This window comes from Winogradskya consettensis, assembly GCF_018332715.1.
Lineage (GTDB): Bacteria > Actinomycetota > Actinomycetes > Mycobacteriales > Micromonosporaceae > Actinoplanes > Actinoplanes consettensis.
In genome coordinates, this window is sequence record NZ_BOQP01000016.1 from 1 (window position 1) to 56502 (window position 56502).

The 56502-nt window shown below is 70.7% G+C and carries 53 protein-coding genes, 1 pseudogene and 1 riboswitch; of the genes and pseudogenes, 30 read left to right on the forward strand and 24 right to left on the reverse strand.

The annotated features are described in order from the left end of the window. Positions 1-131: 131 nt before the first annotated feature. The 6 genes and pseudogenes from Aco04nite_RS15775 to kdpF all read right to left on the reverse strand — a co-directional run bounded on the left by Aco04nite_RS15775 (position 132) and on the right by kdpF (position 8307). Positions 132-782: an HD domain-containing protein gene (locus tag Aco04nite_RS15775; protein ID WP_212997973.1), complete on the reverse strand. Its 651-nt coding sequence runs from the start codon at positions 780-782 to the stop codon at positions 132-134. Between the two features lie 12 nt (positions 783-794). Beyond that, positions 795-3431 (reverse strand): DUF4118 domain-containing protein, encoded by a 2637-nt coding sequence (locus Aco04nite_RS15780; protein ID WP_212997974.1) that lies wholly within the window; start codon positions 3429-3431, stop codon positions 795-797. A 167-nt stretch (positions 3432-3598) separates the two neighbouring features. After that, positions 3599-4438 (reverse strand): annotated as a pseudogene (locus tag Aco04nite_RS15785) (potassium-transporting ATPase subunit C); the annotation flags it as partial. A gap of 1 nt (position 4439) precedes the next feature. Continuing rightward, on the reverse strand, positions 4440-6575 hold the full coding sequence (gene kdpB, locus Aco04nite_RS15790; protein ID WP_212997976.1) for a potassium-transporting ATPase subunit KdpB: 2136 nt from the start codon (positions 6573-6575) through the stop codon (positions 4440-4442). Beyond that, complete coding sequence (kdpA, locus tag Aco04nite_RS15795; RefSeq protein ID WP_212997977.1) at positions 6572-8218, reverse strand: potassium-transporting ATPase subunit KdpA; 1647 nt, start codon at positions 8216-8218, stop codon at positions 6572-6574. The genes kdpB and kdpA overlap by 4 nt, the downstream gene beginning before the upstream one ends. Next, complete coding sequence (kdpF, locus tag Aco04nite_RS15800) at positions 8218-8307, reverse strand: K(+)-transporting ATPase subunit F (protein WP_244876026.1); 90 nt, start codon at positions 8305-8307, stop codon at positions 8218-8220. Before kdpF ends, kdpA begins: the two co-directional genes overlap by 1 nt. A gap of 265 nt (positions 8308-8572) precedes the next feature. On the opposite strand from kdpF, the gene Aco04nite_RS15805 reads away from it, so the two are divergent. Both Aco04nite_RS15805 and Aco04nite_RS15810 read left to right on the forward strand, forming a co-directional pair. Beyond that, entirely contained in the window at positions 8573-9181 is a 609-nt protein-coding gene (locus Aco04nite_RS15805; protein ID WP_244876057.1) for an ABC transporter ATP-binding protein, read from the forward strand. Then, positions 9178-10605, forward strand: coding sequence for a DUF6297 family protein (locus Aco04nite_RS15810; RefSeq protein ID WP_244876027.1), 1428 nt, complete (start codon positions 9178-9180; stop codon positions 10603-10605). The genes Aco04nite_RS15805 and Aco04nite_RS15810 overlap by 4 nt, the downstream gene beginning before the upstream one ends. Here the strand turns inward: Aco04nite_RS15810 and Aco04nite_RS15815 are convergent, their stop codons facing one another. Beyond that, positions 10606-11526, reverse strand: a complete 921-nt coding sequence (locus Aco04nite_RS15815; RefSeq protein WP_212997979.1) for an NADP-dependent oxidoreductase — start codon at positions 11524-11526, stop codon at positions 10606-10608. Between the two features lie 179 nt (positions 11527-11705). Between Aco04nite_RS15815 and Aco04nite_RS15820 the strand changes: the two genes are divergently transcribed. Both Aco04nite_RS15820 and Aco04nite_RS15825 read left to right on the forward strand, forming a co-directional pair. Continuing rightward, positions 11706-11864, forward strand: a complete 159-nt coding sequence (locus Aco04nite_RS15820) for a winged helix DNA-binding protein (RefSeq protein WP_212997980.1) — start codon at positions 11706-11708, stop codon at positions 11862-11864. A gap of 35 nt (positions 11865-11899) precedes the next feature. Beyond that, entirely contained in the window at positions 11900-12373 is a 474-nt protein-coding gene (locus Aco04nite_RS15825; protein ID WP_244876028.1) for a nuclear transport factor 2 family protein, read from the forward strand. 6 nt (positions 12374-12379) lie between these two features. Here the strand turns inward: Aco04nite_RS15825 and Aco04nite_RS15830 are convergent, their stop codons facing one another. Next, on the reverse strand, positions 12380-13246 hold the full coding sequence (locus Aco04nite_RS15830; protein ID WP_212997981.1) for a nuclear transport factor 2-like protein: 867 nt from the start codon (positions 13244-13246) through the stop codon (positions 12380-12382). Positions 13247-13323: 77 nt separating this feature from the next. Between Aco04nite_RS15830 and Aco04nite_RS15835 the strand changes: the two genes are divergently transcribed. Then, on the forward strand, positions 13324-14340 hold the full coding sequence (locus tag Aco04nite_RS15835; protein ID WP_244876029.1) for a zinc-dependent alcohol dehydrogenase: 1017 nt from the start codon (positions 13324-13326) through the stop codon (positions 14338-14340). A gap of 178 nt (positions 14341-14518) precedes the next feature. Then, complete coding sequence (locus Aco04nite_RS15840; RefSeq protein WP_212997982.1) at positions 14519-15556, forward strand: hypothetical protein; 1038 nt, start codon at positions 14519-14521, stop codon at positions 15554-15556. 58 nt (positions 15557-15614) lie between these two features. Here the strand turns inward: Aco04nite_RS15840 and Aco04nite_RS15845 are convergent, their stop codons facing one another. Together Aco04nite_RS15845 and Aco04nite_RS15850 are read right to left on the reverse strand one after the other, a co-directional pair. Next, on the reverse strand, positions 15615-17099 hold the full coding sequence (locus Aco04nite_RS15845; RefSeq protein ID WP_212997983.1) for an arabinofuranosidase catalytic domain-containing protein: 1485 nt from the start codon (positions 17097-17099) through the stop codon (positions 15615-15617). Positions 17100-17433: 334 nt separating this feature from the next. Continuing rightward, positions 17434-18390 (reverse strand): DUF4034 domain-containing protein, encoded by a 957-nt coding sequence (locus tag Aco04nite_RS15850; RefSeq protein ID WP_212997984.1) that lies wholly within the window; start codon positions 18388-18390, stop codon positions 17434-17436. A 62-nt stretch (positions 18391-18452) separates the two neighbouring features. Between Aco04nite_RS15850 and Aco04nite_RS15855 the strand changes: the two genes are divergently transcribed. Beyond that, on the forward strand, positions 18453-18947 hold the full coding sequence (locus tag Aco04nite_RS15855) for a GNAT family N-acetyltransferase (RefSeq protein WP_212997985.1): 495 nt from the start codon (positions 18453-18455) through the stop codon (positions 18945-18947). A gap of 87 nt (positions 18948-19034) precedes the next feature. Continuing rightward, entirely contained in the window at positions 19035-19859 is an 825-nt protein-coding gene (locus Aco04nite_RS15860; protein ID WP_212997986.1) for an alpha/beta fold hydrolase, read from the forward strand. A 132-nt stretch (positions 19860-19991) separates the two neighbouring features. Here Aco04nite_RS15860 and Aco04nite_RS15865 read toward each other — a convergent pair whose 3' ends face one another. Further along, a complete protein-coding gene (locus Aco04nite_RS15865) occupies positions 19992-20936 on the reverse strand; it encodes a DMT family transporter (protein WP_212997987.1) in 945 nt (314 codons plus the stop codon). A gap of 70 nt (positions 20937-21006) precedes the next feature. Between Aco04nite_RS15865 and Aco04nite_RS15870 the strand changes: the two genes are divergently transcribed. The 6 genes from Aco04nite_RS15870 to Aco04nite_RS15895 are packed head-to-tail and all read left to right on the forward strand — an operon-like array spanning position 21007 to position 25822. Beyond that, the gene (locus tag Aco04nite_RS15870; RefSeq protein WP_212997988.1) at positions 21007-21924 is read left to right on the forward strand and encodes a LysR family transcriptional regulator; all 918 of its coding nucleotides are present in this window, start codon (positions 21007-21009) and stop codon (positions 21922-21924) included. A gap of 21 nt (positions 21925-21945) precedes the next feature. Beyond that, complete coding sequence (locus tag Aco04nite_RS15875; RefSeq protein ID WP_212997989.1) at positions 21946-22716, forward strand: GNAT family N-acetyltransferase; 771 nt, start codon at positions 21946-21948, stop codon at positions 22714-22716. A 28-nt stretch (positions 22717-22744) separates the two neighbouring features. Continuing rightward, complete coding sequence (locus Aco04nite_RS15880) at positions 22745-23647, forward strand: acyl-CoA dehydrogenase family protein (protein ID WP_244876030.1); 903 nt, start codon at positions 22745-22747, stop codon at positions 23645-23647. Beyond that, complete coding sequence (locus tag Aco04nite_RS15885; protein ID WP_244876031.1) at positions 23641-24519, forward strand: PIG-L deacetylase family protein; 879 nt, start codon at positions 23641-23643, stop codon at positions 24517-24519. The genes Aco04nite_RS15880 and Aco04nite_RS15885 overlap by 7 nt, the downstream gene beginning before the upstream one ends. Then, entirely contained in the window at positions 24516-25118 is a 603-nt protein-coding gene (locus tag Aco04nite_RS15890; RefSeq protein WP_212997990.1) for an SAM-dependent methyltransferase, read from the forward strand. Before Aco04nite_RS15885 ends, Aco04nite_RS15890 begins: the two co-directional genes overlap by 4 nt. A 38-nt stretch (positions 25119-25156) precedes the next feature. After that, the gene (locus Aco04nite_RS15895; protein WP_212997991.1) at positions 25157-25822 is read left to right on the forward strand and encodes a glycosyltransferase; all 666 of its coding nucleotides are present in this window, start codon (positions 25157-25159) and stop codon (positions 25820-25822) included. Here Aco04nite_RS15895 and Aco04nite_RS15900 read toward each other — a convergent pair whose 3' ends face one another. After that, a complete protein-coding gene (locus tag Aco04nite_RS15900) occupies positions 25823-26290 on the reverse strand; it encodes a hypothetical protein (protein ID WP_212997992.1) in 468 nt (155 codons plus the stop codon). A 256-nt stretch (positions 26291-26546) separates the two neighbouring features. On the opposite strand from Aco04nite_RS15900, the gene Aco04nite_RS15905 reads away from it, so the two are divergent. Continuing rightward, a complete protein-coding gene (locus Aco04nite_RS15905) occupies positions 26547-28427 on the forward strand; it encodes a carbohydrate-binding module family 20 domain-containing protein (RefSeq protein ID WP_212997993.1) in 1881 nt (626 codons plus the stop codon). A 104-nt stretch (positions 28428-28531) separates the two neighbouring features. Continuing rightward, entirely contained in the window at positions 28532-28774 is a 243-nt protein-coding gene (locus Aco04nite_RS15910) for a hypothetical protein (protein ID WP_212997994.1), read from the forward strand. Between the two features lie 31 nt (positions 28775-28805). On the opposite strand, the gene Aco04nite_RS15915 is transcribed toward Aco04nite_RS15910, so the two are convergent. Continuing rightward, entirely contained in the window at positions 28806-29519 is a 714-nt protein-coding gene (locus tag Aco04nite_RS15915) for a winged helix-turn-helix transcriptional regulator (protein ID WP_212997995.1), read from the reverse strand. A gap of 258 nt (positions 29520-29777) precedes the next feature. Next, entirely contained in the window at positions 29778-31238 is a 1461-nt protein-coding gene (locus Aco04nite_RS15920) for an FAD-dependent oxidoreductase (RefSeq protein ID WP_212997996.1), read from the reverse strand. 93 nt (positions 31239-31331) lie between these two features. On the opposite strand from Aco04nite_RS15920, the gene Aco04nite_RS15925 reads away from it, so the two are divergent. From Aco04nite_RS15925 to Aco04nite_RS15950, 6 genes are all read left to right on the forward strand, one after another. Continuing rightward, positions 31332-32018: a TetR/AcrR family transcriptional regulator gene (locus Aco04nite_RS15925; RefSeq protein ID WP_212997997.1), complete on the forward strand. Its 687-nt coding sequence runs from the start codon at positions 31332-31334 to the stop codon at positions 32016-32018. 99 nt (positions 32019-32117) lie between these two features. Then, the gene (locus Aco04nite_RS15930) at positions 32118-32891 is read left to right on the forward strand and encodes a GAF and ANTAR domain-containing protein (RefSeq protein ID WP_212997998.1); all 774 of its coding nucleotides are present in this window, start codon (positions 32118-32120) and stop codon (positions 32889-32891) included. Positions 32892-32904: 13 nt separating this feature from the next. Next, entirely contained in the window at positions 32905-33606 is a 702-nt protein-coding gene (locus Aco04nite_RS15935) for a GAF and ANTAR domain-containing protein (RefSeq protein WP_212997999.1), read from the forward strand. Positions 33607-33622: 16 nt separating this feature from the next. Further along, a complete protein-coding gene (locus tag Aco04nite_RS15940) occupies positions 33623-34339 on the forward strand; it encodes a GAF and ANTAR domain-containing protein (protein WP_244876032.1) in 717 nt (238 codons plus the stop codon). Continuing rightward, positions 34336-35067, forward strand: coding sequence for a GAF and ANTAR domain-containing protein (locus tag Aco04nite_RS15945; RefSeq protein ID WP_212998000.1), 732 nt, complete (start codon positions 34336-34338; stop codon positions 35065-35067). Before Aco04nite_RS15940 ends, Aco04nite_RS15945 begins: the two co-directional genes overlap by 4 nt. 80 nt (positions 35068-35147) lie before the next feature. After that, positions 35148-36227: a M15 family metallopeptidase gene (locus tag Aco04nite_RS15950; RefSeq protein WP_244876033.1), complete on the forward strand. Its 1080-nt coding sequence runs from the start codon at positions 35148-35150 to the stop codon at positions 36225-36227. A gap of 9 nt (positions 36228-36236) precedes the next feature. Here Aco04nite_RS15950 and Aco04nite_RS15955 read toward each other — a convergent pair whose 3' ends face one another. The 3 genes from Aco04nite_RS15955 to Aco04nite_RS15965 are packed head-to-tail and all read right to left on the reverse strand — an operon-like array spanning position 36237 to position 38409. After that, positions 36237-37511, reverse strand: coding sequence for a ferredoxin reductase family protein (locus tag Aco04nite_RS15955; protein ID WP_244876034.1), 1275 nt, complete (start codon positions 37509-37511; stop codon positions 36237-36239). Positions 37512-37558: 47 nt separating this feature from the next. Next, a complete protein-coding gene (locus Aco04nite_RS15960; protein WP_212998001.1) occupies positions 37559-37870 on the reverse strand; it encodes a hypothetical protein in 312 nt (103 codons plus the stop codon). Positions 37871-37887: 17 nt separating this feature from the next. Further along, positions 37888-38409, reverse strand: a complete 522-nt coding sequence (locus Aco04nite_RS15965; protein ID WP_212998002.1) for an MFS transporter — start codon at positions 38407-38409, stop codon at positions 37888-37890. 72 nt (positions 38410-38481) lie between these two features. On the opposite strand from Aco04nite_RS15965, the gene Aco04nite_RS15970 reads away from it, so the two are divergent. Next, entirely contained in the window at positions 38482-39273 is a 792-nt protein-coding gene (locus Aco04nite_RS15970) for a LysR substrate-binding domain-containing protein (protein ID WP_212998003.1), read from the forward strand. On the opposite strand, the gene Aco04nite_RS15975 is transcribed toward Aco04nite_RS15970, so the two are convergent. Then, entirely contained in the window at positions 39270-39662 is a 393-nt protein-coding gene (locus Aco04nite_RS15975; RefSeq protein WP_212998004.1) for a nuclear transport factor 2 family protein, read from the reverse strand. The genes Aco04nite_RS15970 and Aco04nite_RS15975 overlap by 4 nt on opposite strands. A gap of 121 nt (positions 39663-39783) precedes the next feature. Between Aco04nite_RS15975 and Aco04nite_RS15980 the strand changes: the two genes are divergently transcribed. From Aco04nite_RS15980 to Aco04nite_RS15995, 4 genes are read left to right on the forward strand one after another with little or no spacing between them, the layout of a single operon-like run. Then, positions 39784-41775 (forward strand): bifunctional copper resistance protein CopD/cytochrome c oxidase assembly protein, encoded by a 1992-nt coding sequence (locus Aco04nite_RS15980; protein WP_212998005.1) that lies wholly within the window; start codon positions 39784-39786, stop codon positions 41773-41775. Between the two features lie 31 nt (positions 41776-41806). After that, complete coding sequence (locus Aco04nite_RS15985) at positions 41807-42391, forward strand: copper chaperone PCu(A)C (RefSeq protein WP_212998006.1); 585 nt, start codon at positions 41807-41809, stop codon at positions 42389-42391. Between the two features lie 17 nt (positions 42392-42408). After that, positions 42409-43572: a Dyp-type peroxidase gene (locus tag Aco04nite_RS15990; RefSeq protein ID WP_212998209.1), complete on the forward strand. Its 1164-nt coding sequence runs from the start codon at positions 42409-42411 to the stop codon at positions 43570-43572. Beyond that, on the forward strand, positions 43569-44126 hold the full coding sequence (locus tag Aco04nite_RS15995; RefSeq protein WP_212998007.1) for a copper resistance CopC family protein: 558 nt from the start codon (positions 43569-43571) through the stop codon (positions 44124-44126). Before Aco04nite_RS15990 ends, Aco04nite_RS15995 begins: the two co-directional genes overlap by 4 nt. Positions 44127-44169: 43 nt before the next feature. Here Aco04nite_RS15995 and Aco04nite_RS16000 read toward each other — a convergent pair whose 3' ends face one another. The 3 genes from Aco04nite_RS16000 to nicT form a co-directional block, all read right to left on the reverse strand. Then, entirely contained in the window at positions 44170-44541 is a 372-nt protein-coding gene (locus Aco04nite_RS16000) for a hypothetical protein (protein WP_212998008.1), read from the reverse strand. Between the two features lie 284 nt (positions 44542-44825). Further along, positions 44826-46274, reverse strand: coding sequence for a PepSY-associated TM helix domain-containing protein (locus Aco04nite_RS16005; RefSeq protein ID WP_212998210.1), 1449 nt, complete (start codon positions 46272-46274; stop codon positions 44826-44828). 72 nt (positions 46275-46346) lie between these two features. Then, complete coding sequence (nicT, locus tag Aco04nite_RS16010; protein ID WP_212998009.1) at positions 46347-47522, reverse strand: Nickel transporter NicT; 1176 nt, start codon at positions 47520-47522, stop codon at positions 46347-46349. A 312-nt stretch (positions 47523-47834) separates the two neighbouring features. Here nicT and Aco04nite_RS16015 point away from each other — a divergent pair, with 312 nt between their 5' ends. From Aco04nite_RS16015 to meaB, 3 genes are read left to right on the forward strand one after another with little or no spacing between them, the layout of a single operon-like run. Continuing rightward, the gene (locus tag Aco04nite_RS16015) at positions 47835-49670 is read left to right on the forward strand and encodes a methylmalonyl-CoA mutase subunit beta (protein ID WP_212998010.1); all 1836 of its coding nucleotides are present in this window, start codon (positions 47835-47837) and stop codon (positions 49668-49670) included. Next, positions 49667-51874: a methylmalonyl-CoA mutase gene (gene scpA, locus Aco04nite_RS16020; protein WP_244876035.1), complete on the forward strand. Its 2208-nt coding sequence runs from the start codon at positions 49667-49669 to the stop codon at positions 51872-51874. Before Aco04nite_RS16015 ends, scpA begins: the two co-directional genes overlap by 4 nt. After that, complete coding sequence (gene meaB, locus Aco04nite_RS16025; protein WP_212998011.1) at positions 51874-52953, forward strand: methylmalonyl Co-A mutase-associated GTPase MeaB; 1080 nt, start codon at positions 51874-51876, stop codon at positions 52951-52953. Before scpA ends, meaB begins: the two co-directional genes overlap by 1 nt. Here the strand turns inward: meaB and Aco04nite_RS16030 are convergent. From Aco04nite_RS16030 to Aco04nite_RS16040, 3 genes are all read right to left on the reverse strand, one after another. Further along, positions 52943-53506: a hypothetical protein gene (locus Aco04nite_RS16030; protein WP_212998012.1), complete on the reverse strand. Its 564-nt coding sequence runs from the start codon at positions 53504-53506 to the stop codon at positions 52943-52945. The two genes, meaB and Aco04nite_RS16030, sit on opposite strands and share 11 nt — an antisense overlap. 88 nt (positions 53507-53594) lie before the next feature. Continuing rightward, positions 53595-55847 carry a 5-methyltetrahydropteroyltriglutamate--homocysteine S-methyltransferase gene (gene metE / locus Aco04nite_RS16035; protein WP_212998013.1) on the reverse strand — a complete coding sequence of 751 codons (2253 nt, stop codon included), beginning with the start codon at positions 55845-55847 and terminating at the stop codon, positions 53595-53597. 118 nt (positions 55848-55965) lie between these two features. Next, positions 55966-56172, reverse strand: a riboswitch (cobalamin riboswitch). 47 nt (positions 56173-56219) lie between these two features. Beyond that, positions 56220-56426: a helix-turn-helix transcriptional regulator gene (locus Aco04nite_RS16040; protein WP_244876036.1), complete on the reverse strand. Its 207-nt coding sequence runs from the start codon at positions 56424-56426 to the stop codon at positions 56220-56222. Between the last annotated feature and the right edge of the window lie 76 nt (positions 56427-56502).

The following is a 56502-nucleotide window of genomic DNA, read 5'->3' on the forward strand; positions in this document are numbered from 1 at the left end:
GGACCGCCGCGTCGTCACCGAGTTGCTGCACCTGGACCAACATGAGCACGATTTTCGACCGGGGGTACGACACTTTTCGCCGTCCCAGAGCGACGATGGAGATCGACATCCACCATCTGAAACTGCGTCGCTCAGGGGGTCGTGGTTTGGATGGCGTGGCCGTATTCGTGGGACAGTGCGGTCAGGTCGGGTTCGCCGTAGTGGGTGACCAGGGCGGTGAAGGTGGCTTCCTTGCCGGGGCCGAAGCGGCGGGCGGTGGTGGCGTACGTGGCGGCGGTGAGGAAGGTGGGGGGCGTTTTCTTGCTGTGGAACTTGTCGGCGTACATGACGAGTTGTTCTTCGGGGGTTTGGGGTTGGTAGTCGCCTGGGGGGAGGGGCAGGTGCTGGCGGGTGATGTCGTCCTGGGTGAGGCCGACGCCGGTGTGGCAGGAGCAGAAGCGACAGAGGGCTTCGGGTAGGCCTGCGTCGCGGAGCATTTCGTGGCCCAGGATGCCGTGGCGGATGTAGTTGGCGTGGTCGAGGGTGCCTTCGTGGTCGTAGAGGGCGTAGACGCCGATGTCGTGCAGGAGGCAGCCAGCTCGGACCAGGGCGGGGTCGAGGGCGGGGGCGGGGTCGAGGTCTGGGCCGAGGTTAGCGCCGACGTTGGGGGAAGGTGTGGCGAGGAGCTGTTCGGCTATCCGGCAGACGATTTCGCAGTGGGTGAGTACTGAGGCCAGGGTCTGCGGGGTGGGGGCGAAGCGTTCGTGGAGGGCGCGGATCTCGCTGTCCGAAGGTATGCGCATCAGAGGATTTGATCAGGTGGGGGTGCCGGGGCTCGAGGTGGGCAGGGCGATGATCATGGTGAGGCCGCCGCCGGGGGTTTCTTCCGGGGTCAGGGTGCCGTGCATGGCTTCGGTCAGGCCGCGGGACAGGGCGAGGCCCAGGCCGACGCCGCTGTGGTTGTCGTGGTCGCCGAGGCGCTGAAAGGGCAGGAAGACCTCGGGCCAGCGGTTTTCGGGAATGCCGGGGCCGTGGTCGATGATGCGGATCTCGACGGTGTGGCCGTGGGAGCTGGCGGTGATGACCGGGGGGCGGGCGGCGGGGCTGTGGCGCAGGGCGTTGGCGGTGAGGTTGACGAGCACGCGTTCGAGCAGGCCCGGGTCGGCGTGCAGGGCGGGCAGGTCATCGGGGATGTGCAGGGTCACGGTACGGCCGTCGGGGCCCAGGTCGTCGAGGGCGCGAGGGACGATCTCCTCGGCGCCGATCGCGGTCGCGGTCACGCCGAACGCGCCGGCCTGCAGGCGGCTCATGTCGAGCAGGTTGGTCACGAGCCTGGTGAGCCGGTCGAGGGATTCGTCCGCGGTTTCGAGCAGTTCGGCGCGGTCGTGTTCGTCGAAGTGCACGTCGTCGCTGCGGAGGCTGGCTACTGCGGCTTTTGCGGATGCGAGGGGCGTACGCAGATCGTGGCTCACTGCGGCGAGTAGCGCGGTGCGCATGCGGTCGGCCTCGGCCAGGGGTTTGGCGGTCGCCGCCTCGGCGGTCAGTCGTTCCTGGCGAAGCGCGACGCTGGCCTGGGCGGCGAACGCCTCGATGATGCGCCGGTCGGAGGCCGCGAGGGGGTGGCCACGCAACAACATCACCAACTCCCCGTCCACCTTGACCTCCGCGGCCGGCAGCGAGGCAGCTGGCAGCGAGGCAGTCGGCGGGGAGGCAGCCGGCAGCGAGACAGTCGGCGGGGAGGGGGCCAGCGGGGTGGCAGGCGAGAGGGGAGCGGTCGGCAGAGCGGTGGGTGGTAGGGGAGTAGCGGGCGGCAGAGGGTCGGTGGGTCTGGTGACCTCCGCGACGACCGTGCCCTTGTCGACCAGGGTGACCGAGTCGAGGGTGAAGGTCTCGCGGAGGCGTTCGAGGAGGGCGGTCAGGGGGCGGTCGCCGCGCAGGACGCTGCCGGCGACGGTGGCGAGGATCTGGGCGTCGGCGCCGGCTCGGGCGGCCTGGCGGGTGCGGCGGGCGGCGGTGTCGACGACCCAGCTCACTGCGAGGGCTACGGCGACGAAGATGGCCAGGGCGAGGAGGTTGTCGCCCTCGGCGATGGTGAAGCGGCCGAGGGGTGGGGTGAAGCAGTAGTTGAGCAGCAGGGATCCGGCGACGGCGGCGAGCAGTGCGGGCCAGAGACCGCCGATGAGGGCGACGCCGACGACCGCGGCGAGGAACAGCAGGATGTCGTTGGTGAGCGACAACGACGGTCCCAGGCTCAGCAGGGCGGTCAGGGCCGGCAGCCCGGCCAGCGTCGTGCAGTATCCGGCGAGGCGGCGGCCGCGGGACAGGGCCGGGGGGATGCGGCGGGCGCTGCGGCCCTGGCTGGCGCGTTCGTGGGGTACGAGGTGGACGTCGATCGTGCCGGACAGTGCCGTGGTGGTCACGCCGACGCCGGCGGAGAGCAGTTGGGCGAGTCTGCCGCGGCTGCTCACGCCGAGGACGATCTGGGTCGCGTTGACGGCGCGGGCGAAGTCGAGCAGTGCCTGGGGAACGTCGGTGCCGGCGACCTCGTGGTACGAGCCACCGAGGCTCTCGACGAGGACGCGGTGCCGGGCCAGGGTTGCGGGGTCGGCTCCGGCCAGGCCGTCGTTGCGAGTGACGTGTACGGCCATCAGGTCCGCCCCGCCGGATCGCGGTGCCGCCGTCCGGGTGGCGATCCGCGCGGCCCGGCGGATCAGCGTTCCGCCCTCGGGGCCACCGGTCAGCGCGACGACGACCCGTTCCCGCGTCTCCCAGGTGGCGTCGATCTTGTTGTCGGTGCGGTACTTGCCGAGCTGGTCCTCGACCTTGTCGGCGAGCCACAGCAGGGCGAGCTCCCGCAGCGCGGTGAGGTTGCCGGTGCGGAAGTAGTTACCGAGCGCGGCGTCGATCTTCTCGGGCCGGTAGATGTTGCCGTGCGCCATCCGACGGCGCAGGGCTTCGGGGGTCATGTCGACGAGCTCGACCTGCTCGGCGGCGCGGACCACGGCGTCGGGTACGGTCTCGCGCTGCTCGACGCCGGTGATCTGGGCGACGACGTCGTTGAGCGATTCGAGGTGCTGCACGTTGACCGTGCTCAGCACGTCGATGCCCGCGTCGAGCAGCTCGGTGATGTCCTCCCACCGCTTGCCGTGGCGGGAGCCGGGCACGTTGGAGTGTGCCAGCTCGTCCACGATGACCAGTTCGGGGTTCCGGGCCAGGACCGCGTCGACGTCCAGTTCGGTGAAGTCGACGCCGCGGTACCGGATCGTGCGGCGGGGCAGCACCTCGAGGTCGGCGAGCATGGCCTGGGTGTGCCGGCGCCCGTGAGTCTCCACGAGGGCGACCACGACGTCGGTACCCCGTTCGGCGCGCCGGTGTGCCTCCTCCAGCATGGTGTAGGTCTTGCCGACGCCGGGTGCGGCGCCGAGGTAGATGCGTAGTTCCCCGCGTGTCATCTCCGCGCCGCCTCCCGTCGCTACTTCTGGCCGCCAGCGGTGAGGCCGTCGGCGGTGAGGCCGTTGGCGGCAGGGCCGTCGGCGGTGAGGCCGTTGGGGGCGAGGCCGTTGGGGGCGAGGCCGTTGGCGGCAGGGCCGTTGGCGGCAGGGCCGTTGGGGGCGAGGCCGTCGAGGGCCAGATTCAGTTTCAGTACGTTGACCGCCGGCTCGCCGAGGAAACCGAGCGCCCGATCGGTGGTGTTGTCGTGCACCAGTTTCCGGACCGCGTCCTGTGACAGTCCCCGTTCCCGGGCGATCCGCGGGACCTGCAGGGCGGCGTACGCGGGGCTGATGTGCGGGTCGAGACCGCTCGCGCTGGCGGTGACGGCGTCCGCGGGCACGGCGGGGTGCGAGGGGGCGTCACCGCGGATCGGGGTGATGATCCCGCCGAGGGCCTGGTAGTCGTCGCCGATCGTCGCGGGTTCGACGGTCACGCCGTCGTAGGTCGCCACGAACGGCGTGCCGGTCTGGTTGACGGAGACCACGCGGGTGATCGGGCCGGTGAAGCCGTCGCGGTGGAACACGGCGAGGACCGCGCCGACGCCGTCAGCGGTGCAGAACGGCCGAGCCCCGCTGACACCTTCGAGAGTGCCGACGGCGAGGCTGCGGGCGCAGACCTGGGTCAACAGGCTCTGCGATGCGTCATCCGGGTTGTCGGCGAGGGTGTCGACCACGCTGTTCGGGCCGAGGTTGCTGGCCGAGGTGGCGGTGGGGTCGTAGCCGTCGCCGGCCGCGGAGGGGCGGCTCTGGAAGTAGCGCGGGACGGGGTTTCCGTCGGCGTCGGTGAAGGCCTGGCCGATGAGCACACTGCCATGGGCCACGAGCGAACCATTGGCCTTGTCGCTGAGGCCGGGGATCCGGCCCACGGCGACCAGGAGCAGCGGGTACGCGAGCCCGAGCAGGATGGTGAGGACGAGCAGGGCACGCAGGGCGGCGAGGTGCTGGGAGAGCCAGCTGGGAAGTCGCATGTCAGATCCCGGGGATGAACTGGATGAGGAGGTCGATGATCTTGATGCCGAGGAACGGGGCGACGACGCCGCCCAGCCCGTACACAAGGAGGTTTCGTCGTAGCAGTGAGCTGGCACTGGAGGGTGTGTATCGCACGCCTTTGAGGGCGAGCGGGATCAGCGCGACGATGACGAGGGCGTTGAAGATGACCGCGGACAGGATCGCGGAGCCCGGTGAGTGCAGCCGCATGACGTTGAGCGTGTCGAGGCCGGGGTAGACGGCGGCGAACATGGCCGGGATGATCGCGAAGTACTTGGCGATGTCGTTGGTGATGGAGAACGTCGTCAGCGCGCCACGGGTGATGAGCAGCTGCTTGCCGATCTCGACGATCTCGATGAGTTTTGTCGGGTCGGAGTCGAGGTCGACCATGTTGCCGGCCTCCTTCGCGGCCGACGTGCCGGTGTTCATGGCGACGCCGACGTCGGCCTGCGCGAGGGCGGGTGCGTCGTTCGTACCGTCACCGGTCATCGCGACCAGCCGGCCGCCCTCCTGCTCCTTGCGGATGTAGGCGAGCTTGTCCTCGGGGGTGGCCTCGGCGAGGAAGTCGTCGACACCGGCCTCGTCGGCGATCGCCTTCGCCGTGCGCGGGTTGTCACCGGTGATCATCACGGTGCGGATGCCCATCTTGCGCATCTCGTCGAACCGCTCCTTCATCCCCGGCTTCACCACGTCCTTGAGGTGGATGACGCCCAGGATGCGACCCTGCTCCGCGACGACCAGCGGAGTGCCGCCGGACGAGCTGATCTCGTCCACAACTGAGGCGACCTCGGCCGTGGCTCCACCGGCCCAGGAGATCACCGCGGCGGCGGCGCCCTTGCGGATCTGCCGGTCGCCGAGGTCGACGCCGCTCATCCGGGTCTGCGCGGTGAACGGCACGAACACGGCATCGGCGATCAGGCCGGGCTCGCGCTCCCGCAGGCCGAACTCCGTCTTGGCGAGGACCACGATCGAGCGCCCTTCGGGCGTTTCGTCGGCCAGGCTGGCGAGCTGCGCGGCGTCCGCGAGGGTCAGTGCCGTGACACCTTCGACGGGTACGAACTCAGCTGCCTGACGGTTTCCGAGAGTGATTGTGCCCGTCTTGTCGAGCAGCAGCGTGTTCACGTCACCGGCCGCCTCGACAGCGCGGCCGGACATCGCGAGCACGTTGCGCTGCACGAGCCGGTCCATGCCGGCGATCCCGATCGCGGACAGCAGTGCGCCGATCGTGGTGGGGATCAGGCAGACGATCAGCGAGACCAGCACGATCCCGGTGACTCCGTGAGCGTCGATCGCCGCGGTGTCCGGGGCGGCGGCCTGCCACGCCTTCGAGAAGATGGCCAGGGGCTGCAGCGTGACGACCGAGAGCAGGAAGATGAGCGTGAGCGCGGCGAGCAGGATGTTCAGCGCGATCTCGTTCGGCGTCTTCTGCCGGTTGGCACCCTCGACCAGGGCGATCATCCGGTCGACGAAGCTCTCGCCGGGCTTCTGGGTGATCCGCACGACGATCCGGTCGGAGAGCACCTTCGTGCCGCCGGTGACGGCCGAGCGGTCGCCGCCGGATTCGCGGATGACCGGGGCGGACTCGCCGGTGATGGCGGACTCGTCGACGCTGGCGATGCCCTCGATGACGTCGCCGTCACCCGGGATCGTCTCGCCGGCCTCGACCACGACCGTGTCGCCCTGCTTGAGCTCGGCGGCCGGGGTGAGCCGCTCGACGCCGTCGACGAGACGCCGGGCGACCGTATCCTTCTTGGACTGACGCAGCGTGGCGGCCTGTGCCTTGCCGCGACCCTCGGCGACCGCCTCCGCCAGGTTCGCGAAGACGACGGTCAGCCACAGCCACACGGTGATCGACCAGGCGAGCACGCTGGGGCCGGTGACCGCGAGGACGGTGGTGAACAGCGCCCCGGCCTCGACGATGAGCATGACCGGGTTGTGCCACAGGGTGCGCGGGTCGAGCTTGGCCAGCGCACCGGGCACGGCCTGCCGGAGCTGCTTCGGATCGAGCAGTCCGCCCTGGACGGTCCTGCGAGGCTGCGGCGGGGTATCCGCTTGCCGTTCCACAGCTCGGCCTTCGGGCGGCTCGAGGGTGGTGGTGGGGTGGTCGGTGGGGGTCATGACAGTCCCTCTGCGATGGGTCCGAGTGCGAGAGCGGGGAGGAAGGTGAGGGCGACGAGTACGACGGTCACGCCGACGACCATCCCGACGAACAGGGGCTGGTGGGTGGGCAGCGTGCCCTCGGACTCGGGGGTGGCCCGTTGCCGTGCCAGGGATCCGGCCAGCGCCAGGACCAGCACGATCGGCAGGAACCGGCCTAGGAGCATCGCCAGCCCCAGCGCCGTGTCCCACCACGGCGTGTTCACGGTGATGCCGCCGAACGCCGAGCCGTTGTTGTTGGCGGCGCTCGTGAACGCGTACAGAACCTCGGAGAGACCGTGTGGTCCCACATTGAGCGCCGTGCTGTTGTTGCCCGTCGCGAAAGCGGCGGCCGTGCCGGCCAGGACGAGTGTCGGGGTGACCAGGAAATACAGCGACGCCAGCTTCATCTCCCGCGCGCCGATCTTCTTGCCGAGGTACTCCGGGGTGCGCCCGACCATCAGCCCGGCCACGAACACCGTGATGACCGCGAGGATGAGCAGCCCGTAGAGCCCGGAGCCGACGCCACCCGGGGCGACCTCGCCGAGCATCATGTTGACGATCGGCATCATCCCGCCGAACGGCGTGAACGAGTCGTGGAAGGAGTTCACCGCGCCGGTCGAGGTCAACGTCGTCGCCGCCGCGAACGCCGCCGAGTCGGGGACGCCGAAGCGGACGTCCTTGCCCTCCATCGCCGCGCCGACCGCCTGCGGCACCGTGCCACCGCCGTGCACCTCGAACCCCACGGTCAGCGCCACCGAGGCGATCGCGAGGATGCCCATGACCGCGACGATGGCGTACCCCTGGCGGTTCTGCCCCACCATGCGGCCGAAGACCCGGGGCAGGCTGAACGGGATCAGGAAGATCAGGAAGATCTGGAACCAGTTCGTCCACGTCGTCGGGTTCTCGAACGGGTGCGCCGAGTTGGTGTTGTAGAAGCCGCCGCCGTTCGTGCCGAGCAGCTTCACCGCTTCCTGCGACGCGACCGGACCGCCTGTGAGGTGCTGCGTCGCGCCGGTCAGCGTGGTCACGTCGGTGCCGCCGGAGAGGTTCTGCACGACGCCGCCGACCATGAGGATCAGCGCGGCGAGGGCACAGACCGGCAGCAGGATCCGCAGCGTGATCCGGGTCAGGTCGACCCAGAAGTTGCCGAGCGTGCCGCTCCTGCGGGCCGCGAAACCGCGGATCAGCGCCACGGCGACGGCGATGCCGATACCGGCGGAGACGAAGTTCTGCACCGCGAGACCGGCCATCTGCGCGAGATGACCCATCGTTGATTCACCGGAGTACGCCTGCCAGTTCGTGTTCGTCACGAAGCTGACCGCCGTGTTCCAGGCGATGTGGTCGGTGACCGCGGGCAGGCCCAGCGACAGCCACAGCTTGTCCTGCACCCGCAGCAGCAGGTAGAGGAACAGCACCGAGACGGCGGAGAAGGCGAGCACGCTGCGGGCGTACACCCCCCAGGTCTGCTCGGCGGCCGGGTTGACGCCGACCAGGCGGTAGATCCCGCGCTCGGCGACGCTGCTCCGCGTGCCGGTGACGACGCGGTACATGTAGTCGCCGAACGGCCGGTACACCGCCACGAGGGCGAGCACCAGGGAGACGACGAAGATCCAGCCGGCCATCAGAACTTCTCCGGGAAGAGCAGGGCGGCGACCATGAAGACGCCGAGCAGGACGGCCACGATCAGGCCGATGAGGTTGACGGCGCTCACCAGCGTTCGACCGCCCGGATCAGCACGGTCAGCGCTGCGAACAGCACCACCGTGAGTCCGACGAACACGAGATCAGCCACGGAAGGCTCCTTGACGAGGGGTGTGGGGGCTTACGTGGAGAAGAAAAGCGCGCGGGGGAGCCCGTGTCATCGGCGTTCACGCGTTGCCTACGCCGCCGGGGCACTTCTTGACGCGCTCTTAACGCCGCAGGTGGCGCCCGTCACGCGGCGCCGGCGACGGCACGGATACTTGTCCGGTGCTCACCATGCTGTCCGTCGCGGTTGCCTACCGGGGCCAGGACGTTGTCGCCGGCTTCTCGCTCGAGCTCACCGCGGGTCAGGCCGTCGTGCTCCGCGGTCGTAACGGCGCGGGGAAGTCCACCCTGCTGCGCGCGGTCTGCGGGGTGCTTCCGGTGCGCTCGGGCACGATCCTGGTCGACGGTTCGGCCGCCGACGAGACCAGAGCTGATTTCCGGCGTACGGTCTGCGCGCTCCTCGACGACGCCGCCTGGTACCCGTCACTCACCGTCATGGAACACGTCGAGCTGGTCCGGCTCGTCGCCGGTGATCCGCCGCCCGGCTGGTGGACGCCGGTCGAGCTGGCAGCCACGCTCGGGCTCGAAGACCTCGCCGGCCGCTCCCCGGCCCAGCTCTCGTCGGGACAGCGCCAACGGCTCGCCCTGGCCATGGCGTTCGCCCGGTCGAGCCGGCTGCTGCTGCTCGACGAGCCGGAGCGCCACCTCGACGAGGACGGGCGTACGGTGCTCGGCGCCCTGCTCGCCCGCTACCTCGACCTGGGCGGCGCGGTCCTGATGGCGACCCACGACCCGGGCCTGAGCACCGCCGGGCGCGTCGTCGACCTGGACCGGGGATGAAAGCCGCGGAGTTACGCCGCTGGATCCGCGTCAGGCGGCTGCGCGGGGCGCGGGGCCGGTGGAGCGCGGACGGCATCTACACCGTGGTCCTGTCCGCGGCGTTCGCGGTGCTGGCCGTGGCCACCTCGGCGCGCGGGCCCGGCATCGCTCTGACGGTCGCCGCTCCGGCCGGGGCTGCGCTGGCGCTCTGGGCGGCCGCGACGTTCGGCCCGCTCGGGCTGTCCCGGCCGACCCTGATGTGGGTCGCGACCGGCCCGGTCAGCCGCCGCGACCTGCTGCTGCCCCGGCTGACCGCGGTGCTCGGCGTCGGCGGGACGACCGGCCTGCTGACCGTGCTCGTGTCCCACGCGCCGACCGCGGGCCTGCTGGTGCTCGCGGCCGCGACGGGCGTGCTGCTCGCCGGGGTGGCCGCCGGGATCCAGATCACCGCCCGCAATGCGACCCCGATCCTGCGTACCCTCGCCGCGGGAAGCCTGGCCGCCGCCCTGCTCATGCCCCGGACCGCTGCGCTCGCGCCGGGCCCGGCCGTGACCGGTGTGGTAGTGGCCGCCGCCCTGCTGGTCGTGGTGGGCGTCGTGGCGCGCCTCGACCGCATCCGCATCGGTGCGCTGAGCGGCGACGGCGCGGCGACGCTCATCAACGGTATCGGCACCGCGGACCCCGGCCTGCTGACCCGCGCCGCCGAGGAACGCCGCTGGCGTGGCCGCACCCTGCGCGGACGGCTCCCGGCTCGCAGCGGTGGACGGGCGATCGTCGCCCATGACGTGCTCGCGTACCTCCGGCTGCCCGGGCGCGTGGCGCTGACCGTCGCGCTCGGCGCCGTACCCGTCATCGTTGCCGGTCCTGGCACGTCACCCACGGTCCTGCTCGGCAGCTGGGCGGTCGCGGCGCTGCTCGCGGCAGGCCAGACCACCAGCAACGTACGCCACGACGCCGACCGCCCGACCCCCGCGCGCCTGCTCGGCCTGACCGGCCAGCACCTGCTCGCCCTGCGCTCGGCGTTGCCCACGGTCGTCGCGGCGCTCTGGTCGGCCACGGCGCTCGCCCTGGTGGCAGCCCGGACCGGAGGCGACATCGCCGCGGCACTCGTCCTCGGCGCGGCCTCGGGCCCGGCCCTGGCCGCGGGAGCTCTGCGCTCGGCCCGCCGCTCACTGGTCCGCCACGACTACCCGCTGATCGTCACCCCGATGGGCGTCGTCCCGAGCGGCCCGTTCCTCTGGCTCGCCCAGGGCCCCGACCTAGCACTGCTAGGCTCACTGCCACTGCTCATCGCCCTTGCCACCGCAACGTACGGCTGGCTCGCCTCACTCATCCAGGCCGCCATGGCCACCGCGGTCCTGGCCGGCTTCCTCACCCGCCGCCCCGGCGCCTTCCGCCTCAAACCCCTGCTGCACCGCACCGCCACCGTCATCTGGCGGCTCTGATCACGAGTTCACCAGCACGATCTTGCCTCGTACGCTGCCCGCCTCCCCGGCACGGTGAGCCTGCGCGACATCTTCCAGGGCGAACGTCCGCCCGACCCGAACGGTGAACGCCCCCGCCTCGACCAGCCCCGCGACCTGGGCGAGCGAATAGAGCGCCCGGCCCGAGTCACCCCGGCTGAACCGTACGCCGTACTCCTGGGCCCCCGCGTGGTCCGCGACGGTGAGCACGTGCTCCGGGCCGCCCGCGAGCTCGATCAACTCGGGCAGGTTACCGCTGCCGGCCACGTCGAGGGCGAGGTCCACGCCGTCGGGGGACAGCTCGCGTACCCGGTGTGCGAGGCCGTCCCCGTACGCCACAGCTTCCGCACCGAGGCTGCGCAGCAGCTCGTGGGTCGCCGGGCTGCCGGTACCGATGACCCGCGCGCCACGCGCCACAGCGAGCTGAACCGCCGCACTACCCACGCTGCCGGACGCACCACTGACAAGAAGAGTGACGCCGCTGCCGCGGCTGGGCTGGGTTTCGATGCCGAGCTGGTCGAGGGCGCGGGCGGCGGTCTCCACGGCGGACGGGAGCGCGGCGGCCGCGGCGAAGTCGAGCGACGCCGGGATGGTGGCGTAGTGGGACAGCACCGCGAGCTCCGCCTGCGCGGCACCGTCGGGCGAGAACCCGAACACGCGGTCACCGAGGGCGACATCCGTGACCCCGGCACCGAGCTCGTCGACGAGGCCGGCTGCTTCGTACCCCAGGGTCTGTGGGAGGTCCTGATCCATCAGCCCCTGGCGCTTCTTCCAATCGCTCGCATTGACCCCGGCCGCCCGAACCGCGATCCGCACCTGCCCCGCACCCGGGTGCGGGTCCGGCAGATCGGCGAGCTCGAGCACATCCGGGCTCCCGAACCGACTGAACCGTGCTGCCTTCACATGCTGCTCCCGTCCTCCACCAAGCGGTATCCGACGGTACCGAAGTGAACCGCGCAGCAAGCCCCACTCCTGCGAAGCCGATCGCCTCCGCCCCAGACTGTCAGCCTAGATTCCTAGGATGCCTTAAAGGGTGTGCCCACGGACGGGCCGCGCACTCCCGGGACCGCCGCAGCTACGCCGTGCACCTCACCCCGGCGGGCCGGGAGCGACTGGCTGCTGCGGAGGCCACGGCGAGCGAGGTGATGGCCGGTCTGCCCGCGCCGTTCTCGGCCGCGGAACGCGACCGGCTCCACGCCCTGCTCGCCCGCTTCATCGCGCACGCCGCCGACGGGGGATGATCGAAGCCGGCCGTGATCACCCAGCGAAGGGCAGCATGACGATGACCGAGGAACGCCCGCCATTCCCGCCGTTCACCCTCGACACCGCCCGGGCCAAGGTGCAGGCTGCCGAGGACGCCTGGAACACGCGCGAACCGGAGCGGGTCGCTCTCGCGTACACGCAGGATTCGGTTTGGCGTAACCGTGACGTCTTTCTGCAGGGGCGTGACCAGATCGTCGAGTTTCTCACCGCGAAATGGCAGCGCGAGCGCGACTACGCACTTCGAAAGAGCCTGTGGTCCTTCACAGACGACCACATCGCGGTCCGCTTTCAGTACGAGTGGCACGACAGCGACGGCAACTGGTTCCGCAGCTACGGCAACGAGCTGTGGGAATTCGACGAGCGTGGCCTGATGAGCCGCCGCGAGGCCAGCATCAACGACGTCGCCATCACCGAATCCGAGCGCCGCCTCTTCGGTCCCCGCCCCGCCGACGAGCGCAGCCCCGCCCACGACATCCCACTGCGATAGCGGCCCTCACAGGGGGATGGGGTCGGTGCCGTGGCCTATGCGGGCGACCACCAGGCCGGTGGGGGAGACCTCGGCGTATTCGGCGGTGTGGAAACGCAGGACGGTGCCGGTGGGGGATTCGATTGTCCAGCGGAGTTCGTGGAAGAAGAACCAGTCGTCGACGTGCTGGTTGATCAGCGCGAGTTCGCGTACCGAATAGTGGTCGTAGAAAGCGGTGAGGTGCGCTCGCAGCTCGTCCCGGGTGTGCAGTTCGACCAGGGTGCCGGCATCGGTGAGATAGTCGCGGGTGCCGGTCTGGGTTTCGGGGTGGGCGTGGGCGGCGATGGTGTCCACGTCACCGGTCCGGAACGCGTCGAGCAGCCGGGTCTGGAGGGCGGCGACGGCGTAGCGGGCGGCGAGGGGACCGTCGGCGGGGTCGCCGGGCATGGCGGCGGATTGGGTGCGGCCCCAGAAGAGTTCGCCGGTTATGCCTTCGGAGCCCATGGTCGGGAAGAGCACGATGACCGGGCGCTGGCTCTCCGCGCCGGTGGCTTTGGCGCGGCCACGGCCGATGCCGCTGACGAAGGAATACCAGGAGCCGTGGAGTTCGGTCATCGGGCGGATCGCGACGACCGCGGAGAATCGGTGCATGTTGCGGTACGTCTCCGCGATGCCGTCGTAGGTCGCGACGATGCGCTGGGTGGGGATCTCGTGACCGGGTTCCACCGCGGGGCTCACCGTGTACGCGTACGGCCCGCTCGGTGCCAGCGTTGCCAGGATTTCGTCGATGTCGTCGACGTACTCCGCGTTGACGTGCCGCCACATCGTCTCCGCGGCTGACACCTGCAGGTCTGACGTGACGAGAAGCTCCCCGGCATGCGTTCTGTCTCTCATCTCCATAGGAGACATGACGATCCTGACGCGGTGCTGACGTCAGCGTTCTGTCAGGCCGTTCTGGTTCTCTTGCAGCCATGATGAAGTCGGTAATCGTGACCGGACCTGGGAAAACGGCGACGATCGAGGTGGAGCGGCCGGTCGCCGGGCCGGGAGATGTGCTCGTCAGGATGCGGGCGTGCGGCATCTGCGGCTCGGACGGGCTCTACATCTCGGTCGGTGGCATACCGCCCCGGCAGGGCGCGACCCCGCTGGGCCACGAACCCGCCGGGGAGATCGTCTCGATCGGCGCCGGGGTCCGGGACCTTGCCGTCGGTGACCACGTGGTGCTGAATCCGATGGCCGCCGCGGACGGCATCATCGGCAGCGGCGGTGCGCAGGGCGCCCTGTCGGAATACGTGTTGGTCCGCGGCGCCGAGGCCGGCACGCACCTCGTGACGATCCCGGCGCACATCCCGTTCGAGGTGGCGGCTCTGAACGAGCCGATGGCGGTGGCAGGGCACGCAGTGAACCGTACGCAGCCCAAGGCGGGCGACAAGGTCGTCGTGTTCGGCGCCGGCCCGATCGGCCTCGGCGCGACGATCGCCTACAAACTGCGCGGCGCCCACGTCGTGGTGGTCGACATCGTGCCCGGCCGCCTGGAGAAGGCCCTCGCCGTGGGCGCCGACGCGGTCATCAACTCGGCATCGGCCCCGGTCGACGAGCTCCTGATCGACCTGCACGGCGAAGCACCGCCCAGCTTCGCCCGCGGTCGCAGGGCCGGCACGGACATCTACCTCGACGCGGCCGGCGTACCCCAGGTGATCGAAACGGCCACCAGGCTGGCCAGGCACGGAGCGACGCTCGGCGTGGTCGCCGTGCACAAACGGCCGGTCCCGCTCGACCTCGGTGCCCTGCTGACCACGGAGCTGACCGTCGTCCTGTCGATGGGCTACCCGACGGAGATCTTCGAGGTCACCCGCGACCTCATAGAAAACTGGCAGCGGTACGCCCTCATCGTCAGCGACACCATCCCGTTCGCCGAAGCCCAGCGCGCCCTCGACCTCGCCACGACACCCGGCGCGGCCGACAAAGTGGTGGTCACTTTCCCGTGATCAGGGGTTCCGTGGAATTGGATCCCCCTTAATATCAAGAGGATCCAACGAGCCAGAAGGTCTGACCCCGCAGCAGGGCTAGCACGTCGAGGTCGTGCCCGACGGTGATCAGCGGTGGTCGCTGCTGATCGTCAGGGAACAGGCGCCGCGGCGGCGGGGCCGGTGGTGGACTGGTCGGGTGGAACCGGAGCTGGATGATGAGGAACTTCAGCAGCGCGAGCTGGTGATGGCAATGCCCGCTCTGCCGCTACGGGCCCACGCGCAAGTGACCGCGCCTGTCGCCGGAGATCGGCTGGTGGGGGTGGCGGTCGGGGCCGGGAATGAAATGCAGGTGTTGTGGTGCGCGGCCCGGGACCGGGATCCGCTGTTCCAGCTCGGGGGTGGTTGGCGTTCCCCGATATCTCACGGGAGGCCATTGCGGGCAGTCGACGTACGGCTGAGTGTGCATGTGGCGGGCGTCAGTGCGCTGGTCCGGACGATTCCGTCCTTTCCGTTCGCCTTTCCGCTCGTGCGTATGTTGCCGGGCGGGCGGATTCTGGCCGTGGGGAACAAGTGCGTCTGGCATCCGTCGGGGCCTGAGCGCAACGCCGTCGTCTACGGCGCGGATGGCCGGGTCGAGGCCGAGGCGACCTGGGGTGACGACATCTTGCACCTGATGGTCGGCGCCGATGACACGATCTGGGCAGGGTACGGCTCGATCGCGATCTGGGGCAGCGGCAACGGGTGGGGCGGGCCGGGCCCGGCGCCGCCGGGATGTCCCGGGCTGATCCGGTATTCGGCGGATGACCTGAGCCGGACCTGGAGCTATCCGCGGGAGAGTCCGTGGGGCGGCATCGATGACTGCGCTGCGCTGAACGTCGCGGACGACGGCACGTGGATCTCCTACTACAGCGGCTTGCCCCTTGTCCGGATTACGGAACGCGGTATTGCGGGTTGGCGCACCGACATTGTCCGCGGCGTCAGGGCTGTGGCGGTCGGCTACGAGCACGTTGCGCTTCTCGGGGGCTACGGAGCCGGCTTCGACGTGCTGACCGTCGGCACGTTGAACGACGGCCGGTTCGACATCGCCGGGCAGTACCGGCTCGTGTTGCCCGATGGCGGACCGATCGGCCAGGGCGCGGTGATCGGCCGGGGTGCTCTGCTGCACACGGTGATCGGGGACACCTGGTATCAGTTCTCGGTCGATGACCAGTTCACCTGGAGCCATCGGGAGTAGGGGTGCGATGCCCGTCGTCCGGTGCCGGACGACGGGCATCGCGGTCAGCTGACAGCCGTCAGGAGGTGATCGACCAGAGCTGGCAGGTGTTGTTGAGCCACATCCAGAGGTCGGCCTTGGTGCCGTTGGCGGTGCCGCAGTTGACGTTGTCGAGGACCATGCCGCTGTTCTCGGCGATGAGTTCGTAGCGGCCGTTGCCTGCGGGGATCACTGCCCATTGCTGGCAGAGGTTGCCCAGGGAGTCCCAGAGGTTGACGGCTGTGCCGAGGGCCTGGCCGCAGTTGACGGCGTCGAGGACCTTGTTTGCGTTCACATTGGTGATCGTCCATTTGTTGGCGCCGACGTTGGTGAAGCGCCATTGCTGGCAGGTGTTGCCGAGGGCGGTCCACTGGTCGATCGCTGTGCCGTTGGCGGTGCCGCAGTTGACGGCGTCGAGGAGTTTGCCGCTCTGGAGGTTGGTCAGTTTGTAGGTGGCGCCGTTGACCGGGAAGGTGACGCTCTTGGTGTAGCCGACCGAGACGATGTTTGACTGGACGGCGTTCTCGGTGGCGTCGGTGGGGTAGCCGCTGGTCATGACGCCCTCGAAGAAGGAGCCGACGGAGCCGTTGCTGTTGTCGCCGCCGATGCCGAGGATGATCGCGCCCTGTTTGGTCATCGGGTTGTAGCCGGACTGGGTCGGGAGTGCGCCGTTGTAACGCGTGGCCAGTGAGCCGGACTGGGCGTTGCCGTCCTTGATGGCGTACGCGGAGGTGCCGTTGTTCTTGAGCACTGCCGTCACGAACGGCGTGCTGCGACCGGTGTTGGCCGTCCAGGAGCCGTTGCCACCGGCGAACAGGCCGTTCTCCAGGTCCGCGGCGACGCGCGGGCCGGTGGCGCACGGCGAGAACCAGCAGAGCGTACCGAAATAGATCGCGTCCATGTCGCCGTTGCCCGTGTCGTTGTTGCTGGTCTCGGCGTTGCCGTAGTCGAAACAGCAGCGGTCGTTGTAGTGCGTTCCCTCGGTCACCATGTACATGCCCTCGGGTGCGCTGCCGGTGGCGATGCCGTTCGTGGCGTTGTTGCGGTAGCCGTTGCCGGCCGAGATGTAGACGCCGTAGACCTTGTGGCCGCCCGCGGTGACGGGCAGCGCCGCGGCGTTCGAGCCCTGGTCGGCGGTCGGGTTCGCGCCGCCGCCGGGGGCGATCGTCAGGTCGTTGTGCCGGGTCGTCTGGTCGTAGATGCGCACGATCGTGCAGTAGGTGCCGGAGCAGAACGAGTCCTGCGCGGCGGCGTTCGCGTAGCCGCCGGCGCTGAGCGTGCCGATGTTCGACGTGGCGCCGTCGGACCATCGGCGGACCTGGTAGAGCGATCCGTTGTACGCGCCGAACAGGGCACGCGTGGTGCTGTGCGCGGCGACGCAGGGGGTGCCGCCGCTGGCATAGATGTCACAGGACAGGGTGCCGGCGGCCTGGGCCGTGGTGGGTGCGGCGACCAGGGCGACGGCGGCGAGCAGGACGGAGGCCAGGAGTGCTTGCCATGATCGGCGCAGGGAGCGGAATCCCATGATGTGCCTTTCGCGAGCATGCGATGCAGCGCTTGTCCATGGCGGGCGCTGCGGGAGGACGGGCACCGGTGTGAACGTTAACAAAGATTTACTTACATGTTTCGATTTTGTCAAGGCCGTGAGGGCGGGGTGCGGCGGTGGTCAAGGCGGGAAAGATCTTGGCGAGGATCACCGCCGCACCGGCTCCGAAAGCCGCGGCCGGGAACCGTCGCCGGGTCGCCCGCGGCGTTGCGCGGTGCGACCCCCTGCGTTCTGTCTGTCAGGAGCGGCCACAGTGGAGATCGTTCCTGGGCGGTTGCTGAGTTGAACCTGTCGGGACCCTTTGTTCGTCCGGTCAGCCCCGATGCGCGTACGCGCGGTCACGGGCCTCGCGGAACTGGGTGACGGCATCGCCGCGGTAGGCCCAGATCCAGCCACCGACGTTGTCCCCGAGCAGGTCGAAGACGCGGGCGGCGGCCTCCGATTCGCCGGCGAGGTCGAAGCCCATCGCGAAGGCGTTCGCCCGGGGGATCCAGCCGTGTGTGAACTCGAGATCGGGATGGAAAATGGACTTCTCCGCGGCGGCGTGCAGTTCTGCGGCGACCTCCTCGGTGCCGATGTACTCGGCGTCCTCACCACCTGGCAGCGTCAGCCACATCTCGATGTGCGCGATGAAGATGAGCTCCGGGATCAGACTGGCAGCGGGTGCTGCAGCGGTGGCCTCGCGCGCGAAAGCGAACATCTCCTCGTGGCTGCCGAACCATTTCTTGCACAGATACTGCAGCCGCTGCTCATGCGCGACGACGTGGAACGGATGCCGTGCGGCAACGGCGTCGAAGCGGGCCCGCGCCTCGTCGGCGTCGATCTGCCGGCCCCGGGACGTCGTCACCAGCCACGTCCGCGCGGTGACATCAGCGGGGTCGCGATCGATGACCTCGTCGAGCGCGTTCTCGGCGATGCGCAGCCGGTGGAAGAAATCCCGGAACTGCTCCTGCTGCGTGTACTCCGCGCGTTTCGCACCGCGGGCCTCCCACGCCCAGTTGACCGCGTGGCAGCCCTTCACCAGAACGGGCAGCGTGGAATCCGGCTCGGCGTCGATCCATTCCCGGATCCATTCCTGCACGCCGCTCACATTGGCAGCCGCCTCCATCAGGTACGCCCTGGCGTCCGGGTCCGTGACGCCGGCGAGCACATCTTTCGCCGTACGCCAGTCCCGTGCCGTCAGCGCGTCGATCAGCAACCGCGCCCGCGGGTCACCCCCGGCCGGATCGGCGGTCAGCTCCGGACTGCGACTCTTCTTGAACGGCCACATCGATGGCTCCCTCCCCGTGATCGCGGTCGATCATAGGGGGCCATCGCGGATAAGCTGCGGCGGTGGTCGAGGTGCGGCGGATGGTCCCGGAGGACGTGGCAGAGATCTCCCGGCTGCGGGTCGCGGGGTGGCAGGCCGCCTACCGGGGAATCATCCCGGATTCCTATCTCGACGCGATGGACGCCGAGGCGGATGCCCGGCAGCGGGCGACCTGGCGGTCGAAAGGGATCGACCTGGTCGCCCACGACGAGAAAGAAAGCCTCACCGGGTGGTGCTGCTCGGGACCGGCGGGTGCGGCAGGGCACACGGAGATCTTCACTCTCTACGTACGGCCGGAGCTGATCGGATCGGGAATCGGAGCGGCCCTGCTGGCGGCCACCCACCGGCACTGGACGGCATTCGACGTCGAGGTGTTCCAGCTGTGGGTGCTCCGCGGCAACAAGGCCGCCCGGCGGTTCTACGAGAGGTTCGGGTACGCGCCGGACGGCACCGTGGAGACGTACGAGTATGACGGGGTCGCCGTGGAAGAGGTCCGGTATCGCCGCCCGGCGGGGTGAGCTTTTGTTCACAAAGACTTCGTGGCGGCGGCATCGGGGGGCGGATACGTTTCGAGGGACGGCTCGGCTCGACGGAGAGGCAACGGCATGCCCACGATCACCACGGTGGACGGCACGGAGATCTTCTACAAGGACTGGGGCACCGGGCAGCCGATCGTCTTCAGTCACGGCTGGCCGTTGTCGGCCGACGACTGGGACACCCAGATGCTGTTCTTCCTGCAGCACGGCTATCGGGTCATCGCCCACGACCGGCGTGGTCACGGGCGGTCCTCCCAGACCGGCGACGGCCACGACATGGACCACTACGCCGACGACCTGGCGGAGCTGACCGAGCACCTCGACCTGCACGACGCGATCCACGTGGGCCACTCCACCGGTGGTGGCGAGGTGGCGCACTACATCGGCCGGCACGGCGAGGCCCGCGTCGCCAAGGCGGTGCTGATCAGCGCCGTCCCGCCGATCATGGTGCAGACCGAGGCCAACCCGGGCGGCCTGCCCAGGAGCGTCTTCGACGGTTTGCAGGCCCAGCTGGCCGCCAACCGCTCGGAGTTCTACCGGGCACTCCCGTCCGGCCCGTTCTACGGCTTCAACCGCGACGGCGTGGAGCCCTCCGAGGCCATCATCCAGAACTGGTGGCGCCAGGGCATGATGGGCGGCGCGAAGGCCCACTACGACGGCATCGTCGCCTTCTCCCAGACCGACTTCACCGACGACCTCAAGAAGATCACGGTCCCGGTCCTGGTCATGCATGGCGAGGACGACCAGATCGTCCCGTACGCCGACGCCGGCCCGCTGTCCGCGAAACTCGTGCAGAACGGGACGCTCAAGTCGTACCCCGGCTTCCCGCACGGCATGCCCACCACCCAGGCCGACACCATCAACGCCGACCTCCTGGCTTTCCTGAAGTCCTGACCGGGCGGTGAGCCAGGCCGCGGATCGTCTCTCGGGTGGGCCTGACGGTCCACCCGAGGGTGGACGACGGTCTACCCGAGGGTGGACGACGGCCTACGCGAGGGTGCCCGGCTGCCGCCACCCGCACGATGCCTATCCGTCGGACGCGGTTCCGGGGGTGCTGGGCAGCCCGGCCACGACCTTGGCGGGCTGGCTGACGGGGGCCGGCGTGGTCGGTGCGGTGGGAGCGGGGGACGGGCGGGTGGAGAGCCAGCAGCCGGCGGCGATCAGCGCGAAGGCGGCCACGGTGCTGGGTGCCAGGTGCTCGTCGAGCAGCAGCACGCCGAGCAGGACCGCGACCACCGGGTTGAGGTAGGTGACCAGGCCGGCCCTGTTGGCCCCGGCCAGGCCGATGAGCTGGTAGAACGCGAGCAGGGCGACGGCGGTGCAGAACACGCCCAGGACCGCGAGCGCTCCCCAGGCGGGAAGCCCGACCGGCTCGGACGGCAGCGCGAGGAGTGCGAACGGGATCAGGATGACGGCGCTGATCGTGGTGGTGGCGCCGGTCAGGGCCTCGGCGGGGACGTCGGACAGGCGGCGTTGCACCAGGATCGTGGCGACTGCGTAGCTGAGGGCCGCCAGCAGGACCATTGCCGCGCCGAGCAGGCCCCAGCGGTCGCCGGAGACGTCGACGCCGACCAGGACGGCCACGCCGGCGAAGCCGACGAGCAGGCCGAGGACGCGGCCGCGGTTGAGGGGTTCGGTGCGGGCCATCAACAGGGCGATGACCGCGGGCTCGATCGCGATCAGCAGGCCGGTGAGGGACGAGCTGATGTGCGTTTCACCGTACGTGATGAGCGTGAACGGCACCAGGATGTGCACCGCCGACAGGGCGAGGACCGGCCCGGTGTGGCCGCGGAGCTTGGCCAGGCTGCCGCGCGCTGCCGCAACCGGGATCAGCACGAGTGCGCCGATGGCGATGCGCCCGGCGACCACGACGATCGGGGACAGGTCCTCGATGGCGACCTTGATCAGGAAGTAGGGGATGCCCCAGAGGAAGGAGACCAGCAGGAAGAGGAGCCACGCGCGTCGGTTCACCCGTTGAGCATCCGGGCGTACGGTGGTTAGCGGTAGTGGTTACCTGCTCATGTGGTCGTAAGGAAAACTGATGATCGACGTACGCCGTCTCGTCGTCCTGCGCGAGGTCGCCCGGCAGGGCAGCTTCAACCGCGCGGCCACCGTGCTGCGGATCACGCCGTCCGCCGTGTCTCAGCAGATCAGCGGGCTGGAGCGCACGCTGGGGACGGCGGTGGTGCGGCGCAGCACGCGCGGTGTCGAGCTGACCGAGGCGGGCCGGGTGCTCGCCGACGCGAGTGACTCGATCACGGCCGAATTGGCGTACGCGCAGAATCTGATCGAAAGGCTGACCGGCGGGGAGCGGGAGTCGCTGACGGTGGCCACGTTCACCAGCGGCGGCCAGCGTCTTCTGCCCGCGGCGCTGACCCGCTTCGCCGCGGAGCGCCCGGGGGTGGAGCTGACCGTGCTGGAGACCGAGCCCGAGGACAGCCTGCCGCTGGTCCGCGAGGGCGCGGCCGACCTGGCCCTGGCCTACCACTTCGACGGGCCGGCACCGGTGCGCCCGCGCGACCGGTCCGGCCTGATCTGGGCTCCGCTGCTCGACGATCCGATGTGGATAGTGCTGCCCGCCGGGCACCACCTCGCCGGGCGGGAGTCGGTGGCGCTGGCCGACCTGGCGCAGGAGCGGTGGGTGCACGGCTGCCTGTCGATAGACGAACTGCTGGCCCATTACGCGGCACTGGCGGGGTTCGAGCCGCGGGTCGCCTGCCGGGGCACCGATTACGTGTTCGCCCAGTCGCTGGTCCGCGCCGGGGTGGGCATCAGCATGATCCCGCAGATCGCACTGACGGCCGAGCAGGGCGGCCTCGTGATGATGCCCCTGGAGCAGCCCTGCCCGTCGCGCTTCGTCGGTATCGTCACCGCCCGGCGCACCCGAGCGAACCCGCTCGCGGAGCTGCTGGTGAGGACGCTCAACGACACCGTGGCGGCGCTGCCCCTGCCCGCTTGACGGTCACGGTTAAGGTCGGGCGTGGCTGACGTCTCGGTGAGGTTCCTCAAAGGACGGTCCGATCAGGACATTCTGGTGCAGCTGTACGACACCGTCTTCGTGCCCAGCTTCCCGCCGTCGGAACGCGAGCCGATGGCGAGCCTGGAGCGCGTCCTCGCCGGGGAGGAGCTGCTCGGTGCGGTGGCGATGACGCCGGACGGCGTACCCGTCGCCGCTCTTTTCCTGGAATGGTTCGCCGACATCCGCGCCGGGTTGCTGTGCTATTTCGCGGTCCGGCCCGACCTGCGCGACCGGGGGATCGGCCGGCAGCTCATCGCGTACGCCGCACCGCGCTGGCGAACGGAGCTGCGCCCGCACATCATCTACGCCGAGGCGGAGGATCCCCGGTCCGGCAGCGGCATCGCCGAGCACGGCGACGGACAGGCACGGCTGCGACTGTACGCGGGCTTCGGCGCCCGCCGACTGCCGATCCCCTACCTCATGCCCAGGCTGAACCCGGGAGAGACCCGCCTGGCGAACCTGCTGCTCCTGGTGGCCGAGGCAGACGACACGGTCGCCGCGCCAGCCGGCACGGTCGCGCAGCCGGGCGGCACGGTCGCGCAGCCGGGCGGCACGGCCGGGGCAGTGCCGGGCCTGATTCGCGGCGCTGCCGTCGCGGAGTTCCTGACGCGCTACTTCGCCCGCGCGGAGGGCGGCCCGGCGCACCCCGGCGACACCGAGCTGCGGGGGCTGCTCGCGGAATGTCGCCGGACGGAGTTCCTGCAGCTACGCGAGCTGTCCGGGCAGGATTGAGCGGGCATTCGAGGGGTACCCCGCGTGCGTGACAGTGATCGAGTTACCGGACCTGCCCCTGCCCGGGCACGGCGCCACGGCTGAACGGTTCCGGGGCCTGGCCGACCTCGCACGCCAGGACCTGGTCGCCGCCCGGCTCGGTGAGGGCCACGCCGACGCCGTCGCGATCCTCGCCGAGCTCGGCGCTCCCGTTTCAGGGGAACGGTGGGGCGTCTGGGCGGCGGCTCCCCGGTCGCTGCGCGCTCGGCTGACGGACGACGGCTGGCGGATCAGTGGCGACCGCCCGTGGTGCTCCGGCGCGCAGTGGTGCACCGACGCGCTGGTGACGGCTGCGGCTGACGACGGGGTGCGGCTCTTCTCCGTACGCAACACAGCTCCACAAGCGCAACCGCTCGACGGCACCTGGCCCGCCGTGGGCATGGCCGGCAGTGACAGCCGCACCGTGCGCTTCACTGACGCCGAGGCGCTGCCCGTCGGGGGAGTCGGCGACTACGTGGGCCGCCCCGGCTTCTGGCACGGCGGCGTCGGCGTGGCCGCCTGCTGGTTCGGGGGCGCGCTCGGTGTCGCCGACGCCCTGTACGCGGCCGCCCGCGACAAGGACCTCGGCCCGCACGCGCTGGCCCACCTCGGCGGGGTGGCGGTCGCGCTCGGTGCGGCCCGTGCCGTGCTGGCCGAGGCGGCGGCCGCCATCGACGCCGACCCGCGCCGTGACGCCCAGGCCCTCGCCGTCCGGACCCGCGCAACCGTCGAGTGGGCGGCGACCGAGGTCCTCGACCGGGTCGGGCGCGCACTCGGCGCCGGGCCGCTGTGCCGCGACGGCGAGCACGCCCGGCGGGTCGCCGACCTCACGGTCTACCTGCGGCAGAGCCACGCCGAGTCGGACCTGGAACAGCTGGGCCGGCTCGCCGTCGACGAGGACCCGGCATGGTGAGGCCGATCGAGGGTCAGGGCACCGCCGAGGCCGAGTGGCTGGCATGGGACGCGATGGCCGAGTGGCCGGAGCTGAAACTCGATGCTCCCGGGCCGCCGCTGGTCGTGGCCCCGCACCCCGACGACGAGATCCTCGGCGTCGCCGGGCTGATGACCCGGCTCGGCGCCGCAGACCTGGTCGCCGTCACCGACGGCGAGGCCTCCCACCCGGACTCCACCGTCTTCACCCGCGCCGAGCTGGCCGCCATCCGCCGCGCCGAAACCGCCGAGGCCCTGCGCCGCCTCGGCCTCACCGCCACATCCGAGGCTCCCGCCGCATCCGAGGCTCCCGCCACGTCCGAGGCACCCGGCGGTCCAGAGGCACCCGGTGGTCCCCAGGCTCCCGGCGGCCCCGGCGGCCCCGGCGGTCTTGGCGGTTCCGGCGTGGGTCAGGCGCCGGGCCGCGAGCGGCGTGCGCTGGTGCATCGGCTCGGGCAGGCTGACGGTGGGATCGACGAGGAGGCGGTGACCGCTGAGCTGACGCGGTTGCTGGCGCCGGGGCGGTGGTGCGTGGCGACCTGGCGTGAGGACGGGCACCCCGACCACGAGGCGGTCGGTCGTGCCGCGGCGCGGGCGTGCGCGGCGACGGGGGCCCGGTTGCTCGAATATCCGGTGTGGATGTGGCACTGGGCGACCCCGGGCGATCCGCGTGTCCCGTGGCAGACCGCGCACAGGATCCCGTTGATGGCGGCTGATCAGGCCGCGAAGGCCGCGGCGATCGCGGCGTTCCCCAGCCAGATCGCACCGCTCGGACCGGCCGGCGCCGACGCCGCCATCCTGCCGCCGCACATCCTGGCCCGTTTCGCCCGCACCTTCGAGGTGGTCTTCTCATGAGCACTCCGGTCAGCTACTTCGAGCAGATGTACGCCGCAGACCCCGACCCGTGGAGCTTCGAGTCCCGCTGGTACGACGCCCGCAAGCACACCCTCACGGTCGCGGCCCTGACCCGGCGTCGCTACCGGTCGGCGTTCGAACCGGGCTGCTCCACCGGCATGCTCACCGCCCGCCTCGCCGAACGCTGCGACACGCTGCTCGCCGTGGACGCGGTGCCCGCCGCCGCCAGGACAGCAGCGGAACGCGTCGCGGCCCACCCGCACGTCACCGTCGGCACGGCGCAGCTCCCGCACGAGTGGCCCGAGGGCACGTTCGACCTCGTGGTGCTCTCCGAGCTCGGTTACTACTTCGACGACACCGATCTGCGTACGCTCATCGAGCGCGCGGCCGGAGCGCTGGAACCCGGTGGTGAGCTGGTCGCCGTGCACTGGCGCTGGCCGGTCACCGAACACGCCCGCAGCGGCGACGACGTCCACGCCGCCCTCGCCGAGGCGCCGGGTCTGGAACGCCTCGCCCGCCACGAGGAGGCCGACTTCATCCTCGAGGTCTTCACCGCCGGCCCCGCCCGCTCGGTAGCCCAGCGCGAAGGCCTCGCGTGACCGTGCCCCCAAGCCCGAAAGTGATAGGACCCGGCGCAGTGACCCGGCTCGCCGTCGTCGTGCCCGCGCATGACGAGGAGGCCCTGTTGCCGGCCTGTCTCGACGCGCTGGCGGTGGCCGCGGCAGCAGTCCCGGTGCCGGTCGAGATCGTGGTGGTGGCCGACGCGTGCACCGACCGCACCGAGGCGATCGCCGCGGCAGCAGGCGCCGAGGTGGTCCCCCTGTCAGTCCGCAACGTCGGCCGCGCACGCAACGCCGGCATGGCCCACGCGCTGCGGCAAGGCCCGGAAACCCTGTGGCTGGCGACGACCGATGCCGACAGCCGCGTACGCCCCGACTGGCTGGTCTGGCACCTCGACCACGCACGAGCCGGCGCCGACCTGGTCGCCGGCACCGTGCGGGTCGACGACTGGACCTGCTGGCCCGCCGGCCTGCCCGAACACTACGAGGAGCACTACCGCCGCGCGGCGGGAGCCCACGTCCACGGCGCGAACCTCGGCATCGCCGCCGCCACCTACGTGGCCGCGGGTGGCTTCCCGGCCCTCACGCACGACGAGGATCAGGTCCTGCTCCGCCGCGCCCGCGCGCTGCGGGCCCGCATCGTGATGGACCCGGCCTGCCCGGTGCACACCAGCGCCCGCCGCCTGGCCCGCGCCCCGCTCGGCTTCGCGGCCCACCTGGCGCTGCTCGAAGTGGGCCTCTGATCAGAAGTAGACCGTGACGCCGACGGTCTTGCAGGCGGCGGTGAGGTCGTTGCCGGCCTTCTCGAACGCGGCGGAACCGGCCGCGGCGACCGGGTCCGGGGCCTTCGCGGCGGTGGCGGCCTCGGCGGCGAGCTGCCGGGCGGCCAGGGCCACGGCGCTGTCACCCGCGGAGAACGCCTCGGCGGTCACCTTGTCCGACAGGCCGTTCAGGATGGTCGTGAACGTGCCCGGTTTCGGGTCCGCGCTGTCGTTCGACATCTTGACGAGGTCGTCCTTCAGGTCGTCGCCGATCTTCTGGACGGAGGCGCAGAGGTGCTTGTCGCTCGCCACGGTCGAGGCCGCCGCGGTGGACGCCGATGTGGCCGGGGTGGCAGTGGCTGTCGACGCGGAGTCCTTGTCGCCGCACGCGGCCAGGGCCAGGGCGGACGTGACGGCGAGGGCGAGCGACAGAACGCGGGTACGGTGCACGATCGCGTACGGTAGCCGACTTTCCTGAGCGCCCCTCCACGACCCGCCCACAGGCCTGAACGGGCAGCTCGACGGGGGTGTTCGGGCGATGTGACGGGTTCCACTTTCATGATCAAAAACGGCAGTGCGGCCCGTGCAAATCCGGCATAAGCGCTCTGATCGTCGCCGGCAACCACCCTGAGTTAAGACAAGCCAAAGACAGCTGCCGCCGGCCGCTGATTGACGTGGATGGAACGCTCCGGCAGCGTCGCCGGTCATGAAACGAAGTCTGCGCGTCGTCATGGCCCGGGTCAGCGCCGTGTCGCTGCTGGCTGCCGGAGGCGTGGCCGCGGTCGTGCTCACCAGCCAGGCCGATGCGGCGGTGAGCCTCAACGACAGCGACGTGACCGCGAACCTGTGGGAGTGGAACTGGCCGTCGATCGCGAAGGCGTGCACCGACGACCTCGGCCCGGCCGGGTACGGCGCCGTGCAGGTCGCACCGCCGCAGGAGTCGATCACGCTGCCCACGAGCGTCGACGGGGTGCACCCGTGGTGGGAGGTCTACCAGCCGGTCTCGTACGCGATCAGCAGCCGCCTGGGCACCCGCGCGCAGTTCGCGAGCATGGTCACCGCGTGTCACACGGCCGGCGTGCGGGTCTACGCCGACGCGGTCATCAACCACACGGCAGGGCACGGCAACAGCTACAGCACCGGGTACGCGGGGAGCAAGTTCACGCCCGGCTCGTTCGACTACCCCGCCGTGCCGTACACGACCGCCGACTTCCACCACGCCGGTGACGGGTCCTGCAACGACGAGGACGGCCAGATCGACGACTGGAACAACGTCGCCGAGGTGCAGAACTGCGAGCTGTCCTCGCTGTCCGACCTCAAGACGGGCAGCAGCGGGGTACGCGACAAGATCGCCGGCTACCTCAACGACCTGATCTCCCTGGGCGTGGACGGTTTCCGCGTCGACGCCGCCAAGCACATCGCCCAGGCCGACTTCGCGCAGATCAAGTCGCAGCTCAGGACAACGACCGCCGAGGGTAAGGCGCCGTACGTCGAGCAGGAGGTCATGCCCGGCGGCACCGGGGGACTGGCCAACTCGACGTTCACCCCGAACGGCGACCTGATCGGCTTCTCCTACGCCCGCGGCCTCGCGACGCAGTTCCGTGCCGGCACACTCAGCAACCTCTCGGGCATCCCGTCGTGGAGCCTCGACGCGTCCAGCGCGCAGACCGGCGCGATGATCACGAACCACGACACCGAGCGCGACGGCAGCACGCTGCGCTATCAGGACGGCTCGGCGTACACGCTGGCGAACTACTTCATGCTGGCGTACCCGTACGGTAAGCCCTTCCTGTACGACGGTTTCACGTTCTCGACCTCGTCCACCGGCCAGTCGCCGCCGGCCGACGCGAACGGCTTCGTCAGCGCCACCGACTGCGGCAACGGCAAGTGGCAGTGCAGCACCCGCTCGACCGGGGTGAAGGGAATGGTCGCGTGGCACAACGCGGTCAGGTCCGTGACCACCGTCAGCGACTTCACCGCGACCTCGGGCAGCGTGGTCGGCTTCCACCGCGGCTCGCTCGGCTGGATCGGCCTGAACGCCTCCGGCAGCGCGTCGACCGCGAGCTACCCGACGGGCCTGGCCAACGGCACCTACTGCGACCGCATCACCGGCGGCGCCACCGGCAGCGGCTGCGCGGGCACCCCGGTCACCGTCTCGGGCGGCAAGGCCACGGTCACGATCCCGGCCGGCGGCGCGGTGGCCATCGACACCGACGCGAAGTCCGCCGGCGGAAGTGCCACGACGGCGCCGACGACGGTGCCCACAGCCACGGCCACGGCCACCGCGAGTAGCTGCGCCATGGTTTCGGTGAGCTTCGCCGCGTCGGTCACCACCGAGTGGGGGCAGAACGTGTTCGTGCTCGGCAACCAGGACGCCCTGAACAACTGGGGCACGTCAGGCGGCGTCGCGCTCTCCTCGGGCACCTACCCGGTCTGGACCGGCGCGGTCAGCCTGCCGAAGAACACGACCGTCGAGTACAAGTACGTGAAGAAGGACGGCGCGACGCTCACCTGGGAGTCGGGGGGCAACCGCACGTTCAACACCGGCACCGCCTGCACCAGGACCCTCACCGACACCTGGAAGTAGTCCGTTACACAGGGTCCGCACAGGCAGAAAAGACACATGCCGCGGCGGCCGTGGCCGATGGGCAGGGGCGAACGAGTACGCCCCCAACCTCCGGGAGTTCCACCATGGCCGCCGTCAGCGCCGTCGATTCCGTCAGCTCGTCCAGCGAGGCCCAGGCAGCGCTGATCAAGTACCAGCAGAAACTCGCCGCGGATCTCGCCGCCAAGGCCGCCGAGAAGGTCATCACGGCGGACAAGGACGCTGTGACAAAGGCCCAGCAGGCCGTGCAGCAGTCCGCCCAGTCTTCACCGGCGGTCACCGCCTCGGCGGCGACCGCGTCCACCGGCGTCCTCGACGTGACGGTCTGAACCCGTCGGGGCCGGAGCGGCCGGCGTCGGCTCAGACCGAGATCGGGGCTTCCTCGATGTCGGTCAGCGGCCGGGCCGGCGGCAGCACGAGCTTGTAGCCGACCTGCCGGACCGTGCCGATCATCGACTCGAACTCGGTGCCGAGCTTGGCGCGCAGTCGCCGCACGTGCACGTCGACCGTGCGGGTGCCACCGAAGTAGTCGTAGCCCCAGACGTCGCGCAGCAGCTGGGCCCGGGTGAACACCTGGCCCGGGTGCTGGGCGAGAAAGCGGAGCAGCTCGAACTCCTTGTAGGTGAGGTCGAGCGGGCGGCCGCGCAGCTTCGCGGCGTACGTCTCGGGGTCGATCGACAGCTCCCCGGCCCGGACCTGGTCACCGGCGCCGGCCGGTGCGGTCGCGAGCCGGCCCACGGCGAACTGCAGCCGGGCCTCGACCTCGGCCGGCCCGGCATCCGCGAGGATCACGTCGTCGACGCCCCAGTCGGCGTTGAGCGCGATCAGGCCCGCCTCGGTGACGACCGTGAGCACCGGCACGCCGAACCCACCGGCCCGCAGCGCGCGGCAGATGCCCCGGGCCTGCGACAGCTCGGAGCGCGCGTCGACGACCACGGCGTCATGGCCGGGCACGGAGATCAGTGCCTGTGGGTCGCGCGGGGCGACGTCCACGGAGTGCGGCAGCAGGTCGAGCGCGGCCAGCACGCCGGACGCCTCGCCGGATCGGGCGGTGCCGAATACCAGAATCTTCACGCGTGACTCCGTCTTTCGCACTCGGCGCTAACCAGTGCGTTCAGGGGGTAGATCCCGGCATCGGTGACGGGCCAGATCGGGGATGGTCCAGATCGGATGGGCCAGATCGGTTGGTCCAGACAGCCGTGGTTCGCCTTTGTGAACGCTCTCACGATACGCGCAGAGCCTAACCGAATCCCCGCTGAAAACCATTTGCCGCCCAGCATCCGATCATCACCGCGGGCGCCCTGGGGTGAGATGACCGAAATGCGAAGTCGATCAATGGCTGCGGGCGCCGGTGAAGCCGACCGTCAGGACGGGGTGTTTCGCCGTTCCGGTGATGGTGTCCCCGTCGACCGTCGCGGTGCAGGCGAGCTTGGCGGGGAACGGAGACGTGATCCGGGCCTTGAACCGCAGCTCGTCGCCGTCGAGGGTGGCGCTGTCGAACGGGCGGCCGTCCAGCGCCCCGGTCACCCCGTCGGCGGTGACCCGGATGGCGAGCTCGGCCACCTGGGTGCCGCCGCCGGTCTGGAACGCGATGGTCCAGTCGCCCGTGAACGCGCGCTCGCTGCGGTAGCGGGCAGCGCCCTGCTCGTAGGCGCGGTGGCTGGCGGCCTGGTCGGGCATCGCCGGATCGGGGTCGTGCTCGACGTCGATGCCGAAGAACGAGCGGGTGGCAGCGTTCGAGGCCTTGGCGAGTGTCGCCGCCCGCGCCTGCATGCCCGGCTCGTAGCGGCGCAGTGCGGCGTCGACGGTGGCTTCCCCGGCGATGGCGTGCGCGAGCTCGGCGGCGTCCAGCAGGGCGAGGTTGACGCCGAAGCCCCCGAACGGCCCCATGGCATGTGCCGCGTCACCGAGCAGGGTGACACCGGGGTTCGGCGCCCAGGTCAGGGGAGTGGGGAGGAACCAGATGGCGCGGTCGACGTACCCGTCGCTGTCGGTCAGGAAAGGCACCAGATCGGCGGACCAACCCGCAAACCTTTCCCTGAGGTACGCCCGGAGCGCACCCGGATCCCCGACGTCGACCCCGGCCCGGGCTGCCCAGCCGGGCTCGGTGCGCATGGCGACGTAGCCACGGATCACGTTGTTGCTGTTGCGCTGGGCGATGATCGCGTTGCCGTCGTCGCCGCGGGCGAACAGGTGGCCCTTGCCGACCAGCCGGTCCAGCCCGGGGTGGCGGCGGTCCGCGTCGTCGTAGCGGACGTCGAGGAACGAGACGCCGGAGTATTCCGGGGCGGCATCGGTGAGCAGCGGCCGGACCCGGGACCACACCCCGTCGGCGCCGATGACGAGGTCGGCCTCGGCGATCGCGCCGTTCGCGAACGTGAGCCGGTGCCGGCCTTCGTTGATCGGGGTGGCGGTGGTGAGCTTGTGGCCCCAGCGGACGGACTCCGGGCGGACGTGGGCGGCGATGAGGGCCCGCAGCTGGCCGCGGTCGATCTCGGGGGCGGCGGTGTCGTGCTCGTCGGGCACGAAGCTGCCGAGCACCGTGCCGTGCCGGTCGACGCTGCGTTTCGCCTGGTCCTCGATCCGGGCGACGGCCAGGAACGCCCCCAGCAGCCCGGCGTCGGCGAGCGCTATCTGGCCGGTGTCGGCGTGCAGGTCGAGCGAGCCGCCGGCATCCCGGGCGTCGGCCGAGGCGTCGCTGTCGTAGACGGTGGCGTCGATGCCGTGCTGCTGGAGCATGCGGGCGCAGAGCAGGCCGCCGGGGCCGGCGCCGATGATCGCGATGGAAGTCATGATGGATCCCCTGTCAGTTGCCAATCAATCGTTTGATTGGTTGATGAGACCGTAGCCAATCGAGTGATTGGTAGTCAAGGTATGATGGGTCTCATGCCACCGAGGACCCGCCGTAACGCCGCCGACACCCGTGCCGAGATCCGCCGGGTCGCCCTCGAGCTGTTCACGGCGAAGGGCTTCGACGCCACCACGACCCGCGACATCGCGGCCGCGCTCGGCATGAACCAGTCGTCGCTCTACTACCACTTCACCGGCAAGGACGAGATCGTCCGGAGTCTGATGGAGGAGCGCCGCCGCGACGTCGACACGTTCCTGACCTGGCTCGAGGCCCAGCCCCGCACGCCGGGCCTGCTGCGCGCCGCGGCCCTGCGCTGGCTCGACAGCACCACCGACGAGCACGTCCACGCCCAGCGCCTCGCCCTGGCCAACCTCGCCGCCCACCAGCGGCTGGGCAGCCGCGAGCTGAGCGTCCCGGGCGCGTTCGAGCAGATCATCGCGTTCTTCGCCGGCCCGGACCCGGCCCCCGCCGACGTCATCTACCTCCGGCTGGCCTTCAACTCCGTGTCCTCGGCGATCATCGCCGCCCAGGGCCTTCCCGTCACCCCGGCCGACATCATCGCCGCCGCCCGCCGCACGGTCCTCGCCCTCACGACCGAGCAGCAGAGCAGCAGAGCAGCCGAGCAGCAGAGCAACCGAGCAGCCGAGCAGCAGAGCCGAGCAGCCGGCAGTCGGCAGCCGGCAACCCTCACCGCCGAAGAGCAGCACCGGTCGGCCTGGTGACGATCAGGCGTAGAATGGCCGAAAAGACGCATGGCGAACTGGTAGCTGTAGCGAGCCCCGGGGTTGCGGTGTTCCACCGAGTAGACCCTGAGGTTGATCGTGTCGATCGACAATGGTGCCGGCCCCGCCGGCGAGCGAGGTTCGTTGATAGGCCGCGCGTTCGGTGAGATCGCGGCAGGCCGCGAAGGCGACGCGATGACCGCTGCTCATGCGCTCACCCGCTGGAGCATGCGGCTGCTGGACGTCGAGGGTGCCGGCGTGATGATGGCCGACCACCACGGGGTGCTCCGCACGATGGTGGTGTCCTCGGAAGCGATCCGGGTGTTGGAGGCCGCCGAGCTCCAGGCAGGCAGCGGCCCCTGCGTGGAGTCGCACCGCCGCTCCCTGTCCTTCTTCCTGCTCGACACCGAGGTCCCCGACACGCGGTGGCCCGGGTTCGGCGCCCAGGCCCGCGTCGCGGGGATGCGTGCCGCCCATGCCGTGCCCGTGCTGCACGACAACGAGGCGATCGGGGTGCTCAATCTGTTCCGTTCGGCCCCCGGGGCGTTCAGTGAATCCGACACCGTACTGGCGTGGGAGCTCGCCGATGCCGCCAGTGCGGCCGTGTCCACCCGCCGGTCGGCTCCGGCCGGCGCCGACGCCGGGCAGGTGCGCGCCGCGGTCGCCGGCGCGGCTCTGGTCGAACGGGCCACCGGGATGCTGGCCGTCCGGCTGCGGATCGATCCCGACACTGCGGGCGGTGTCCTGCGCCTGGCCGCCACGCAGGCGGGGCGATCGCCATCGGATCTCGCGTCCGCGGTTATCAGTGGAGAGGCGAGCATCGTGCTGCCCTTGCCGGTGATCCTTTTCGCGCCGGCTGACGAGCCCGAATGAGCGAGGTCCGCTGATGGAGCAGCCGGAGGAACAGCGGCATGTCCGCCGGCTGGTGTCGTCGCTGCGCGCTCGCGGCGGTGTCGGTGCGCTGAGTGCCGAATGTCTGGGCGAGGTGCCCGAGGTCGACGGCGTGGTTCTGTCGGTGCTCGCCGCCGGGGCCGGGGAGGTCATGCTCAGCGACAGCGGACCGTTCGCCGACCAGGTGGAGGATCAGCACTCCCGTTCGGGACAGGGCCCCCATCTCGACGCGACCGCCACCGGTGACGTGGTGCTGGCCGATGATCTCGGGGCTCCCGCGGCCCGCTCACGGTGGCCGCTCTTCGCTCCGGAGATGTCAGCCGCCGGGGTGAACTCGATATTCGCGTTTCCGGTGTCGATCGATGGTCTGCCCGTGGGGATCCTGAGCCTGCACCGTGGCGCCGCAGGGCCGCTGAGTGCTGCCGGGCAGGCCCGGGCGCGCCGGTACAGTGAGGCGGCCGCGGTGTTGCTCGGTGATCACGCAACGGGTGGCGCCACCGGCGGCGTGGTGCTGCCGGTGTACGCCGGTGAGCTTCAGCAGGCGGTAGGGATCATCATGGAGATGGGCGGGGTGGACGCCGCGACCGCCCTGCACCGGATGCGGGCCTACGCCCGGCACAGTTCGCGACCTATGCGTGAGGTGGTGGCCGAGGTACGTACCTGCCGGCTTCCCTTCGACCCGACTGCAGCGACATGAGCGGGAGGACATCGGCGTGGATGACGTGAGACTGGCGGTTCGCCGGCTGATCGCCGCTTCCGTCCGGCCGGGAACGTCGACCGGCATGTTCCTGCACCAGGTCTGCCGGACGGCGGCGCAGGCGTTGTCGGCCTCGGGTGCGGGGATCAGCATGATGACCACCGACGGCACCCGTGGCGTGTGCGCCGCGTCCGATCCGGTCAGCGAACGCGTCGAGGAGCTGCAGTTCGTCATGGGAGAAGGTCCGTGCATGGATGCCTTCGCCACCAGGCGCCCGGTCCTCATCGCTGATCTCGGTGCCGGTGCGGTGAGTCGCTGGCCCGGATACGCGCCCGCGGCCCTGCAGGACGGTGTGCGGGCGGTGTTCGCCTTCCCGCTGCAGATCGGCGCTGCCCGGCTCGGCATCCTGGACGTCTTCCGGGAACGGGCCGGCCCGCTCAGTGCGACCGAACTGCCCATGGCACTGCATTTCGCCGACGTGACCGTGGAAGCGCTGATCGACCGGCAGAGCGACGCCGGAACCGCGGCGGACGCCGACAGTCTGGCCGTCGACGTCGGGCACGGTGCGCAACTGTTCCAGGCCCAGGGGATGGTTATGATCCAGCTGGGCGGCAGCATCACCGAGGCATCGGCGCGGATCCGCGCCTATGCGTACGCGCAGGACCGTCGCCTGGACGACGTAGCCAGCGACATCGTTGCCCGCCGTCTGCGATTCGACAAGGACCAGCCATGACCACTGTTTCCGCCGAGCGGCTGGCGGCAATCTTCGTCGAGGTGGCCGACACCCTGGTCGACGACTTCGACCTGATCGAATTTCTGCACATGCTCACCGAGCGCGCCACCACCCTGGTCGGTGCCGCGGCCACAGGGCTCGTCCTGGCCGATGCGCACGGGCGCCTGGAGTTCATGGCCGCCTCCGACGAGAACGTCAAACTGCTGGAGCTCTTCCAGCTGCAGTACGACCAGGGCCCGTGCCTGGAGGCCTTCGCCAGCGGGCAGCCCGTGATCAACGTCGATCTCGCCGGCGCGTCCGGACGCTGGCCCCGCTTCGCCCCCCGGGCGACGGCGGCCGGGTACCAGAGCGTGCACGCCTTCCCGTTACGGGTCCGCAGCCAGGTGATCGGCGCGATGAACGTCTTCGGTGACCACCGGGGCGGCGACTTCACCGACGCGGACGTACCGCTCATGCAGGCACTCACCGACGTCGCCGCCATCGGACTGCTCCAGGAACGTGCGATCAGCCGCGGTGAGATGCTCACCGAACAGCTGCAGTCCGCGCTGAACAGCAGAATCGCCCTCGAACAGGCCAAGGGCGCGGTCGCCCAGGCCGCCGGCATCTCCGTCGACGAAGCGTTCCTGGCGATCCGCGCCTACGCCGTCGGTCACCACCGGAAGCTGACCGATCTCTGCTACGCGATCATCACCGAGCGGGGCACGGCCGAACGGATCACCTCTGCCTGACCCGTTCGCAGGATCGAGCGCAACCGTTCCGCTACGGCATCGGGCCAGGGATGCACCTGGGGCTCGCGAGAGTCTCTGGGGTGACGACACAACACCGAACCCGAGCCCATCAGCAGATGTACGCCCGAGCGCGCCGTTGTTTCGCCGTCGCGGCCCTCGCCGTGACCGTGACGGTTGCCGGCACACCGACCATCGCCTCCGCGGCTGTCCCGAGCTCGGCGCGCAAGTGGACCGCACTGATGCGCCAGAGCCTGACGGGCAGCCCCGAGTACATCGCGCTCCGCAGGACCCTGGCCACCCAGCGGGCGACCCTGGTGAACCAGGCCGCCGGGGTCACCACGGCCCGGCTCGCGCACGACACCGCGCAGACCGGGCTGACGGCGGCGGTCACCGCCGACGGCACCTCGCGTACCCGGCTCGCGATCTCGATCGAGGCCCTGACCAGCGCCAAGAACACCCGCACGGTCGTGCTGCAGCAGCGGCCCCGCAAGGAGGCCGCCGTGACCCGCGCGCAGGCCGCAGTGACCGCCGCCGCGAAGACCGTGACGGCCGACCGGGCCGTGGCGCGTCAGTCCGCCGCGCTGCTGCGGACGGCGCTGGGCACCGCGCTGGCCACGACCGGTGACCTGGACACCGCGACCACCGCGTGGCAGACCACCTCCGACCGGCTCCGGGTGAACCAGCAGAAGCTCGTCGCCCTGGACACGTCCGCCGAGACGCGCGCGCAGGCCGCCGCGATCAGCGGGACCGTCGTCAACGAGATCCGCACCGGGTTCGCCACCACCGACACCACCACCGTGTACGGCATCACCGTGCACAAGAGCGTCGCGTTCGCGTTCAAGCGGATGCTCGACGACGCGAAGAGCGACGGCGTCGTGCTGTCCGGCGGCGGGTTCCGCACCCGGCAGCGCCAGATCGAGCTCCGGAAGATCAACGGCTGCCCCGACATCTACACCGCGCCGCCGTCGTCGTGCCGGGTGCCGACGGCGATCCCCGGCCGGTCGCTGCACGAGATCGGCCTGGCCGTCGACATGACGTCCGGCGGCAGCACCCTCACCTCGGGCAGCGCGGGCTTCAAGTGGCTCTCCGCGCACGCCGACGAGTACGGCTACGAGAACCTGCCGTCCGAGCCGTGGCACTGGTCGATCACGGGCAGCTGAAACTGAGTTCTATCCACCGGCGAGCCTGAAGAGCTCCGCGTGCACCTGTTTCCGGGGCACGCGGAGCTCGTTCAGTGTTCGCAGCACGGCGTCGGTCATCGCAGCCGGCCCACAGATGAAGACGTCGCGGTCGGTGACGTCGGGGACCAGCGTGACGAGGTTCCGCGCGGTGAACGGGTTGTTGTCCGGCCCGGTCCGGCCGGTCAGCAGGTGCAGGCGATCTCCCGCGAGGTCGCGCAGTTCGTCGCCGAGGACCGCGTCCGCGGCGTCCCGCACGCGGTAGAGCACGACGGTGTCACCCAGGTCCGGGTCTTCGAGGAGGGCCCGGATCGGGGTGACGCCGATGCCACCGGCGATCAGCAGCGACTTCTCCCGGACCCGCCGTGCCGTGGTCATCGCGCCGTACGGTCCCTCGACCAGCACGCGGGTGCCGACCGGCAGGTCCCGCAGCCCCGAACTGGTGGTCCCGATGCCCTTCGCGGTCAGCCGCAGCGAGGTGCCGTCCGGCGCGGCCGACAGCGAGAACGGGTTGACCTGCCACCACGGGTTGTGACCGGGGAACCGCCACAGGAAGAACTGCCCCGCGCGGGCGTTCAACCGGTCAAGGTCACGACCGCTGACGTGTACGGAGACAGCGTCCCCCGCCTCCGGAACAACGGCGCTGACCCGCAACCGGTGCCGGGCGTTACGGAGCAGCGGGACGATCAACCGCCCGGTGAGCAGCGCACCGATCGCGAGCGCCCACAACCCCCACCAGTAGACCTGCGCCACGGCGTTGACCTTGAACGCGGTGCCCTCGTACACCTGGTGGATCACGGCGAGCACGATCACGGCGTACACCAGGAAATGAATGGCATGCCACACCTCGTAGGGCAGCCGCTTGCGCGCGGTGCGCACCGAAAGCGCCACCACCACGACGATCAGCCCGACCGCGATCATCCCGAGCAGCACCGGCGTCTGCTTCGAGAAGTTCACCGTCTCGCGCAGCACCGGGATCCTGTCGTAGCGGGCGAACCCCAGCAGCACGAACGCCGGGTGCAGCAGCGCGAGCCAGAAGATCGACAGCCCGGTCCACCGGTGCCACGCGGTGAGCCGGTCCATCCCGAACCTGCGGTCCAGCACCGGCAGCCGCGCGATCAGCAGCAACTGCACGACCAGCATGAACGCGAGGTAGAGACCGAGCAGTCGCCCGATCGCCCCGAACGTGTTGTGCGCGGGCGAGTCCACCGCGAAGTACATCGCATGCACGACGACGGCATTGGCCACCAGAAAAGCCCAGATCACCCCGCCGACGCTAGAGCAAATTCAGCACGGCGCCATAGTGCCGGCGGTCAATTCGTGGCCATGCGGATCAGTGCGTTGCCGCCGAGCAGCAGGACATCCGCGCCGGCGACCAGGGCCATGCTCAGGTGCAGCCGCCGGGAGATCTCCTCCGGGTCGGTGCCGGTCAGGCCGCGAATCAGCTGGACCAGCGCGGCGACCACGAGCGGGATGCCACCGATGAGCAGGTAGCCGACCGATCCCGGGGTGTTGCCCCGGGCGACCAGCAGCGCCACCATCGCCGCGGGAACCACCCCGAACAGGACCACGGTGAGCCCGGCATACCAGCGCAGCGATCGGGTCGCGTCCGTCAGCTTCTCCACTGGCCGATGCTATCCGCTCACCGGCTGACCTTTTCGAGGGCCACGGGGGCGGGCGTCCTCCACGTCGCGGCGACCACGATCGTCGCCGCCGCGAGGATGCCCGCCAGGATGCGGTAGCCGATCGCCAGCCCGGCGGTGAAGTCCGCCGCGGAGCGGAGCGCGTGGTGCGAGTTCAGCACCGTGCCGATCACCGCCACCCCGAGCGCCGCGCCGAGCTCGCGGGCGGCGGAGTTGAGCCCCGAGCCGAGGCCCGCACCGGTCGCGGGCAGCCCGGCCAGGATGCCGCCCGTCAGCGCGGGCGCGCACGCACCCATCACACCCATCCCGACCGCGAGCGGCGCGATGGCGAAACCGGTGAGCAGCGTCGAGTATCCCTTGACGTCCTGCAGGTACTGCGCGTTGACGAAGAGCCCGAACAGGGCCAGGAACGCGGCACCGACGCCGAGGGTGCCCGCGCGCACGGTTGCCACCCGGAAGACCCGGGGGTCGAGCAGGGGACGTTCGGCCCTGAGCGCGTACGCGATGAAGACCGCGACCAACCCCAGACCCAGGCCGAACCCGCCGAGTACGCCCGGAGCGCCCCACCCCCGCGAAGGTCCCTCGATAATGCCGTGGAGCAGGGCGAACAGCCCGCCGGTGAGCAGTACCGTGCCGATCGGGTCGAGGGCCGCCTTGGGCCAGCGCGGCCGCCGCCCCGGCCAGAGGTCCACGCCCTCGTCGAACGGGCGCAAGCGGTATTCACCCCGCCCGGCCCGCCGGACCTGTCCCGCATCGAGCGCACGTTCGCGATCCTGGCCGAGGACGTCGCGATCTCCTTCGGCCCGGAGCTGCTCACCCGGTTGCAGACCGACGCCCCGAACGTCGCGCTGCGCTTCCTCGGCGAAGCCCCGTCGCTCGACCGCATGCTCCGCGACGGCGACGCCGACCTGGACATCGGCGTGATCCACGCCCCGCCGCCGGAGATCCGGGTCGAACCGCTGTTCACCGATCGGATGGCGGTCGTGGTGCGAGCCGGGCACCCGCTGACCCTCGGCCGTCTCACCAGCGAACGCCTCGCCGCCGCCGCGCACGTGAGCGCCTCGCGCCGCGGCCGGCTCTCCGGCCCGATCGACGCGGCCCTCGCCGAGCACGGTCTGCGCCGGCAGGTGGCGATGGCCGTTCCGACGTACGCCGCCGCGGTCCTGGTCTGCGCCCGCACGGACCTGGTGGGGCTCCTGCCCGCCCGGGTCGGCCGGCACACCCGCGACACGCTGGGTCTGGTCGCCCTCGACCCGCCGATGGACCTGCCCCCACTGGAGATCTCCCAGGCCTGGCACCAGCGCTACGACGCCGACGGCGCCCACAACTGGCTGCGCGCCTGCGTCCGCGAGGTCGCCGGCATCCTCAGCGAGGAGGATCGCTAGGAGCCGGTCGCCTCGCGCTGGATCCGGGGGAATTCCGCTGCCATGGCGGCCGACAGGGCCTGCGCGGCGGACAGGGGGCGGACCATGACCGTCAGCTCGTCGATCAGGCCGTCGGCGTCGAGGTGCAGGAAGTCGCAGCCCTCGACGCGTACGTCGCCGACTCTGGTCTCGAAGACCAGGGCGTGGTCGCGGCCGTCGCCGCCGCTCAGCTCGCGCACGTAGCGGAAGTCCTCGAAGACCCGCAGCACGCCGCGCAGGATCGCGGCCGTGAGGGCCCTGCCCTGGTACGGCTTGAACGCCACGGGGCTCCGGAACACCACGTCGTCCGCGAGCGCTGCCTCGATGGCCTCGGCGTCGCGCGCTTCGACGGCCTTCCTGAATGCGGTCATGCAGCCAGATTAATGCCCCGACGGCGATGGCGCGCCCGGACAAAACCGTGATCGGGAGTCGTGGGTCACGCCCGGGAACTCACCGCGTCGCGTCACCGACTGTGCTGAGGTGCGTGATGCGGTGAGGACGTCGTCCGTGGTGGCGGCGGCAACGGGTACGACCGTGGTGGCCCTCGTGGCGGCCCTGCTGTTCGGCGGGGCCGTCGACGACAGCGTGCTGCCCGGCATCCCGAGCCCCGGCGCCGTCACCGAGTGGACACTCCCGGCGCTCACCGCCCTGGCGAACGTCCTCGGTGTGCTGACCGTCGGCCTGACCGTGACCGCGGCGTTCCTGCTGCCCGGCGACGGTGGCAGCGTCGCGGCGCACGGCTGGCGGCTGCTGCGCCGCACCACCTGGCTCGCCCTCGGCTGGGCCCTGACCTGCGCCGCCCTGGTCATCTTCACGGTGTCCGACATCCTGGGCGTGCCGCCGGGGCAGCTCAGCCGCCAGTCCGTGCTCAGCTTCGCGTTCTCGATCTCGCAGGGGCAGGCACTGCTGACCCAGATCGGGCTGGCGATGGCCGTGGTGATCCTGTCGCGCTCCGGGGTGTCACGGGGGACGGCCGCCCTCACCGCCGGCCTCGCGCTGGTCGCGCTGCTGCCACCGGCGCTGACCGGCCACTCGGCCGGCGCGGGAGATCATCAACTCGCGGTGACCAGCCTGGCCCTGCACGTCGCCGCGGCGTCACTCTGGGTGGGTGGTCTGGCAGGACTGCTGACCGTACGCCGTCATCGCCGGTTCTCGGACACCGCTGAGCGCTACAGCCGGTTGGCGCTGGCATGTTTCGGGGCGACGGCGATCAGCGGCACCGCGAACGCTATCGTGCGACTGGGTCACTGGGATGCCCTGTGGACCTCCCGCTACGGCGTCCTCGTGCTGCTCAAGGTCCTGGCGCTCGCGCTGGCCGGGGTGATCGGCGCAGTCCATCGTTCCCGCACCCTGCCGGCCCTGCGCGCGGGCGCACCGTGGGCGTTCCTGCGGCTCGCGGCGGGGGAGCTCGCGGTGCTCGGTGCCGCGATCGGGCTCGCCGTCGCCCTGTCCCGCAGCCCCACCCCCGTCGTGGAACCCGATCAGCCGGACCCGCTCGTGGAGTTGCTCGGCTTCGACCAGCCCGGCCCGCTCACCGCGGCCCGGCTCCTCGGCGGCTTCCTGCCCGACATGTTCTTCCTGACCGTCGTCGCCGTGGGCATCGCCGCCTACCTGGCCGGGGTGCGGCGCCTGCACCGGGCCGGTCACGCCTGGCCCGCGAGCCGGACGGCGTCCTGGGTCGGCGGCCTGCTGCTCCTCGGCGCGATCACCTGCCTGGGCGTCGCGAAGTACGCGTACGTGCTGTTCAGCGTCCACATGGTGCAGCACATGGTCCTGTCGATGGTCGTGCCGCTGCTGCTCGTCGGGGGCGCCCCGGTGACCCTGGCCCTGCGCGCGCTGAAGCGGCCGTCCGATCCGCAGGTCCGCGGTGCCCGCGAGTGGCTGCTGCTGGCCCTGCACAGCCGCGTCTTCCGCCTGCTCAGCCATCCGCTCGTCGCCCTCGGCATCTACGTCGTCAGCCTGTACGGGCTCTACATGGGCGACCTGCTCGGCACGCTGATGCGCTACCACCTCGGGCACCTGGCGATGCTGGTCCACTTCGTGCTCGCCGGGTACCTGCTGTTCTGGGTGCTGATCGGCATCGACCCGGGTCGCCACCGCGTCCACCCTGCGCTGCTCACGGTCGTGCACTTCCTCGCCATGGTCGCGCACGCGTTCTTCGGTTTCGTGCTCCTGCAAGCCACGACCGTGATCGCCGCGGACTGGTACACCGCCGTACACCCCGCGTGGGCCTCGTCGCTGCTCACCGACCAGCACCTCGGCGCCGGTCTTGCCTGGGCGTTCGGCGAGCTGCCCGCCGTGGCCGTCATGCTGCTGCTGGTCCGGCAGTGGATCCGCTCCGACGAACGCGAGCAGGCCCGCCTCGACCGGGCCGCCGACCGCGCCGACGCCAGTGGCGAGGAGGACGACCTCGCCCGCTACAACGCGTTCCTGGCCCGGGCGTCTGAAGAAACCGGGAACTTCTCGCGAGGGGTTCGCGACTAACTATGCGAAACCCCTTCAACGAACGGATATCATGCGAAACCCCTCGATTCGTCGCCGTACGCTGTCCGTGACCGTGCTGACCGGCGTCCTCGCCACCCTGGGCCTCGCGGGCTGCGGCAGCGACTCCTCCTCCACGGCGTCCCCCGCCCCGGGCCCGTCCACAGTGGCGGCGACGCTGACCGTGAAGGACCCGTGGGTCAAGGCCGCCACCGCCGGCACGATGACCGCGGCGTTCGGCGTCCTGGTCAACGACACCGGTGCCGACGTCACCATCACGAGCGCGGAGTCGCCGGCGTCGCCGATGGAGCTGCACGAGATGACCATGAAGGACGGCAAGATGGTCATGCAGCCCAAGCAGGGCGGCTTCGTCATCAAGGCCCGGAGCACCCACGAGCTCAGCCCCGGCGGCGACCACCTGATGCTGATGAAACCCGCCACGGCGATCGAGGCCGGCGACGAGGTCTCGTTCACCCTGAAGCTCGCCGACGGCTCGACGGTCCCGTTCACCGCGATCGCCAAGCCCTTCGCCGGAGCCGGCGAGAGCTACGACCCGGGAATGGCCATGCCCGGGTCCGCCCCCGCTTCCGCCATGCCGATGGGGAGCACTGCCCCGTGAGCTCCCGACCCTCCCCGGTGAGCCGGCGGCGCCTGCTCGCCGGGGGCGCGGTCGCCGGTCTCGGCGCTGTTGCCGCTGCCGGCGCCACCGTTGTCACCGGGGCCGCTGATGTGCTGCCGGTCCAGGCCGCTGTCCCCGATACGGGTACGGCCACCGTCCCCTTCTACGGCACCAGGCAGGCCGGTGTGGCCCAGGACCCGCCCGCGCAAGCCGCCTTCGTGGCGCTCACCCTGGCCGCCGGTACCGACAAACGCGCGGTCGCCCGGATGATGCGCCTGCTCACCGATGACGCGGCGCGCCTGACCCGGGGAGAGCCCGCCCTCGGCGACACCGACGCCACCCTCGCGGTGCTGCCCGCCCGGCTCACCGTGACGTTCGGCTTCGGCCCGGGCCTCTACGCCGTGGCCGGGCAGCGTTCCCCGGTCGCCGACCTGCCCGCGTTCGCCATCGACCGCCTCGAAAAGCGGTGGTCCGGAGGCGACCTGCTGCTGCAGATCTGCGCCGACGACCCGCTGACCGTCACCCACACCCAGCGGATGCTCATCAAGGACGCCCGCCCGTTCGCCGCGGTCCGCTGGGTCCAGCAGGGTTTCCGGCGCAGCCCCGGCGTCCAGTCCCCGGAACACACCCAGCGCAACGTTCTCGGCCAGCTCGACGGCACCGCCAACCCGCGCGGCCCCGGGATCGACCCGGCGGTCTGGAACCCGGACGGCTCGACCCAGCTGGTCGTGCGCCGGATCCGCGCGGAGATCGAAAAATGGGACCTCCTCTCGGTCACCGACAAGGAGAACGCCGTGGGCCGCCGGATGGCCACGGGCGCCCCGCTCAGCGGCACGGACGAGCACGACGATCCCGACTTCACGGCCCTCGACGACGCCGGCCTGCCGAAGATCCCGGACTTCTCCCACGTCACCCGCGCGCACGTCACCGACCCGGCGATGAAGATCCTGCGGCGGCCGTACAACTATGACGGCGTGCCGAACGCTCTGGGTCATCCCGACGCGGGCCTGATCTTCGCGGCGTTCCAGCGCGACATCGCCCGCCAGTTCGTACCCATCCAGCAACGCCTCGCGGACAAGGACCTGCTGAACGAATGGATCACCCCGATCGGCTCGGCCGTCTTCGCCGTCCCGCCCGGCTGTTCCGAGGGCGGCTGGATCGGCGAGCAGGTCCTCGCATGAAGAAGGCACTCGCCGCCCTCGCCGCGATCCTCGTCGTGCTGCTGCCGGCTGCCCCGGCCTGGGCCCACGCCCAGATGATCGCCTCCACGCCGGCCAAGGACGCCACCCTGACGACGGCACCCACCGCGATCACCCTGAAATTCACCGAGCGCCTCAACCCCGGCTTCACCACCATCGTCCTCAGCGACGCGGCCAGACAACGCATCCCCGCAGCACCCCCGGCCATCGACTCGGCCACCGGCACCCTCACCCTCACCCAGCCCCTCACCAACGGCCCGTACACAGTGGCCTACCGGGTCGTGTCGGTCGACGGCCACACGGTGCAGGGCTCCTACCTCTTCACGGTCGCCGACCCGGCCCTGCCGGCGGCCACGGCCACGGTCGCCGTCGCCCCGTCCGGCGGCGCGGCCGCGTCGGAGCCCGGCTCCGGGGGCGTTCCCACGGGCGCGCTGATCGGCCTGGGCGCGGCGGGGGTGGCCCTCGCGGCGATCGCGCTGTTCCTGGTTCTCTCCGCCCGGCGGCGCGCAACTGCCCAACGGGCGAGCCGGCCCTGACCGCGACGACTCCGGCGAGTGCGGCGGCGGGTTGGCCGGAGGATCAGCCCGGCGGCATTCGCGTGGTGAACGTGAGTGGCCGGCCCGTCCGAGGGACGAGCGCGACGGTGATGCGGATGTGCCGGCCGGGTGGCAGGGGAGCGGCGGCGAGGGCTGTGCTTCCCGCGACCGGCTGGACGGCGACGGGCAGGCCGTCGATGCTCAGGGTCCACGTGCGCACCGGCCCGATCGCCGGATCGGCGCACAGGTGCAGGAGGGCGTTGCCGCCGTGCGCCGGCTCGACGCGTACCAGCAGCTCACGGCCGTCCGTGTAGGCAGCCGTCGACGTCCGTGCCGGGCACGGCCCCTTCGCCGCGGCGGCACCCATGAGGGGACCGGTCGCGAGAAGGGTGACGCTGACGGCGAGCGCGGCCACAGCCGCGGCAAAAGCCAGCGGCCCGCGCCACGACCTCGGCGCGGGCGGCGGCAGCGCGACAGTGCGTTCCCAAATCAGCTCCAGCCCGTCGGCGCTGTGCCGGACGGTCAGGGCGGCTCGGGGAACGGCCCGGCGGTGGCGTCGGCCCCGGCAGTAGCGGGTGCCGGTCGTCGGTGACGGGGGGGTCGTACCCCTCGGATCTCATGGTGGGGTAGTCGCTGGTGGGCCGCCCGCGGTTCCCGGCTCTGCGGGTTCCGCGGGCGGCCTCACCAGGGCCGGGACGGTCAGCTTCCCGCAGGTGCGGGGGAAACCGGGACGGGCGGGCGTGGCCGGCCCGACCGGTTGCGGATCGCGCCGATGATGACGTCGGCCACCAGGAACGCGGCCAGCGGGATGCCGAACAGGGGCAGCGCCCAGCCCAGGGCGAAGACCACCGGGACGCCGGCGATGATGCCCCAGGTGGGTAGTTGCTGCCAGGCGCCCCGGGCGGGCGGGGCACCGGCGAGAGCCCGGCGGTCGGTGCGGGTGGGGCGGCGTTGCCACCACATGCGGTAGCCCCAGACGATGACGCAGATCAGGCCGATGGCGAGGGCGGCGAGCAGGAGCTGGTTGACGATGCCGAACAGGGTTCCCATGTGGGCGTTGATGCCCCAGCGGGTGAGCTTGGACAGGACGGGCCAGTCGGCGAAGTCGACGCGATCGGTGACCTGGGCGGTGGTGGGGTCGACGGCGACGCTGTCCCGGCCGACCGGCCACAGGTTGCGGGTCTGGGTGACCGTCCAGGCGGTGGTGGCGTCGGTGGGGACGGCGAGTTCCACCGGGCCGTCGATGCCGTTGTCGCGGGCGGCCTTCAGAACGGCGTCGGCGGCCGCCGGGTCGGCGGTGCCCGCCGTCGGGGCCGGGGCCGCACCGCCGTGGTGGCTGGGGGCGGGTGCCGCCGCGGCTCCGGCGGTCAGCTCGGTTGCTACCGACGGGGTGCCCGACTTCAGCGAGTCGAGGGCCGTGGCGAAGTTGCCACCGGCGTAGCGGGACCAGGTCAGGCCGGTGGCGGAGAGCAGGAGCAGGCCGACCGTGAGCCAGACACCGGTGGCGGCGTGCCAGCTGCGCGTACGGCGTACCCCCTTCTTGGCGGTGAGGTCGGGGGTGAGCAGTTTGCGGCCGCGCTGGCGGCGCCACCAGAGGACGAGGCCGCCGAGGGCGATGACGCTGAGCCAGCTCGCCGCGAACTCGGAGTAGTAGCGGCCCGTGTCGCCCAGGTGCAGGTTGCGGTGCAGGTCGTCGAGCCAGGTCTTGAACGGGGTGGTGGCGAACCAGGTGGTCAGCTGCCCGGTCACGGCTGCTGTGTACGGGTTCACGTACACCGTGTGGGAGTGTTCCTCGTCGAGCTCGGGGGACGTGAAGTCGACCTGGGTGGTCGTGTCGCCGTCGCCCGGGCGTACCAGGATCGGGTCGCCCTGGGGATGGGTGGCGCGGGCCGCCGCGATCTGCTCGGCCAGCGGCCTGGCCGCGGTGCCCGGGTCCGAGACGGTGAGCTCGTCCGCGTAGACGGCGCGCTCCATCTGCGGTGCGAACGCGTACGCCAGCCCGGTCAGCGCCGCGACCAGCAGGAACGGCGCGACGACGATTCCGGCGTAGAAGTGCAGACGCAACAGCAGCGGGCCGAAACTTCGCGTGGGCGTGGGGCGCGGGCGCGGTAAGGGTGGGGCTTCGGTCTGTGTTGCGGTCGTTGACATCGGCACCTCGGGGATGATGGGTCGGCTGTGACTCGCATCATTGGTCGCCCGGGGTCGCCGAATGGTTCCCGGCTACTCGCTGTTCGCCGGGTTCAGGCCGCTGGTCGCTGGGGTGAGGTCGCTGTCAGCCGGCGCCGGGTCGCTGTGCGCCGGGGTCGGATCCGTGGACCAGCGCTGTTCGATGCGCCCGAGACGCCAGATCGCGATGGCGGCGATCCAGGCGAGCACGAAGAGTCCGACGATGGCGTACCCGGCGTAGTCGAGAGGGATGGCACCGATTGCCGCGAGCGGGCCCGTGGTGATGTGGGCCTGGTCGTCGAGGACGCCGATCAGTTCGATGGTGCCGATGACCAGGGCCACCGCCACGGAGATGGACGTGATGGTGATGTTGTAGAAGACCTTGCGGACCGGTTTCGCGAACGCCCAGCCGTACGCGGCGTTCATGAACACGCCGTCGACGGTGTCCATCAGGCACATGCCGGCGGCGAACAGGATCGGCAGCACGAGGATCGAGTAGAACGGCAGGGCGAACGCGGCGGCACCCCCGGCGAGGACGAGCAGGCCGACCTCGGTGGCGGTGTCGAAGCCTAGGCCGAAGAGTACGCCGACGGGGTAGATGTGCCACGGTTTGCGTACTGACTTGGTGAGGCCGCCGAGGATGCGGTTCATGAAGCCGCGCTTGTTGAGCTGGTCCTCGAGCTCCTGCTCGTCGAAGTGGCCGCTGCGCATCCGGCGGAAGACGCGGATGATCCCGAGCAGCACGACGAGGTTCAGGATGCCGAGGACCCAGAGGAACACGCCCGAGACCGACGCGCCGATGACCCCGGCGACCGAGTGCAGGCCCGATCCGCCGTCCGACACCTGACCGGCGAGCGCTTTCACGCCGACGGAGAGCAGGAACGACAGCGTGAACACGATCGTCGAGTGGCCGAGGGAGAACCAGAATCCGACCGACAGCGGCTTGCGTACGTTGTCCTGCATCAGTTTGCGGGTGGTGTTGTCCACAGCCGCGATGTGATCGGCGTCGAACGCGTGCCGCAGCCCGAACGTGTAGGCGAGCACCCCGACGCCGACGGTGAAGACGGGATGGTCGCCGCCGAGGTGGAAGTGCTTCGGCACGACCAGCCCGAACAGGATCGCGAACCCGGCCACGTGCAGCAGCACGATGAACCCCGCCATGCCGGCCAGCGAGCGCCGGTCCTCGCGGGTCAGGCTCCGCCGGAAGCGGGACAAGCGGGTGTCGGCCATGCGCCTTCTTCCCCTGCACAGGTAGCTGTATCGACCAGAAACCTACTCTATTGCAACTCCTTGGCGACAGCGTGACCTGGGCAACTGGCGTGATCTTGGCAACTGACCGGTTAGGTTCAGCGCTGTGCCCCGCCGATAAGGCTGCGCCTTTCGGGCAGGGCTGTGCGACCGCTCAAGGTAGGGGTTGTCCGGTACATACCGTGGACAGGAGGATGCTGTCCGGGAGCGATGCTGGCGGGCTGTCATGATGCCGGGCTGCGATGCTGGCTGGAGTCAGGAGAGGGCGGGCTTGTTGATGGGGGAGAGCAGTCCATGACCGCACCGGGTGACGAACTCACGCTGGGGGCGGACTTCACCCCTGCCACCGTCGGACAGTGGCGGAAGCTGGCACTCGCTGCGCTGCGCAAGTCCGGGGCAGCGACCGAGGACACTGCTCTGGAGCAGGTGGACGAGCTGCTCGCCACCACCACGTACGACGGCCCGTCCATCGCGGCCCTGCACACGCCGGACAGCGCGCCGACCGGTCCGGCCGTGCAGACCGGCCTGCCCGGGCAGTGGCCGTTCGTGCGGGGAGCTCGTGCCTCGGGCGGGCTCGGCGGTGGCTGGGACGTGCGGCAGCGGCACACCGGCGAGAACCCGAAGGAGATCCGCGAGGCCGTCCTCGGCGACCTCGAGAACGGTGCGACCTCGATCTGGCTGTCCGTGGGCGACGACGCGCTGCCGTTCGACGCCCTGCCCGACGCGCTCGACGGGGTCCATCTCGACCTGGCCGGGGTGGTGCTCGACCCCGGGAATGACTTCGCCGCCGCGGGCGAAGCCTGGTTCGACCTGCTCGCCGCCCGTGGTGCCGACCCCCGGCAGGTCCGTGGTGGACTCGGCGCGGATCCCCTCGGCTTGCTCGCCCGCACCGGCTCGGTCGCCGGCCCGGGCGAGACGGACCTGGTTTTGGCGGCGGCGCTGGCCGGACGGTGTGTGGCTGAGGCGCCGGGGATCCGCGCGATCACCGTGGACGCGACTGTCTATCACGATGCCGGTGGGTCGGATGCCGAGGAGCTGGGGTGTGCCGCCGCGGCGGGGGTCGCCTATCTTCGTGCGCTGACGGATGCCGGTCTGCCGGTCGCGGCGGCGTTGAGCCAGCTCGAGTTCCGGTACGCCGCGACGGCTGACCAGTTCGCGACGATCGCCAAGCTGCGGGCCGCGCGGAGGATCTGGGCGAGGATCGCCGAGCTGTCCGGGGAGCCCGGTGCCGGCGGGCAGCGTCAGCATGCGGTGACGTCGGCGGCGATGATGACCGCCCGGGATCCCTGGGTGAACCTGCTGCGCACCACGATCGCCGCGTTCGCCGCGGGGGTGGGCGGGGCGGACGCCGTGACCGTGCTGCCGTTCGACCATGGGCTCGGGCGTCCCGACGGGTTCTCGCGGCGTCTCGCCCGTAACACGCAGACCCTGCTCGTCGAGGAAGCCCACGTGGCCCGGGTGATCGACCCGGCCGGTGGCTCCTGGTACGTCGAGAGCTACACCGATGAGCTGGCGCGCGCCGCATGGGAGTGGTTCACCGGTATCGAGCAGGCCGGGGGCATCGCCGCCGCGCTCGGCAGCGGGCTCGTCGCCGACCGGCTCGCCGCGACCTGGCAGCGGCGGGAGAGCAACCTCGCGCACCGCCGTGACCCGATCACCGGCGTGAGCGAGTTCCCGGATCTGGCCGAACGGGTCCCCGAACGCCGCCCCGCCACCGTTCCCGCCGGCGGTGGACTGCCCCGCCACCGGTACGCCGAGGCGTTCGAGCGGCTGCGCGACCGGAGCGACGCCTACCTGGCCGCGACCGGCAGCCGTCCCACGGTTTCGCTGGTTACGCTCGGTTCACCCGCGGCGTCCGGGCCGCGTGTCACCTTCGCGACGAACCTGTTCGCCGCCGGGGGGATCGCGGTGACGACGTCGCCGGGCGCGGTGGTGTGCCTGTGCGGGCCCGACAAGGCGTACGCGGAGCAGGCCGTTGATCTGACCACTGAGCTGCGTGCGGCCGGGACGCAGCGGGTCATCCTGGCCGGCCGCGGTGATTTTCCCGGCATCGACAGGTACGTGTACACCGGCTGTGACGCCGTCGCCGCCCTGACCGCGACGCTCGCCGACCTGGGGGTTCCCGAGTGATTCCCGACTTCTCCACAGCGGAACTGACGGCGTCCGGGGCGTCGCCGTCCGTCGATTCCTGGCGTGACGCCGTGCGGGCCGAGACCGGGCGGGACGCCGGGGAGTTGCTCTGGCACACGCCCGAGGGGATCGCGGTGCCGCCGCTGTTCACCGGCGCTGACCTGGAAGGCCTCGACTTTCTGGGTACGTATCCCGGCATCGCGCCGTACGTGCGTGGCCCGTACCCGACGATGTACGTCAACCAGCCGTGGACGATCCGCCAGTACGCGGGGTTCTCCACAGCTGAGGAGTCGAACGCGTTCTACCGCCGCAACCTGGCAGGCGGGCAGAAGGGGCTTTCGGTCGCGTTCGACCTGCCCACCCACCGTGGTTATGACTCGGACCATCCGCGGGTGACCGGTGACGTCGGCATGGCGGGGGTGGCGATCGACTCCATCTACGACATGCGGCAGTTGTTCGAGGGGATTCCGCTCGACCGGATGAGTGTGTCGATGACGATGAACGGCGCGGTGCTGCCGATTCTCGCCCTCTACATTGTCGCCGGTGAGGAGCAGGGCGTCCCGCCGGAGAAACTGTCCGGCACGATTCAGAACGACATCCTCAAAGAGTTCATGGTCCGTAACACCTACATTTATCCGCCGACGCCGTCGATGCGGATCATCTCCGACATCTTCGCGTTCACGTCGCAGCGGATGCCGCGGTTCAACTCGATCTCGATCTCCGGCTACCACATCCAGGAAGCCGGTGCGACTGCTGACCTCGAGCTCGCGTACACCCTGGCTGATGGGGTGGAGTATCTGCGTGCCGGGCGCGCGGCGGGGCTGGACATCGACGCGTTCGCGCCCCGGTTGTCGTTCTTCTGGGCGATCGGGATGAACTTCTTCATGGAGGTCGCCAAGCTGCGGGCGGGGCGGTTGCTGTGGGCGAAACTCGTGCGCGAGTTCGGCCCCAAGGATCCGAGGTCGTTGAGTCTGCGTGCGCATTCGCAGACGTCGGGCTGGTCGCTGACCGCGCAGGACGTCTACAACAACGTGATGCGTACGTGTGTCGAGGCGATGGCGGCGACGCAGGGCCATACGCAGTCGTTGCACACCAACGCGCTCGACGAGGCTCTGGCGTTGCCGACGGATTTCTCCGCGCGGATCGCCCGGAATACGCAGCTGTTCCTGCAGCAGGAGTCGGGTACCACGCGTGCGGTCGACCCGTGGGGTGGCAGCGCGTACGTGGAACGGCTCACGCGGGACCTCGCCGCGCGGGCCTGGGAGCACATCGCGGAGGTCGAGGCCGCCGGTGGCATGGCACGGGCGATCGAGGAGGGCATCCCGAAGATGCGCATCGAGGAGGCCGCCGCCCGTACGCAGGCCCGCATCGACTCCGGCCGGCAGACGGTCATCGGCGTGAACAAGTACCGGCCGGACGCCGACGAACCCATCGACGTGCTGAAGGTCGACAACGTCGCGGTGCGCGCAGGCCAGGTCGAGAAGCTGCGCCGCCTGCGCGCCGAACGTGACGAGGCCGCGTGCCGGTCCGCGCTGGACGCCCTCACCCGAGCCGCCGGCACCGTTCTTCCCGGGGCCTCGGCCGGTGACGGCAACCTGCTCGCGCTGGCCGTCGACGCCGCCCGGGCCAAGGCGACCGTGGGGGAGATCTCCGACGCGCTGGAAAAGGTCTACGGACGGCACACGGCTCGGATCCGTACCATTTCCGGGGTGTACCGCAAGGAGGCCGGCCAGGTGGCCAACATCGACCGGGCGCGCGCCGCCGCCGCCGCGTTCGCCGAGGCCGAGGGCCGCCAGCCGCGGATCCTGGTCGCCAAGATGGGCCAGGACGGCCACGACCGCGGCCAGAAGGTCGTCGCCACGGCCTTCGCCGACCTCGGCTTCGACGTCGACGTCGGCCCCCTGTTCGCCACCCCCGCCGAGGTCGCCCGCCAGGCCATCGAAGCCGACGCCCACATCGTCGGCGTCAACTCCCTCGCCGCGGGCCACCTCACCCTCGTCCCCGCCCTCCGCGACGAACTCGCCGCCCAGGGCCGCCCCGACATCATGATCATCGCCGGCGGCGTCATCCCACCCCAGGACTACGAAGCCCTGCGCGCAGCCGGCGCCGCGGCCATCTTCGCCCCCGGCACCGTCCTCGCCGACGCCGCCCTCAACCTCCTCACCGACCTCTCCACCCGCCTCGGCCACCCCACCCCCGCCTGATGCCCCCACCCCCCATCGACGTCGAGGCAATGGCCGCTGGGGTCCGTGCACGTGTCCCCGCCTGGATCGCGCGCGCCATCACCCTGGTCGAATCCACCCGCACCGACCACCAGGCCCTGGCCCAGCGCCTCCTGACCCTGCTGACCCCGTCCAACTCAGCCGGGTCGCCGCCTGCGGCGGACTCCTTCGCGGCCGGTTCGGTCGAGTCGCCGCCTGCGGCGGGCTCCTTCGCGGGCAGGTCGCACCGGATCGGTATCAGCGGTGTGCCTGGCGTGGGCAAGTCGACGTTCATCGACGCGTTCGGGAGCGACCTGACCGCGGCCGGCCATCGCGTGGCGGTCCTGGCCGTGGACCCGTCGTCGACGCGCACGCGGGGCAGCATTCTCGGCGACAAGACCCGGATGGCCCGCCTGGCGGCCGACCCGAACGCTTACGTCCGGCCCTCGCCCACCGCGGGCACACTCGGCGGCGTTGCGAAAGCCACTCGCGAAGCCATCGTCATCGTCGAGGCCGCCGGCTACGACGTCGTTCTCGTGGAGACGGTCGGCGTGGGTCAGTCCGAGACGGCGGTCGCGGACATGGTCGACTCGTTCCTGCTGCTGGCCCTGGCCCGCACCGGCGACCAGCTGCAGGGCATCAAAAAAGGCATCCTCGAGCTCGCCGACGTCATCGCCGTCAACAAAGCCGACGGCCCCCACGCCGCCGAGGCCCAGCGCGCCGCCCGCGAGCTAGCCGGCGCCCTACGTCTGGTCAGCGGCGCCGACGACGACCAGGCCTGGTCAACTCCGGTGCTCACCTGCAGCGGCCTGGACGGCACCGGCGTACCCGAGATCTGGGCGCAGCTGACCGCTCACCGCCACCACCGCGAGAAGAACGGCGACTTCCAGGAACACCGCCGCCGGCAACAGATCGGCTGGATGCAAGCGATGGCCGACGACGCCGTCCTGACCCGCTTCCACACCGACCCTGCGGTCCGCGCCGCCACCACCGAGGCGGAGAAGCGCATCCTGGACGGCACCCTCACCCCGGCCCAGGCCGTGCAACACCTGCTCGCCGCCTACGACACCATCAAAGGCTGACGATCCGGCCCAGAATCTCGCTGAACTGCGTCAACCAGTACCGGACTTCGCCTTCGACGTCTTGCTCAAGGTCGACGCGGTCCAGGTACAGGGCATCCTGACGGTCGCGTTCGGCCTGCGCCACATCGGGGCCGTGCCTCGGGCGCGGGGTGCCGACCGTCCGTACGCCCTGCGACCTGGTCAGCATCCGGATCGTATCGGCCAGCCGTCGGTCGTCGACGTCGGTCGCGATGACCAGCGCCTGTGCCAGCCGGCCAGGCCAGTCACCCGCCGTGCGCCGTGCGACGACGTTTCCGTGCCGGATTTCGGCGGATGACATCATTACCAGGGCGAGCTCACGACGGCTCCGGGCGAACGACAGCACGTCGCGGCACAGCGACTGCAGAGCGGCTGCGTGGGCGGGGCTCAGCCGGCTGCCCTCGGGCCAGGTAAGACTCGCGCCGGCAGGGTCAAGGGCGACGGATAGGCGTCCGTTGTGGTGCATCAGCTCGCCAAGAGGGCCATCTCCGACGAACGCCCGCCAGCGCACTTTCCCGTTGCTGCGGTCGACCACGCGATCTTGAGGCGTTTCACGTGGACGACCCGAATGGGCCGGGCGGGCCCGGACTGGGGAGAGGGGCCCGCCCGGTGGGGGAGCAAGGTCAGTGGTTGCGGACCTCGGTGGCGGCTGCGGTGAGGTGTTTGAGGGTGGATTGGACTTCGGGGTAGGTGCGGGTTTTGAGGCCGCAGTCGGGGTTGACCCAGAGGCGCTGGGCCGGGACTGCGGATACGGCGTGACGCAGGGCGGTGACGAGTTCGGTTTGGGTGGGGATGCGGGGGGAGTGGATGTCCCAGATGCCGGGGCCGACGCCTCGGGCGTACCCGATGGATTGGAGGTCTTGGAGGATCTCCATTTTGGAGCGGGAGGCTTCGATGCTGGTGACGTCGGCGTCGAGGGCGTCGATGGCGGTGATGACCTCGCCGAATTCGGAGTAGCACAGGTGGGTGTGGAGCTGGGTGTGGTCGGCGATGCCGCTGGTGGCCAGGCGGAAGGCGTCGATGGCCCAGTCGAGGTAGGCCTTCTGGTCCGCTCTGCGGAGCGGGAGGGTTTCGCGCAGGGCCGGTTCGTCGACCTGGATCACGCTGATGCCGGCGGCCTCAAGGTCGTGGCATTCGTCGCGCAGGGCGAGGGCGACCTGGTCGGCGGTGTCGGCGAGTGGTTGGTCGGTGCGGACGAACGACCAGGCCAGGATGGTGACCGGGCCGGTGAGCATGCCCTTGACCGGTTTTGGCGTGAGGGACTGGGCGTAGGTGGACCACGCGACCGTCATCGGGGCCCTGCGTGCCACATCGCCGTGGATGATCGGTGGGCGTACGCATCGGGAGCCGTAACTCTGCACCCAGCCGTGGTCGGTGGCGGCGAAGCCGTCGAGTTGTTCGCCGAAGTACTGGACCATGTCGTTGCGTTCGGGTTCGCCGTGCACCAGGACGTCCAGGCCGAGTTCTTCCTGGAACCGGATGACGCGGGCGATCTCGTCGCGGATCACCTGGTCGTAGCCGGGTGCGTCGAGGGTGCCGGCGCGTAGTGCGGCGCGGGCCCGGCGCAGCGCATCGGTCTGCGGGAACGAGCCGATCGTGGTCGTGGGCAGCGCCGGCAGTTGGAGGCGTTCCTGTTGTGCCGCGGCCCTGAGTGGATAGTCGGAGCGTCGGCGGTCGGTTGGCGACAGTGCGGCGAGCCGGGCCCGGACCTCGGTGTTGTGCCAGGTCGCCGGTGGTGCGGGCAGCGGCCGGGGAAGGTGGGCGGTGCCGTCGCGCAGGGCCCTGCTCAGCAGGACGACCTCGTCGACCTTCTGCCGGGCGAAGGCGAGGCGTTCCCGTAGCGCGGGGTCGAGGTAGGTCTCGACGGACAGGTCCACCGGCACGTGCAGCAGGGAACAGGACGTGGAGACGGCGAGGTGGTCGGCCAGGCCGTAGGCGACGGCTCCGGCGGTGACGGCGGCGGTCAGATCGGTGCGCCAGACGTTGTGCCCGTCGACGAGCCCCGCCACGATCGTCCTGCCGCGCAGCGGACCGGAGCCGGCGAGGCGCCGCAGGTTGCCGGGGCCCGCCACCAGATCGAGACCGAGCGCTTCGACCGGTGTGTCCAGCAGGGCGGGCAGGGCGTCGCCCAGGTCACCGAAGTACGTGGCGACGAAGATCTGCGGGCGCCGGTCGAGGGCACCCAGCCGGGCGTACGTCTCCCGCAGCGCGTCGATCTCCGCGGGGACCCGGTCGGCGACGTAGGCGGGCTCGTCGAGTTGTACCCACTCCACGCCCGCGTCGGCGAGCGCGCCGAGCAGGTCGGCGTAGGCCCCGACGAGATCGTCGAGCCGGTCGAACGGGTCGTAGCCGGGGGTGCTGGGCTTGGCGAGCAGCAGGAACGTGGCCGGTCCGACCAGAACCGGGCGGGTACGCAGATCCAGGGCGCGCGCTTCGGCGTACTCCTGGAGGGCTTTGGCGGGGTCCGCGGCGAAGACCGTTTCCGGGCCGATCTCCGGCACAAGGTAGTGGTAGTTGGTGTCGAACCACTTGGTCAGCTCGAGTGCGGGTTCAGTGTCCACCCCGCGCGCCATGGCGAAGTAGGTGTCCAGGTCGGACAGTCCGAGCCGGCGGAACCGTTCGGGGACCGCCCCGACGGCGACGGCGGTGTCGAGAACGTGGTCGTAGTACGAGAACGTGTTGGACGGGATGGCGTCCAGGTCGGCGTTGCGCAGGGTCAGCCAGACCTCGCTGCGCAGCCGTGCCGCTGTCCGCTCCAGCTCGGCGGCGTCGATCCGCCCGGCCCAGTGCGCCTCGACGGCCTTCTTGAGCTCGCGGTTGCCGCCGATGCGTGGGTAGCCGAGCACGGTGCTCTGGCCGAAGGGGGTGGTGGTCATGGTGTCCTTCCCTCGAGGTCCCCGACGGGTCACACGAGGGCACGGGAAGGCCGCAGCCGACAAACACGTGCCGCGGTCTCGCCCGGGCCCTCCCGAGAGGCCGTCGGCGGCGCACACGGATGTGCACGCGGTGCGGGCAGGTCTTCGGACTCGTGGGCGTGTGATTCCTGCCTACCGGCCGTCGCTTCCCAGGCCGTTGCGGCCCAGTGCTCATTGACAGCTTTCGTTCCCACTCACCGCTGCGGGGCAGTCCCGGTATCGCACCGGGTTCCCTCTTACGACACTCCACCGTGAAGCGGAGTGAACCAGCACTGCCGCTCACTGTACGGGTACGCCCGGCCCGTTACGGGGCCGGGCGCCGTGCGAAATCGGTCACCCGTCCTTGCCGGCGGCATCCTCGGGGCGATACGTCTCGATCCACGCCTCGATGTCGGTGGCGCGCCAGATCTTGCCCTGGGCCAGATCCGCCACCGCGGCGGGGAAGTCACTGCGCTGTGTCAACTGATACATCCGCTGCCGGCTCACGGCGCCGAGCCGCACCCGGATCTCGTGGGATCCGAGAAACTCCAATTCATCCACCCGTTCATACTAGTCATGACGCAACTAGTCTCTGCACCACCCCCAGGGGTGGATCGGGGCGGATCGGGGCGTTACC

What these genes read in the sequence shown, in the direction of transcription:
- Aco04nite_RS15775 (WP_212997973.1), bottom strand. Translation starts at nt 782, where the DNA reads ATGCGCATACCTTCGGACAGCGAGATCCGCGCCCTCCACGAACGCTTC.
- Aco04nite_RS15780 (WP_212997974.1), bottom strand. Translation starts at nt 3,431, where the DNA reads ATGACACGCGGGGAACTACGCATCTACCTCGGCGCCGCACCCGGCGTC.
- kdpB (WP_212997976.1), bottom strand. Translation starts at nt 6,575, where the DNA reads ATGACCCCCACCGACCACCCCACCACCACCCTCGAGCCGCCCGAAGGC.
- kdpA (WP_212997977.1), bottom strand. Translation starts at nt 8,218, where the DNA reads ATGGCCGGCTGGATCTTCGTCGTCTCCCTGGTGCTCGCCCTCGTGGCG.
- Aco04nite_RS15805 (WP_244876057.1), top strand. Translation starts at nt 8,573, where the DNA reads ATGCTGTCCGTCGCGGTTGCCTACCGGGGCCAGGACGTTGTCGCCGGC.
- Aco04nite_RS15810 (WP_244876027.1), top strand. Translation starts at nt 9,178, where the DNA reads ATGAAAGCCGCGGAGTTACGCCGCTGGATCCGCGTCAGGCGGCTGCGC.
- Aco04nite_RS15825 (WP_244876028.1), top strand. Translation starts at nt 11,900, where the DNA reads ATGACGATGACCGAGGAACGCCCGCCATTCCCGCCGTTCACCCTCGAC.
- Aco04nite_RS15830 (WP_212997981.1), bottom strand. Translation starts at nt 13,246, where the DNA reads ATGAGAGACAGAACGCATGCCGGGGAGCTTCTCGTCACGTCAGACCTG.
- Aco04nite_RS15835 (WP_244876029.1), top strand. Translation starts at nt 13,324, where the DNA reads ATGATGAAGTCGGTAATCGTGACCGGACCTGGGAAAACGGCGACGATC.
- Aco04nite_RS15845 (WP_212997983.1), bottom strand. Translation starts at nt 17,099, where the DNA reads ATGGGATTCCGCTCCCTGCGCCGATCATGGCAAGCACTCCTGGCCTCC.
- Aco04nite_RS15850 (WP_212997984.1), bottom strand. Translation starts at nt 18,390, where the DNA reads ATGTGGCCGTTCAAGAAGAGTCGCAGTCCGGAGCTGACCGCCGATCCG.
- Aco04nite_RS15860 (WP_212997986.1), top strand. Translation starts at nt 19,035, where the DNA reads ATGCCCACGATCACCACGGTGGACGGCACGGAGATCTTCTACAAGGAC.
- Aco04nite_RS15870 (WP_212997988.1), top strand. Translation starts at nt 21,007, where the DNA reads ATGATCGACGTACGCCGTCTCGTCGTCCTGCGCGAGGTCGCCCGGCAG.
- Aco04nite_RS15885 (WP_244876031.1), top strand. Translation starts at nt 23,641, where the DNA reads ATGGTGAGGCCGATCGAGGGTCAGGGCACCGCCGAGGCCGAGTGGCTG.
- Aco04nite_RS15890 (WP_212997990.1), top strand. Translation starts at nt 24,516, where the DNA reads ATGAGCACTCCGGTCAGCTACTTCGAGCAGATGTACGCCGCAGACCCC.
- Aco04nite_RS15905 (WP_212997993.1), top strand. Translation starts at nt 26,547, where the DNA reads ATGAAACGAAGTCTGCGCGTCGTCATGGCCCGGGTCAGCGCCGTGTCG.
- Aco04nite_RS15910 (WP_212997994.1), top strand. Translation starts at nt 28,532, where the DNA reads ATGGCCGCCGTCAGCGCCGTCGATTCCGTCAGCTCGTCCAGCGAGGCC.
- Aco04nite_RS15920 (WP_212997996.1), bottom strand. Translation starts at nt 31,238, where the DNA reads ATGACTTCCATCGCGATCATCGGCGCCGGCCCCGGCGGCCTGCTCTGC.
- Aco04nite_RS15925 (WP_212997997.1), top strand. Translation starts at nt 31,332, where the DNA reads ATGCCACCGAGGACCCGCCGTAACGCCGCCGACACCCGTGCCGAGATC.
- Aco04nite_RS15935 (WP_212997999.1), top strand. Translation starts at nt 32,905, where the DNA reads ATGGAGCAGCCGGAGGAACAGCGGCATGTCCGCCGGCTGGTGTCGTCG.
- Aco04nite_RS15945 (WP_212998000.1), top strand. Translation starts at nt 34,336, where the DNA reads ATGACCACTGTTTCCGCCGAGCGGCTGGCGGCAATCTTCGTCGAGGTG.
- Aco04nite_RS15975 (WP_212998004.1), bottom strand. Translation starts at nt 39,662, where the DNA reads ATGACCGCATTCAGGAAGGCCGTCGAAGCGCGCGACGCCGAGGCCATC.
- Aco04nite_RS15985 (WP_212998006.1), top strand. Translation starts at nt 41,807, where the DNA reads ATGCGAAACCCCTCGATTCGTCGCCGTACGCTGTCCGTGACCGTGCTG.
- Aco04nite_RS15995 (WP_212998007.1), top strand. Translation starts at nt 43,569, where the DNA reads ATGAAGAAGGCACTCGCCGCCCTCGCCGCGATCCTCGTCGTGCTGCTG.
- Aco04nite_RS16005 (WP_212998210.1), bottom strand. Translation starts at nt 46,274, where the DNA reads ATGTCAACGACCGCAACACAGACCGAAGCCCCACCCTTACCGCGCCCG.
- nicT (WP_212998009.1), bottom strand. Translation starts at nt 47,522, where the DNA reads ATGGCCGACACCCGCTTGTCCCGCTTCCGGCGGAGCCTGACCCGCGAG.
- Aco04nite_RS16015 (WP_212998010.1), top strand. Translation starts at nt 47,835, where the DNA reads ATGACCGCACCGGGTGACGAACTCACGCTGGGGGCGGACTTCACCCCT.
- meaB (WP_212998011.1), top strand. Translation starts at nt 51,874, where the DNA reads ATGCCCCCACCCCCCATCGACGTCGAGGCAATGGCCGCTGGGGTCCGT.
- metE (WP_212998013.1), bottom strand. Translation starts at nt 55,847, where the DNA reads ATGACCACCACCCCCTTCGGCCAGAGCACCGTGCTCGGCTACCCACGC.